This window comes from Frigidibacter sp. RF13 (assembly GCF_026626305.1).
Classification (GTDB): Bacteria; Pseudomonadota; Alphaproteobacteria; order Rhodobacterales; family Rhodobacteraceae; genus TMP-24.
The window spans coordinates 56334-113051 of sequence record NZ_JAPNUE010000008.1 but is presented as its reverse complement, the minus strand read 5'-3'; the positions used below and the strand labels follow the sequence as shown (position 1 = coordinate 113051).

General features: G+C 65.0%; 49 protein-coding genes (2 of these 49 running past the window's edge). 26 read left to right on the top strand and 23 right to left on the bottom strand.

The genetic code is table 11. The features are described from left to right. From OU426_RS14845 to OU426_RS14835, 3 genes are all read right to left on the bottom strand, one after another. On the bottom strand, positions 1 to 660 hold the 5' portion of the coding sequence (locus tag OU426_RS14845; protein ID WP_267634824.1) for an ABC transporter substrate-binding protein. It extends 441 nt beyond the left edge of the window; 660 of the gene's 1101 nt are visible here — the first part of the coding sequence; the start codon lies at positions 658 to 660; its stop codon lies off the left edge, out of view. Positions 661 to 811: 151 nt separating this feature from the next. Then, complete coding sequence (locus OU426_RS14840; RefSeq protein ID WP_267634823.1) at positions 812 to 2017, bottom strand: winged helix-turn-helix domain-containing protein; 1206 nt, start codon at positions 2015 to 2017, stop codon at positions 812 to 814. After that, positions 2017 to 3078 (bottom strand): dipeptidase, encoded by a 1062-nt coding sequence (locus tag OU426_RS14835; RefSeq protein WP_267634822.1) that lies wholly within the window; start codon positions 3076 to 3078, stop codon positions 2017 to 2019. Before OU426_RS14835 ends, OU426_RS14840 begins: the two co-directional genes overlap by 1 nt. A 175-nt stretch (positions 3079 to 3253) precedes the next feature. Between OU426_RS14835 and OU426_RS14830 the strand changes: the two genes are divergently transcribed. From OU426_RS14830 to OU426_RS14820, 3 genes are read left to right on the top strand one after another with little or no spacing between them, the layout of a single operon-like run. Further along, positions 3254 to 4003: an SDR family oxidoreductase gene (locus OU426_RS14830; RefSeq protein WP_267634821.1), complete on the top strand. Its 750-nt coding sequence runs from the start codon at positions 3254 to 3256 to the stop codon at positions 4001 to 4003. A 9-nt stretch (positions 4004 to 4012) separates the two neighbouring features. Next, positions 4013 to 4867: a fumarylacetoacetate hydrolase family protein gene (locus tag OU426_RS14825; protein ID WP_267634820.1), complete on the top strand. Its 855-nt coding sequence runs from the start codon at positions 4013 to 4015 to the stop codon at positions 4865 to 4867. Further along, the gene (locus tag OU426_RS14820) at positions 4864 to 6138 is read left to right on the top strand and encodes an L-fuconate dehydratase (protein ID WP_267634819.1); all 1275 of its coding nucleotides are present in this window, start codon (positions 4864 to 4866) and stop codon (positions 6136 to 6138) included. Before OU426_RS14825 ends, OU426_RS14820 begins: the two co-directional genes overlap by 4 nt. Before the next feature lie 10 nt (positions 6139 to 6148). Here the strand turns inward: OU426_RS14820 and OU426_RS14815 are convergent, their stop codons facing one another. Together OU426_RS14815 and OU426_RS14810 are read right to left on the bottom strand one after the other, a co-directional pair. Further along, positions 6149 to 6898 (bottom strand): NYN domain-containing protein, encoded by a 750-nt coding sequence (locus OU426_RS14815; protein WP_267634818.1) that lies wholly within the window; start codon positions 6896 to 6898, stop codon positions 6149 to 6151. 92 nt (positions 6899 to 6990) lie between these two features. After that, complete coding sequence (locus OU426_RS14810) at positions 6991 to 8121, bottom strand: S-(hydroxymethyl)glutathione dehydrogenase/class III alcohol dehydrogenase (RefSeq protein ID WP_267634817.1); 1131 nt, start codon at positions 8119 to 8121, stop codon at positions 6991 to 6993. Between the two features lie 75 nt (positions 8122 to 8196). Here OU426_RS14810 and OU426_RS14805 point away from each other — a divergent pair, with 75 nt between their 5' ends. Both OU426_RS14805 and OU426_RS14800 read left to right on the top strand, forming a co-directional pair. Beyond that, positions 8197 to 8487: an I78 family peptidase inhibitor gene (locus OU426_RS14805; protein ID WP_267634816.1), complete on the top strand. Its 291-nt coding sequence runs from the start codon at positions 8197 to 8199 to the stop codon at positions 8485 to 8487. Positions 8488 to 8758: 271 nt separating this feature from the next. After that, positions 8759 to 9103, top strand: coding sequence for a DUF2794 domain-containing protein (locus OU426_RS14800; protein ID WP_267634815.1), 345 nt, complete (start codon positions 8759 to 8761; stop codon positions 9101 to 9103). Positions 9104 to 9199: 96 nt separating this feature from the next. On the opposite strand, the gene OU426_RS14795 is transcribed toward OU426_RS14800, so the two are convergent. The 3 genes from OU426_RS14795 to OU426_RS14785 all read right to left on the bottom strand — a co-directional run bounded on the left by OU426_RS14795 (position 9200) and on the right by OU426_RS14785 (position 11949). After that, entirely contained in the window at positions 9200 to 10027 is an 828-nt protein-coding gene (locus OU426_RS14795; protein WP_267634814.1) for a C40 family peptidase, read from the bottom strand. After that, complete coding sequence (locus tag OU426_RS14790) at positions 10024 to 11406, bottom strand: leucyl aminopeptidase family protein (protein WP_267634813.1); 1383 nt, start codon at positions 11404 to 11406, stop codon at positions 10024 to 10026. The genes OU426_RS14795 and OU426_RS14790 overlap by 4 nt, the downstream gene beginning before the upstream one ends. Positions 11407 to 11568: 162 nt before the next feature. Continuing rightward, positions 11569 to 11949, bottom strand: coding sequence for a hypothetical protein (locus tag OU426_RS14785; RefSeq protein WP_267634812.1), 381 nt, complete (start codon positions 11947 to 11949; stop codon positions 11569 to 11571). A 159-nt stretch (positions 11950 to 12108) separates the two neighbouring features. On the opposite strand from OU426_RS14785, the gene OU426_RS14780 reads away from it, so the two are divergent. From OU426_RS14780 to OU426_RS14765, 4 genes are all read left to right on the top strand, one after another. Beyond that, positions 12109 to 12762, top strand: coding sequence for a carbonic anhydrase (locus tag OU426_RS14780; RefSeq protein ID WP_267634811.1), 654 nt, complete (start codon positions 12109 to 12111; stop codon positions 12760 to 12762). 51 nt (positions 12763 to 12813) lie between these two features. Next, positions 12814 to 13251 (top strand): hypothetical protein, encoded by a 438-nt coding sequence (locus OU426_RS14775; RefSeq protein WP_267634810.1) that lies wholly within the window; start codon positions 12814 to 12816, stop codon positions 13249 to 13251. A 138-nt stretch (positions 13252 to 13389) separates the two neighbouring features. Beyond that, on the top strand, positions 13390 to 15009 hold the full coding sequence (locus OU426_RS14770) for a GMC family oxidoreductase (protein WP_267634809.1): 1620 nt from the start codon (positions 13390 to 13392) through the stop codon (positions 15007 to 15009). Positions 15010 to 15036: 27 nt separating this feature from the next. Next, positions 15037 to 17049 (top strand): hydantoinase/oxoprolinase N-terminal domain-containing protein, encoded by a 2013-nt coding sequence (locus OU426_RS14765; protein ID WP_267634808.1) that lies wholly within the window; start codon positions 15037 to 15039, stop codon positions 17047 to 17049. Between the two features lie 60 nt (positions 17050 to 17109). Here OU426_RS14765 and tdh read toward each other — a convergent pair whose 3' ends face one another. From tdh to OU426_RS14745, 4 genes are all read right to left on the bottom strand, one after another. Beyond that, on the bottom strand, positions 17110 to 18135 hold the full coding sequence (tdh, locus tag OU426_RS14760; RefSeq protein ID WP_267634830.1) for an L-threonine 3-dehydrogenase: 1026 nt from the start codon (positions 18133 to 18135) through the stop codon (positions 17110 to 17112). Positions 18136 to 18146: 11 nt separating this feature from the next. Further along, positions 18147 to 19337, bottom strand: a complete 1191-nt coding sequence (locus tag OU426_RS14755; protein WP_267634807.1) for a glycine C-acetyltransferase — start codon at positions 19335 to 19337, stop codon at positions 18147 to 18149. Between the two features lie 155 nt (positions 19338 to 19492). Then, positions 19493 to 20053 (bottom strand): helix-turn-helix domain-containing protein, encoded by a 561-nt coding sequence (locus OU426_RS14750; protein ID WP_267634806.1) that lies wholly within the window; start codon positions 20051 to 20053, stop codon positions 19493 to 19495. 34 nt (positions 20054 to 20087) lie between these two features. After that, positions 20088 to 21005, bottom strand: a complete 918-nt coding sequence (locus tag OU426_RS14745) for a LysR family transcriptional regulator (protein WP_267634805.1) — start codon at positions 21003 to 21005, stop codon at positions 20088 to 20090. Positions 21006 to 21102: 97 nt separating this feature from the next. Between OU426_RS14745 and OU426_RS14740 the strand changes: the two genes are divergently transcribed. From OU426_RS14740 to OU426_RS14715, 6 genes are all read left to right on the top strand, one after another. Next, complete coding sequence (locus OU426_RS14740) at positions 21103 to 22308, top strand: pyridoxal phosphate-dependent aminotransferase (RefSeq protein ID WP_267634804.1); 1206 nt, start codon at positions 21103 to 21105, stop codon at positions 22306 to 22308. A gap of 7 nt (positions 22309 to 22315) precedes the next feature. Next, positions 22316 to 23524, top strand: coding sequence for an acyl-CoA dehydrogenase (locus OU426_RS14735; protein WP_267634803.1), 1209 nt, complete (start codon positions 22316 to 22318; stop codon positions 23522 to 23524). A gap of 108 nt (positions 23525 to 23632) precedes the next feature. Then, entirely contained in the window at positions 23633 to 25822 is a 2190-nt protein-coding gene (locus tag OU426_RS14730) for a dehydrogenase E1 component subunit alpha/beta (RefSeq protein ID WP_267634802.1), read from the top strand. Beyond that, positions 25819 to 26853 (top strand): ACP S-malonyltransferase, encoded by a 1035-nt coding sequence (locus OU426_RS14725; protein WP_267634801.1) that lies wholly within the window; start codon positions 25819 to 25821, stop codon positions 26851 to 26853. The genes OU426_RS14730 and OU426_RS14725 overlap by 4 nt, the downstream gene beginning before the upstream one ends. A gap of 11 nt (positions 26854 to 26864) precedes the next feature. Further along, on the top strand, positions 26865 to 28364 hold the full coding sequence (gene amaB / locus OU426_RS14720; protein ID WP_267634800.1) for an L-piperidine-6-carboxylate dehydrogenase: 1500 nt from the start codon (positions 26865 to 26867) through the stop codon (positions 28362 to 28364). 311 nt (positions 28365 to 28675) lie between these two features. Further along, complete coding sequence (locus OU426_RS14715; protein ID WP_267634799.1) at positions 28676 to 29755, top strand: saccharopine dehydrogenase C-terminal domain-containing protein; 1080 nt, start codon at positions 28676 to 28678, stop codon at positions 29753 to 29755. 68 nt (positions 29756 to 29823) lie between these two features. Here the strand turns inward: OU426_RS14715 and OU426_RS14710 are convergent, their stop codons facing one another. Continuing rightward, a complete protein-coding gene (locus OU426_RS14710) occupies positions 29824 to 30612 on the bottom strand; it encodes a crotonase/enoyl-CoA hydratase family protein (RefSeq protein WP_267634798.1) in 789 nt (262 codons plus the stop codon). Positions 30613 to 30696: 84 nt separating this feature from the next. Here OU426_RS14710 and OU426_RS14705 point away from each other — a divergent pair, with 84 nt between their 5' ends. Beyond that, complete coding sequence (locus OU426_RS14705; protein WP_267634796.1) at positions 30697 to 31278, top strand: TetR/AcrR family transcriptional regulator; 582 nt, start codon at positions 30697 to 30699, stop codon at positions 31276 to 31278. 5 nt (positions 31279 to 31283) lie between these two features. Here the strand turns inward: OU426_RS14705 and OU426_RS14700 are convergent, their stop codons facing one another. The 9 genes from OU426_RS14700 to OU426_RS14660 form a co-directional block, all read right to left on the bottom strand. Continuing rightward, positions 31284 to 33257, bottom strand: coding sequence for a beta-galactosidase (locus OU426_RS14700; RefSeq protein WP_267634795.1), 1974 nt, complete (start codon positions 33255 to 33257; stop codon positions 31284 to 31286). After that, positions 33254 to 36301, bottom strand: coding sequence for an aminotransferase class III-fold pyridoxal phosphate-dependent enzyme (locus OU426_RS14695; RefSeq protein WP_267634794.1), 3048 nt, complete (start codon positions 36299 to 36301; stop codon positions 33254 to 33256). The genes OU426_RS14700 and OU426_RS14695 overlap by 4 nt, the downstream gene beginning before the upstream one ends. Beyond that, on the bottom strand, positions 36302 to 37354 hold the full coding sequence (locus OU426_RS14690; RefSeq protein WP_267634792.1) for a LacI family DNA-binding transcriptional regulator: 1053 nt from the start codon (positions 37352 to 37354) through the stop codon (positions 36302 to 36304). Beyond that, a complete protein-coding gene (locus OU426_RS14685) occupies positions 37351 to 39036 on the bottom strand; it encodes an amylo-alpha-1,6-glucosidase (protein ID WP_267634791.1) in 1686 nt (561 codons plus the stop codon). Before OU426_RS14685 ends, OU426_RS14690 begins: the two co-directional genes overlap by 4 nt. Next, entirely contained in the window at positions 39037 to 39849 is an 813-nt protein-coding gene (locus OU426_RS14680) for a carbohydrate ABC transporter permease (protein ID WP_267634790.1), read from the bottom strand. After that, complete coding sequence (locus OU426_RS14675; RefSeq protein WP_267634789.1) at positions 39842 to 40780, bottom strand: carbohydrate ABC transporter permease; 939 nt, start codon at positions 40778 to 40780, stop codon at positions 39842 to 39844. The genes OU426_RS14680 and OU426_RS14675 overlap by 8 nt, the downstream gene beginning before the upstream one ends. A 28-nt stretch (positions 40781 to 40808) precedes the next feature. Next, entirely contained in the window at positions 40809 to 42041 is a 1233-nt protein-coding gene (locus OU426_RS14670) for an ABC transporter substrate-binding protein (RefSeq protein ID WP_267634788.1), read from the bottom strand. A 38-nt stretch (positions 42042 to 42079) separates the two neighbouring features. Continuing rightward, positions 42080 to 43201 (bottom strand): ABC transporter ATP-binding protein, encoded by a 1122-nt coding sequence (locus OU426_RS14665; RefSeq protein ID WP_267634787.1) that lies wholly within the window; start codon positions 43199 to 43201, stop codon positions 42080 to 42082. A gap of 108 nt (positions 43202 to 43309) precedes the next feature. After that, entirely contained in the window at positions 43310 to 43939 is a 630-nt protein-coding gene (locus tag OU426_RS14660; protein WP_267634786.1) for a helix-turn-helix domain-containing protein, read from the bottom strand. A 65-nt stretch (positions 43940 to 44004) separates the two neighbouring features. Between OU426_RS14660 and OU426_RS14655 the strand changes: the two genes are divergently transcribed. Then, entirely contained in the window at positions 44005 to 45327 is a 1323-nt protein-coding gene (locus OU426_RS14655) for an aspartate aminotransferase family protein (RefSeq protein ID WP_267634785.1), read from the top strand. Next, on the top strand, positions 45324 to 46088 hold the full coding sequence (locus OU426_RS14650; RefSeq protein ID WP_267634784.1) for a pyrroline-5-carboxylate reductase dimerization domain-containing protein: 765 nt from the start codon (positions 45324 to 45326) through the stop codon (positions 46086 to 46088). The genes OU426_RS14655 and OU426_RS14650 overlap by 4 nt, the downstream gene beginning before the upstream one ends. A 99-nt stretch (positions 46089 to 46187) precedes the next feature. On the opposite strand, the gene OU426_RS14645 is transcribed toward OU426_RS14650, so the two are convergent. Continuing rightward, positions 46188 to 46847, bottom strand: coding sequence for a TetR family transcriptional regulator (locus OU426_RS14645; protein ID WP_267634783.1), 660 nt, complete (start codon positions 46845 to 46847; stop codon positions 46188 to 46190). Positions 46848 to 47055: 208 nt separating this feature from the next. Between OU426_RS14645 and OU426_RS14640 the strand changes: the two genes are divergently transcribed. The 8 genes in view from OU426_RS14640 to OU426_RS14605 are tightly spaced (at most 53 nt apart) and all read left to right on the top strand, a layout consistent with a single transcriptional unit that may run on beyond the window. Then, a complete protein-coding gene (locus OU426_RS14640; RefSeq protein WP_267634782.1) occupies positions 47056 to 48408 on the top strand; it encodes an aspartate aminotransferase family protein in 1353 nt (450 codons plus the stop codon). Then, a complete protein-coding gene (locus tag OU426_RS14635) occupies positions 48405 to 50021 on the top strand; it encodes a phytoene desaturase family protein (RefSeq protein WP_267634781.1) in 1617 nt (538 codons plus the stop codon). The genes OU426_RS14640 and OU426_RS14635 overlap by 4 nt, the downstream gene beginning before the upstream one ends. After that, on the top strand, positions 50008 to 51567 hold the full coding sequence (locus OU426_RS14630) for a phytoene desaturase family protein (RefSeq protein ID WP_267634780.1): 1560 nt from the start codon (positions 50008 to 50010) through the stop codon (positions 51565 to 51567). The genes OU426_RS14635 and OU426_RS14630 overlap by 14 nt, the downstream gene beginning before the upstream one ends. After that, on the top strand, positions 51564 to 52772 hold the full coding sequence (locus OU426_RS14625; RefSeq protein WP_267634779.1) for an aminomethyl transferase family protein: 1209 nt from the start codon (positions 51564 to 51566) through the stop codon (positions 52770 to 52772). Before OU426_RS14630 ends, OU426_RS14625 begins: the two co-directional genes overlap by 4 nt. 8 nt (positions 52773 to 52780) lie before the next feature. After that, positions 52781 to 53920 (top strand): aromatic ring-hydroxylating oxygenase subunit alpha, encoded by a 1140-nt coding sequence (locus OU426_RS14620; RefSeq protein ID WP_267634778.1) that lies wholly within the window; start codon positions 52781 to 52783, stop codon positions 53918 to 53920. Next, positions 53917 to 55140: an aromatic ring-hydroxylating oxygenase subunit alpha gene (locus OU426_RS14615; protein WP_267634777.1), complete on the top strand. Its 1224-nt coding sequence runs from the start codon at positions 53917 to 53919 to the stop codon at positions 55138 to 55140. Before OU426_RS14620 ends, OU426_RS14615 begins: the two co-directional genes overlap by 4 nt. Before the next feature lie 53 nt (positions 55141 to 55193). Next, complete coding sequence (locus OU426_RS14610) at positions 55194 to 56297, top strand: polyamine ABC transporter substrate-binding protein (RefSeq protein WP_267634776.1); 1104 nt, start codon at positions 55194 to 55196, stop codon at positions 56295 to 56297. Positions 56298 to 56312: 15 nt separating this feature from the next. Beyond that, positions 56313 to 56718 carry the 5' portion of an ABC transporter ATP-binding protein gene (locus tag OU426_RS14605; RefSeq protein WP_267634775.1) on the top strand. 734 nt of this gene lie beyond the right edge of the window, so only the first 406 of its 1140 coding nucleotides appear in the window; the start codon lies at positions 56313 to 56315; its stop codon lies off the right edge, out of view.

Here is a 56718-nt window from a genome sequence, read left to right as displayed (position 1 = left end):
GAAGTTGCCCGCCTTGTTCAGTTCGGCGAAATATTCAAGGCCAGCATTGCCGGCGGCTTCACCGGCAGCGGCACCCTTCGACAGGCCGGCGGCAAGAACGCCGAGGATCGCCTGGTTCGAAGCGCGCGGATCGCCCGCAAGCGCGACCTGACCGGCATATTCGGGCTTCAGGAGGTCGGCCCAGTCGGCCGGGGTGTTGGCGACGAGGTCCTTGTTCACGATGAAGGACATCACGCCGTAATAGTCGCCATACCAGTAACCGTCGGCATCCTTGATGCTGTCGGGGATCTCGTCCCAGGTCGAGACCTTGTAGGGCTGCAGCAGGCCTTCGTCCTTCATCGACGGCCCGAATGCGAGGCCAACGTCGACGACGTCGGGCGCCTGCGGGCCGGTATTGCCCTTGTTGGCCTTGATCGCCTCAACCTCATCGGCCGAACCCGCGTCGGGGTTCAGTTCGTTGACGGCGATTTCCGGATATTTGGCCTTGAAGCCGGCAATCACATCGCCATAGCCGCACCAGCTGTGCGGCAGGGCGATGGTCGTCAGCATGCCTTCGGCCTTGGCGGCGGCCTCCAGATCGGCCATCGCATCGGCCTGCACCATCGCCGTCGAGGCGAGAAGCGCGGCGATGCTCGCCGAAAGGACCATCTTCTTGGACATCATATGTGCTCCCGTTGTGAGGTCTGGGTCCGTTGATCGGACTCCCGTTCGCCTTACCGGTCCCGCATGACAGATTTGCGAAGCGCCGGAGAAAAGCTGACCTACCTAACCCCGGTTTCGGGCGACTTGCAACGGGGCTGTTACATTTCTGTTACAAAACCTTTTCATCCCTGAGCCAGCCCTCCTGAAACCGCAGCGTCGGGCAGCCGGTGAAACGGCCGAGCCGTTCAAGCTCTGCCTCTAGCCGTGCAATGCGGCCTTTGCCGAAACGGAAGCCTTTCTCGGGCCAAAGCGCTGAAATAACAAGAGATTCTTCGGCGCGCGCGCATTTCATGTCGATCCGCCCGACCAGTCTGTCGCCTTCCAGAAGCGGAAAGACATAATAGCCGTAGCGCCGTTTCGCGGCGGGAACGAAGATCTCGATCCGATAGTCGAAACCGAAGAGACGGACCGCCCGCTTGCGGTCTCGCAGCGCCGGATCGAAGGGCGAGAGCACCCGCAGCCGGTCAGGCGGCACGGGTGCCGTAGCGGCAGATTCGGCAAGGCCCGGGAAAGCGAAGGATCGCCGCGCGGCGCTGTCGGCGCCGTCGATCAGCACCTCCTCGATCTCGCCCCGCTTCAGCGCCGACGCGCACCATGCCTTCGCCTCCTCCGGCGTCACCTTGGCCCAGAAGGCGGCAATCTCGCCGCTCGTGCCGAAGCCGAGGCGCAGAAGCGCCTCGCGGCAGGCCCAGTCCACGGTCTCCTCGCGCGATGGCGCATCGCATGCCGGATAGACGCGTTCGGCAAGGTCATAGTGTTTCGTGAACCCGTCGCGATGGCAGACGGCAAGCCGCCCCGAATGCCAGAGATATTCCAGCGCCGCCTTCGTGGGGTTCCAGTCCCACCAGCCGCCCGAGGCGCGCGCCTCGTCCTCGCCGACGTCGCTGGTCGAGACGGCGCCGCGTTCGCGTATCTGCGCGAGGAGAACATCGACCTTCTCGCGAAAGGCTGTTCCCTGCCAATCCTTCCAGCGCTCGGGGATTGTCGCATGGTTATGGCTGAACCGATGGTGCCAATAGCGCAGGAAATCGGTCGGGATGACCGACGCATCGTGCGTCCAATGTTCGAAAAGGACGCGGTCCCGCTCAAGAAGCGGTTTGAGATTTTTGGGCCGGTAACTCTGTCGCCGTGCCCAGAGGATCATATGATGGGCGCGCTCGACGGTATTGACGCTGTCGACCTGCACGAAGCCAAGCCGTTTGATCAGCGCCAGAAGGTCTTCACCCTTCGCAGGGCCGGTCGGTTGTTCAGCCAGCGCGTGACGATCCAGGAACAGACGCCGGGCCGCGCGGTTATCAAGCCGCTGGAGCGCCATCAGCCGCCCCAGGTGCGGGTCAAAAGCGCCAGCCAGTTTTCATGGGCGATCTTCCGCAAGAGCGCCTCGTCGTAGCCGTGGGCGCCGAGTGCCTCCAGAAGCCGGGGCTGACCCGCCACATCGCCCAGATCGGCAGGCATTTCCGCCCCGTCGAAATCGGAGCCGAGCCCCACGCGATCCTCGCCGAGCTTACCCAGCAGATGGTCGAGATGGCGCAGCACCGGGTCCCAACCCTTGAAGGGCGTGCGCTTGCCTTCGGGGTTCAGGAAAACGGTCGCATAGTTCAGCCCGACCATTCCGTCGCTATCGGCGATCATCGCCAATTGCCGGTCGGTCAGATTGCGGGTCGAAGGCGTGACCGCGTGGGCATTCGAATGGGTGGCGACCAGCGGCGCGTCCGACAGCGCCGCCACATCGTTGAAACCTGCCTCGTTCATATGGCTGAGGTCGATCATGATCCTCAGCCGGTTGCATTCGCGGACCAGCCGCTTGCCCGCCTCGGTCAGGCCGGGGCCGGTATCGGGCGAGCCCGGGAACTTGAAGGGCACGCCATGGCCGAAGGCGGTGGGGCGCGACCAGACCGGGCCGATCGAGCGAAGGCCCGCCGCATGCCAGAGGTCGAGCGTCAGCAGGTCTTCGTCGATCGCCTCCGCGCCCTCCATATGCAGGATCGCGGCGATCCGGCCCGCAGCCATCGCGGCGCGGATATCGGCGACGGTCCGGCAAATCTGCAGCGTCCCCGTCCGCTCCAGCGCCATCAGATGGCCCGCCATGTCGAGCGCGACAGGCTGCGCTGCGGCGCAGGGAATTGGCGCAGGTAGCGGCAGCGCGAAAGGCGGGTTCTCCATCAGCCGGTCCATCGCCGCGAAATCGAGCGCCTCGGCGTCGGCGGGTGAGGGGATATAGACGGCGAAGAACCCGCCAACAAAACCGCCCGCCTTCATCCGCGGCAGGTCGAGGTGACCCTTGCCCTCAGCACCCGACCAGATCGCGTCGCGCGCGCGCGGGTCGCGATGAAAGCGCAAGAGAATATCGTTGTGGCCGTCGAAAACCGGGATCATGGGGCACCTGACTGCTGGTTTCGCCAAGGGGTTGCACAAAGCCCGGGCGGCGGCAAGGCGGGTTCTTGCGGTTCCGGTGGCGATGCGTCTAACTAACATGTTAGTTTCGGCTTGTCTCCCCCGAGGCTTCCCGTCAGGGTGCAAGCTGACATGCCAGTTGCCGGAGTCCGATTCCATGCGCCTTCAGAACCGAACCATCCTGATCACCGCGGCGGGGCAGGGGATCGGCCGCGCCAGCGCCATCGCCTGCGCCCGAGAAGGCGCGCGGGTGATCGCGACCGATGTGAATGCCGGGACGATCGGCACTCTGGGTGCAGAGGTGCCGGGGATCGAGACCGCCGTGCTTGACGTGCGTGACGATGCGCAGGTGCGGACGCTTGCGGCGCGGTTGCCGCCCCTCGACGGGCTCTTCAACTGCGCGGGCTTCGTTCATCATGGCACGGTGATGGAGATATCGGATGCCGAATGGGACTTTTCGTTCGATCTGAACGTCACATCGATGTTCCGCATGACCCGCGCTTTCCTGCCCGGCATGCTGAACCGAGCGCGTGAAACCGGCGATGCGGCGATTCTCAACATGGCCTCGATGGCCTCCTCGATCAAAGGCTTCCCCAACCGCTGTGTCTACGGCGCGACCAAGGCCGCGGTGATCGGGCTGACGAAATCCATCGCCGCCGATTTCGTGAAACAGGGGCTGCGCTGCAATGCGCTCTGCCCCGGCACGGTCGATACGCCGTCCTTGCGCGGCCGGATTGCACAGGCCGCCGATCCGTTGCAGGCCGAGAAGGATTTCATCGCCCGTCAGCCCATGGGGCGGCTCGCGACGGTCGAGGATATCTCGCCCATGGTAGTCTTCCTTCTGTCGGCGGAATCGCGTTTTGTCACCGGGCAGGCATCCTTGGTGGATGGCGGCGTCACGATCTGAGGGGATGAGATGAAACTTCTGCGTTACGGCCCGAAGGGGCAGGAAAGACCGGGGCTTCTGGACGGCGGGGGCCGGGTGCGCGACCTGTCCGCCCATGTGGCAGATATCGCTGGCGCGGCACTTCTGCCCGAGACGCTTTCGAAACTTGCGGCGCTGGATCCTTCGACCCTGCCGGCCGTACCGGGTGTGCCGCAGAAGGACCTGCGCCTCGGTCCCTGCGTGGGCGCGGTGGGAAAGTTCATCTGCATCGGGCTGAACTATGCCGACCATGCCGCCGAAAGTAACCTGCCGGTGCCACCCGAGCCAGTCATCTTCAACAAATGGACCTCGGCCATCGTCGGGCCGGATGACGATGTCGAAATCCCGCGCGGATCGGAAAAGACCGACTGGGAGGTGGAGCTTGCCGTCGTGATCGGCAAGGGCGGGCGCTATATCGACGAGGCTGACGCGCTATCGCACATTGCGGGCTATGCGGTCGCCAACGACGTCAGCGAGCGCGACTATCAGATGAACCGCGCGGGCACATGGGACAAGGGCAAGGGCTGCGATACGTTCGGGCCTCTTGGCCCATGGCTGGTGTCGCCGGACGAGGCGGGCGACATTGACGCGCTGAAGATGTGGCTGGAGGTCGACGGCCGCCGCTTCCAGAACGGCACGACAGCGACGATGGTCTACAAGGTCCCGTTCCTCATCCACTACGTCAGCCAGTTCATGTCGCTGCAGCCCGGCGACGTGATCTCGACCGGTACGCCGCCGGGTGTGGGCATGGGCCAGAAGCCGCCGGTCTATCTGAAGGGCGGCGAGGTGATGCGGCTGGGGATCGAAGGCCTGGGCACCCAGACGCAGAAGGTGGTGCGGGCATGACCAAAATCACCGGGCTCAGGGTTCTCGACGTCCGTTTCCCGACCTCGCAGCATCTGGACGGTTCGGATGCGATGAACCCCGACCCGGACTATTCGGCGGCCTATGTGATCCTGTCCACCGATGGCCCGCACGAAGGCCACGGCCTGACCTTCACCATCGGGCGTGGCAACGAGGTTTGCTGCGCCGCGATCAAGGCGATGGAACATCTTGTCGTCGGCCTCGACATGGGTTGGGTCGCCGAAGACATGGGGCGCTTCTGGCGCCATGTCACCGGCGACAGCCAGCTCAGGTGGATCGGGCCGGACAAGGGGGCGATCCATCTGGCGACGGCGGCGGTCGTCAACGCCGTCTGGGACCTTTGGGCCAAGATCGAGGGCAAGCCGGTCTGGCGGCTTGTCGCCGACATGTCGCCCGCCGAGCTCGTGCGTTGCATCGACTTCCGCTATCTGACCGACTGCATCACGCCCGAATGGGCGCTGGATTTCCTGACCCGCGCGGCCGAAGGCAAGGCGGAGCGAATGGCGACGCTGATGCGCGAGGGTTACCCCTGCTACACGACCTCGGCTGGCTGGCTCGGTTATGGCGACGAGAAGCTCCGCCGCCTGTGCCGCGAGGCGGTCGATGCGGGGTTCCGCCATATCAAGATGAAAGTCGGCCGCGACCTTCAGGACGACATCCGCCGCCTGACCATCGCGCGCGAGGCGGTCGGTCCGGACGTGCAGCTGATGATCGACGCCAATCAGGTCTGGGAAGTGGACGAGGCTATCGACTGGGTCCGTAAGCTCGCCTTCGCAAAACCCTGGTTCATCGAGGAGCCGACGAGCCCCGACGATATCGAGGGCCACCGGCGCATCCGCGAGGGCGTGGCACCGGTTCAGGTGGCGACGGGCGAGATGTGCCAGAACCGGGTGGTCTTCAAACAGCTGATCATGCGGGGCGCGATCGACGTGGTGCAGATCGATTCCTGCCGCTTGGGCGGCGTGAACGAAGTGCTGGCGGTTCTCCTGATGGCCGCGAAATACGGGCTGAAGGTCTGCCCGCATGCAGGCGGCGTGGGCCTGTGCGAATATGTCCAGCATCTCGCCATGATCGATTATCTCTGCATCGCGGGCACGCGCGAAGGCCGGGTGGTCGAATATGTCGACCATCTGCACGAACATTTCCTCGACCCCTGCGTGATCCGCAACGCCGCCTACATGCCGCCCGAACGGCCCGGCTATTCGATCGAGATGAAGGAGGAAAGCCTGATCGCCTATCGCTACCGCGGCTGAGGCGCTCCTCTCAGGCCTTGTCGCGCACCCGCCAGACCTTCCGCTCGTCCTGAAACAGCTCAAACGCGCCGGTCTTTGCCAGCAGGTCCTTCAGCTTCGCCACCCCGTAGGTGCGGCTGTCGAAATCGGGATAGAGTTGGCTCAAAGCCTGGCCGATCTGGCCCAATCCGTAATCGTCTTGATCGGGGTCGATCTTCTTCATTGCATTGCGGATCAGCGGAATAGCCAGCGTCGGCGGTTCCTTGAGACTTGCCGGGGCCTCGGGCGACTTTTCCGGCCGCGTTTCACCCTTCGGCGCGACGGCGGGAGCGCTTGAGACGATATTCTCGATCAGCACGAAGCGGTTGCAGACTTTCCTGAGCGATTCCGGCGTCTTGCCCTCGCCGATGCCGATCACCTGCAATCCGTCTTCGCGGATGCGGCTGGCAAGGCGGGTGAAATCGCTGTCTGACGAGACGAGCACGAACCCGTCGACCTTGCCAGCGTGCAGGATGTCCATCGCATCAATCACCAGGCCGATGTCGCTGGCGTTCTTGCCCTTGGTGTTGGCTGACTGCTGATGCATGACCAGCCCCAGATCCCGCGCCTGTTCCTTCCAGTGCGAAAGCGCCGAGCTTGACCAGTCGCCATAGACCCGCCGAAGCGAGGGTTCGCCATAGGAGGCGATCTCGTCGAGGATCGCAGCCGCATGGCGCGCCGGGATATTGTCGGCGTCGATCAGGACGGCAAGGAAAGGTGTGTCGCGGGGGGCAGCAGGCATCGGGGCTTCCTGTAAGGGCGGCGTCGGCCTGCTGCGGATGAGGCAGGCCGACGGGATCGCGCTCTTGTCCGGGAAAAGCGCCCGAGTAGCAATCAGTAAACCACGACCGACCGGATCGACTTGCCCGCGTGCATGAGGTCGAAGCCTTCGTTGATATTGTCGAGCGTCAGCGAGTGGGTGATCATCGGGTCGATCTCGATCTTGCCCTCCATGTACCAATCGACGATCTTCGGCACATCCGTGCGGCCGCGCGCCCCGCCGAAGGCGGTGCCTTTCCAGACGCGTCCGGTCACAAGCTGGAAGGGCCGCGTTTCGATCGTGGCACCGGCGGGGGCGACGCCGATGATGATCGACTGGCCCCAGCCGCGATGGGTGCATTCAAGCGCGGCACGCATGACCTTCACGTTGCCGGTACAGTCGAAGGAATAATCCGCCCCGCCGATCTGGTCGAAGGGCGTCTTGGTCATGTTGACGAGATGAGCGACCAGATCTCCTTCGACCTCCGCCGGGTTGACGAAATGGGTCATGCCGAACCGTTCGGCCATCGGCTTCTTGGCCGGGTTCAGATCGACGCCGATGATCATGTCGGCGCCCGCGAGGCGCAGGCCCTGGATCACGTTGAGACCGATGCCGCCCAAGCCGAAGACCACGGCCTTGGCCCCTATCTCGACCTTCGCGGTATTGATCACGGCGCCGATTCCGGTGGTGACGCCGCAGCCGATATAGCAGATCTTGTCGAAGGGCGCGTCCTCGCGGACCTTGGCCACTGCGATCTCCGGCAGGACGGTATAGTTCGAGAAGGTCGAACAGCCCATGTAATGCAGGATTGGCGTGCCATCGAGCATGGAAAAGCGCGAGGTGCCATCCGGCATCAGACCCTGGCCTTGCGTGGCGCGGATCGAGGTGCAGAGGTTGGTCTTGCGGGATAGGCACGAGGGGCAGGTCCGGCATTCCGGCGTATAGAGCGGGATCACATGGTCGCCCGGCTTCACGCTGGTGACGCCTGGTCCGACCTCGACCACCACGCCCGCGCCCTCATGGCCGAGGATCGCGGGGAACATCCCTTCGGGGTCGGCCCCCGAAAGGGTGAATTCGTCAGTATGGCAGATGCCGGTGGCCTTGATCTCGACCATCACCTCGCCGGCCTTCGGCCCTTCGAGGTTCACCTCCATGACTTCCAGCGGTTTTCCGGCGGCAACGGCGACGGCGGCGCGGGTTCTCATTCTCAGCCTCCCTGATATTCTGGTTGCCGCGACTCTCCCGCAAACCGGGGGCTCGCGCAAGGAAAGGAACGACAGATGCGCGCCATTTTCGCCGCCGCACTCCTGATACCGATGGGGGCCTGCATGGCTGAGGAGCCGAAGAAACATACCGACCCGATGCCGGGCCGGGCCGAGACGGCAAGTTGCGGCGCCGACGGGCTGCAGCATCTGGTGGGCCTGCCCGAAAGCGCGCTCGCTGCGATGACCTTCCCGGCGGGAACGCGGTTCCTGAAGCCCGGCATGGCGGTGACGATGGATTTCAGCCCCACACGGCTCAACATCGCTATCGACGACAATGGCCTGATCCGCGCTGTTGAATGCGGCTGAGCCGGGGACAGGAAAAATCAAGACCCCGCCGAAGCGGGGTCTGGGCGAGGACGGTTCCGACGGGGCGAACTGGGTGGGGGCTGTTGGCCGCTCCGCCGGAACCTAGCGTTTCTCGCTGATCACAAATTCGAGCCCGAACGCGGCGATTCGCGGGAGGGAAAGCGGCCTCCGTCGGGTCATTTCATGGCTGAAATCGGGCGGCGGTGGATGCTGCAAGTCTCTGCTTTCTGGCGAGGCTTGATTTGCGCCGCAGGTCGGGTAGCATCGGGTCATGACGGTTCAGGAACCGACGCCCCTTCGCTTTTCCGCCGCCTTGCCGCAGCAGGTCGCTTTTGACCGGGCGGAGCTTTCCGTGATCCTCTCGCTCTATGGACGGATGGTCGCGGCCGGGGAATGGCGCGATTATGCGATGTCTTTCCTACGCGACTGCGCTGTCTTTTCCGTCTTCCGCCATACCGCCGAGACGCCGCTTTACCGGATCGAGAAACATCCGAGGCTGAGGAACCGGCAGGGCATGTATGCACTGATCGGCATGACCGGGCAGGTGTTGAAGCGCGGCCATGATCTTTCCGGCGTGCTGAGCCCGTTGGAGCGGAAGCTGATTCGGCCGGTCTGACCTGGACTGCGGGCCGCTCCTCACCCCTGACGGGGCTCCTCGCGGAAGGGCCGCTCTTCGCGCGAAGAGGGCGCGCAAGGGCCCGATGAGCGGCTCCTACAGGCGCTTCGCGCCGAGCCAGTTGTCGCCTTCCGCCGCCTGGATCCGTTCCTTCGCCGCCCGGATCGGCTCCAGCGTGACTGCCATCGCATGGGCATTGGCGTGGATCATCGTCTCGCCATCCATCGCCATGGCGACATGGCCACGCCAGAAGAGCAGATCACCGCGTCGAAGCGGGGCACCTTCGTCCGGGCGCCGGCCGACGCTCTCCCATTGCAGGTCGCTATCGCCCGGGCAGTCATGGCCGCAGGCGAGAAGCGCCGCCTGGACGAGCCCCGAACAATCGATCCCGTCGCGCGAGTTGCCGCCCCAGAGGTAGGGGGTTCCGAGGAATAGCAGGGCAACCGCCGCCGGATCGTCAAGCGGTGCGCCGGTCGGTTGCAGATGAGTGCGCGGCACATGATGTCCGTCGGCGGTGCGGGCAAAGCGCCCCTCTTCCCCAACGATTTCAAGCTGCGCGCCGAAAGAGAGGCTCGCGACCTCGCGCTGTTTAATGTCCGCTGCCGGGTAGAGATGGGTCGCGGGCGCGCTGACCCAATGCGTGACCGCATGATCGGGGCCAAGCGCCGCTTCGGCGACATAGCCGCAATAGCCATCCTTCCTGGCCTGAACGAACGCGTGGCCCTCCTTCCTTTCAAGCACCGTCAGGCCGTCGCCGCGCAGGACCTGCCTGTCGCGTTGCCCGCCGGGTCGGGCCAGAAGGTCGGTAAGCGGTGCCGTGACCCGTGCCGCTTCGCCATCGACGAAGGCCGCGGCCTCGACCCGGCCGCGCAGCGAGACATGGGCCACCCGGCCGTTGGCGGGAAGAAGCCGCCGGTCCGTCATAGCCCAAGAACCCCGGGCAGCGCGTCCAGAAGCGCGCGCGCGCCCTGGCCGACGCCGCCCTTGGGGCGGGCGGGCGCAGCGGTCGGTTGCCAGCCATAGATGTCGAAATGTGCGTAGCGCGGGCAAGCGGTCACGAAGCGGCGCAGGAACAGTGCCGCCGTAATCGACCCGGCGAAACCGAAACCCGGCGCATTGTCGAGATCGGCAATATCGGGCTCGATCACGCTGTCATAGGGCGCCCAGAACGGCAGGCGCCAGACCGGGTCCGCGACCCGCGCGCCAGCCGCCGATAGGGCGGCGGCAAGCGGCTCGTCATCGCTGTAGAAGGGCGCAAGGTCCGGTCCGACCGCCACCCGTGCCGCGCCAGTGAGCGTGGCCATCGAGACGATGAGATCGGGCTTTTCCTCATCCGCAAGCGCCAGCGCATCGGCGAGCACCAGCCGCCCCTCGGCATCTGTGTCGTTGACCTCGACCGTCAGGCCCTTGCGACTTTTCAGAATGTCTTTGGGTTTCAGCGCATTACCCGCGATCACGTTCTCGACCGCTGGGATCAGCACCCGCAGGCGCAGTTTGAGCCCAAGCGCCATGATCATCGAGGCAAGCCCCAGCACCGTCGCCGCCCCGCCCATGTCCTTCTTCATCAGGCTCATGAAGCCGCCGGTCTTGATATTAAGCCCGCCGGTGTCGAAACAGACGCCCTTGCCGACGAGCGTCAGCGTCGGGCCATCGCTGCCCCAGCGCAGGTCGATCAGGCGTGGCGCGCGGGGGCTGGCACGGCCCACGGCGTGGATCATCGGGAAATTTGCGGCCTGAAGATCGTCGCCGACCGTCACCTCGACCGAGGCGCCGTGCCGCGTTGCAAGGGTGCCCACAGCGGCTTCCAGATCCTCCGGTCCCATGTCGGACGCGGGCGTATTGATCAGATCGCGCGTGAGACTTTCGCCTGCCGCGATGGCATCTAGCCGCGCGCCATCGACAGACGGCGGCGTGAGCAGGCGCGCGCGCGGCGGTTTCGCCGCCTTGTAGCGGTCGAACCGGTAGCTGGCGAGGCGCCAGCCGAGCGCCTCTTCTTCGATCGCGCGCCGATCGGCGAGCCCCTCAAGCCGCCAGTCGGCCTCGGGCAGCGTTGTCGCCGCGGCGGCAAGGTGAAACCGCCCGCGCGCCCTCGACGCAACACTGCCGTAACCAACAGCGGCGGCTTCCGGACGGCCGGACGCGTCAGGCAGGACGAGAACCTGCCCAAGGGCGCCGGTAAAGCGGCTGGCCTCCGCCCAGGCGCGGTGCGCCGGGGCAAGCCCACCCATGAATGTTTCGAGTGCCGACTCTTCGACCACATGCAGAGGCAGGGAGGTCTGTTCCGGCGTTGCAGGGTCAGTCATTGGCGCTCCTTCTGGTCGCGGCCACCCTAAGCCTTGGCGTGGCGCCCGCAAGACCCTTGCGCGGGCGGGTGCGAATCCCGGGAAAGGTCGCTCATCGAGCGTGCCCGCTCACTTCGCGAGGACGGCGCGGTCCGCGCCGGAGGAGCGGCCCGGACGGCCGCCTCAGCCGCCCGCTTCGCTCAGGTCCCAGAGCGCAGCGAGCGAGCGTTCTCCGATACGGCCGAGCCGGGCCACGGTTGCCGCCTGTGCGGTCGTCTCAACCGCTTCGCTGGTCGAGACGACGTCGCGGGCCACACGTGCGAGCGTTGCCATGCCCACCTGTTCGGCGACTTTCGCCAGCATTCGCGCGCTACGGATCAATGTATCCGTTTGGCCCGCCGCGAAATGGTCGGCGACCTCGGACAGCTGTTCGGAAAGTTCGAGGAGCGCCCGGCGTACCACCCGCTCCGCCCCTCTCTCTCCAAGCTCCGCGAACAGCGCCACCAGAGGATCGGGGTCAAGCCGGACCCCTTCCTCGTGGCGCAAGATTGCCAGAACCGGCATCTTGACCCTCCTTCAACCGCACCCCAAATGCGGGCATGAGCTTCGCGCCTGCCGCTCAAGAAAAGGTTGATGGCCGTCGTAAAAAACGCTCGAATTCGAACGATCGGCACCGTAAGGAAAGCCGGATCGCCTTTCGGCGGAAAAGTTCAGGGAGAAGTGATGACGAGCCACGCCAAACCGCTGCCCTCCTACCTCGTCCAACGCTATCACGGCTGGAAGGCCACCACCTGGGAGGAGAACAAGGCCTGGTACAAGCGCCTCGCCATGGGTGGCCAGCACCCGCGCGCCATGGTGATTTCCTGCTGCGACAGCCGGGTTCATGTCACGTCGATCTTCGGGGCGGACCAGGGCGAGTTCTTCATCCACCGCAACATCGCCAATCTGGTGCCGCCGCATAACCCCGACGGCGAGCATCACGGCACCTCGGCGGCGCTGGAGTATGGCGTGACGGCGCTGAAGGTCGCGCATCTGGTGGTGATGGGCCATTCGGGCTGCGGCGGCGCGCGCGGCTGCCACGACATGTGCTGCGGACATGCACCGCAGCTCGAGGACAGGGCGAGCTATGTCGGCCGCTGGATGGACATCCTGCGCCCGGGCTACGAACGGATCAAGGATATCGCCGACGAGGCAGAGCGGGTGACCGCGCTCGAAAAGCAGGCGGTGGTGGTAAGCCTTGAAAATCTGATGACCTTCCCCTTCGTCCGCACGGCGGTCGAGGCGGGGGAACTGTCGCTGCACGGGCTCTGGAACGATATCGGCGACGGCGGGCTGCAGCAGTATGACGGGGCGAGTGGCACCTTCGTCCCACTTTGAGGTACTGCGGCCGCTAAGGTCGCGTTAACCAAGCGCGCGTAGGTTTGGCGCATGGCCGAGCATGCACGCATCTATATCGATCTGCCGAAGGAGCTTCTTCTGCTCTGCGGTCAGTCGGCGCGGCGCGCGGGTCTTGGGGCGGCGGACTATGTCGCCTCCGTCCTTGCGGAGGCGAACGGCCTTCAGGCGGCGGTTGAGCTTCCGGCAGGCGCGCGCATCCGCCTTGCGGCGCGCGAGGCAGCCGACTGGTTCGATCTGCAGCACCGCCTGCGGGCGGTTGGCTTCGTCTTGCGGCTTTCATCCGACGACCGGTTGATGCTTTGCCTCTGGCCCGAGGATTGGCCGCTGATGCCTGCCTCTGCGGTAGGGTTCGACTTCGCCGATCTCGCCCTCAGGTTCCGCGCCGACTTTCCCGGCCGCCTCGCGGGCCCGTTACCGCCGGCAGGTCCGACGATGCCCGGCCGCTCTAGATCGCCGCGCGCCGCCTAGACGCGGAAGCTTCACACCAATTCTGCACTTGGGTGCGAACTTGGCTGCAGGGCTGTGCCGAAAGCGACGGTTTCTGTCGTTTTGCGGGCGGACCGGAGCCCCTCTTGGCCCGATTAAGCCTTGAGGACGGAGGCGCTAATGCAGGCCAGACAATTCGATTTCATCATCGTCGGCGCGGGGTCCGCGGGCTGCGTACTGGCGGAGCGTCTGTCGGCAAACGGGCGGCATTCGGTGCTGGTGCTGGAGGCTGGCGGCTCCGACCGGCGCTTCTATGTTCAACTGCCGCTTGGCTATGGAAAGCTTTTCTACGATCCAGCGGTCAACTGGATGTACGCGACCGAGCCCGATCCGGGGCTTGCCGGTAACCGAGACCATTGGCCGAGGGGCAAGATTCTCGGCGGTTCTTCTTCGATCAATGCGATGGTGTGGATCCGCGGTCATGCATCGGACTATGACGACTGGGAGGCCGCCGGAAATCCGGGTTGGGGCTGGGAGGCGGTCCGCGCCGCCTACCGGGCGATCGAGAATAACGAGGCGGGAGCGGATGATTGGCGGGGTGCGGGCGGGCCGCTCTTCATCTCGGCCAACCGCCGCGACCTGCATCCTTTGGTCGAGACATTCACCGCCTCGGCCGAAGCGACGGGTCTGAGGCGCAATACCGACTTCAACGGCGCCGAACAGGAAGGCGTCGGCATCTACCAGATGACGATCAAGGGCGCCCGGCGCAATTCCGTTGCGCGCGCCTTCCTGCGGCCTGCGATGAAGCGGCCGAATGTGACTGTCGTGACCCGGGCTCACGTCACCCGGGTCTTGTTCGAAGGCCGCCGTGCCGTGGGCGTCGAATATCTGCGCAAGGGACAGCGCGAGACGGCACGGGCCGGGCGCGAGGTGATCCTTGCGGGCGGCGCGATCAACACGCCGCAGCTTCTGATGCTGTCGGGCATCGGACCGGGTGCGCATCTGCGGGAACACGGCATTCCGGTCGTTCAGGACAATGCCAATGTCGGCCAACATCTGAACGACCATCAGGGCATCAACTACACCTGGCGGATGAAGGTGCCCACCTACAACGACGTCCTGCGGCCCTGGTGGGGCAAGGTCCTCGTTGGCATGCAATATTTCCTGGGCGGCAAGGGGCCGCTGGCGAAATCGATCAACCATGCGGGCGGCTTCTTCCGCACCTCGCCGGATCTGCCGCGCCCCAACATGCAGCTCTACTTCCAGGCCTTCTCGACCCTGCTGCCGCGCCCGGGCGAACGGCCCTTGCTGACCCCCGACCCGTTCTCCGGCCTCTCGATCGGCTTGTCGAACTGCCGTCCGACCAGCCGGGGCGAGATCATGCTGAAGTCGGCCGATCCCTTCGCCCATCCCAAGATCACGGCAAACGCCTTCTCGACCGACCACGACGTTCAGGAGATGCTGCTGGCGGTCAAACACCTCCGCCAGATCGCCGCGCAGGAGCCCATCCGCGCGCTGATCGCCGAGGAGCTGCGCCCCGGTCCGCAAGTGACCAGCGACGAAGACCTGATCGCCGATTTCCGTGCCCGCTCAGGCACAGTCTATCACCCGTCCTGCACCGCGCGCATGGGGCCGGACCCGGCGACCTCGGTCGTCGATGCCGATCTGAAGGTTCACGGGGTGGAAGGACTGCGCGTCTGCGACGCTTCGGTCTTCCCAACGCTGATCGGGGGCAATACCAATGCCCCGTCCATCCTCGTGGGCTGGATGGGCGCGGACAGGATCCTCAAGGGGGCATAGGACCCCAAGGATCGGAAGGGGAATGGGATGGCCTATCTTCTGGGCGTCGATACCGGCGGCACCTATACCGACGCCGTCGTGCTGGACGAAGGCGCCGACCGCGTTGTCGCGTCGGCGAAATCGCTGACCACGCGCCCTGATCTGGCGCTGGGCGTCGGACGCGCGATTGACGCCGCCGTCGAGAAGGCGGGCGTGGCGCCCGGCGACATCGCGATGGTGTCGCTGTCGACCACACTCGCCACGAACGCGCTGGTCGAAGGGCAGGGCGGCCGCGTCGCGCTGATCTTCGTCGGCTTCGACGAGGCAGAGCTTGGCCGCGCCGGTCTGATCGAGGCGATGAAGGGCGATCCCGTCGTCATGGTCGCGGGCGGCCACAATCACGGCGGCGGCGAAGTGCGGCCCCTTGACCTCGCGCGGGTCGAAGCCGAGGTGGCGCGGCTCGCGCCCGAGGTCACCGGTTTTGCCGTGGCTTCGGCCTTTGCCACCCGCAATCCGGCCCACGAAAACGCCGCGCGCGAGGCGATCCGCCGCATCGCCCACCTGCCGGTCACTTGCTCGCATGAACTCTCCGCCGGGCTGAACGGTCCGCGCCGGGCGCTGACGGCGGTTCTGAACGCGCGTCTCATTGGCATGATCGACCGGCTGATCAGCGCCTGCGAACATCACATGACGGTCATCGGCATCAAGGCACCGCTGATGGTCGTCCGCGGCGACGGGGCGCTCGTCTCGGCGAACCTCGCCCGCGAACGCCCGATCGAGACGATCCTCTCCGGTCCGGCGGCCTCCATCGCCGGGGCAAGCTGGCTGACCGGCGAGCGGAACGCGCTCGTCTCCGACATCGGCGGCACCACGACCGATGTCTGCCTTCTGAAGGACGGCAAGCCCGCCATAGACCCCGAAGGCGCCCGCGTCGGCGCCTTCCGCACCATGGTCGAAGCGGTGGCGATGCGCACCACCGGCCTTGGCGGCGACAGCGAGGTGCATCTGCTCGAAGGGCTGGAAACCGGCCTCCGCCTCGGACCCCGTCGCCTGATGCCGGTCGCGCTCGCCGCGCGCGACTACCCGGATCTCGTGCATGCGGCACTCGACCAGTGGCTGACGATGGATGCGATCGGCGAACATGACGGCCGCTTCGCCGTGCCGCTCTGGCATGTCGCCCCGCCCCCCGGCCTCGGGCCGCGCGAAGAAGCGGTGGCGGCGCGTCTAATGGCGGGACCGCTCCGGGTTGCCGACGCGGTGCGCACGCGGCTGGAACTGCCCGCACTGATGAAACTCGTCGCGCGCGGCGCGGTGATGATCGCGGGCGTCACGCCCTCGGACGCGAGCCATGTACTCAGCCGGCTGGACAGCTGGGACAGCGAGGCGGCGCGCAAGGCGGTGACGCTTATGGCCCGCCGCCGGAACGGGCGCGGCGACCGGATTGCAGCGGGTCCGGAGGCGCTGGCGTCGCAGATCATCGCGCAACTGGAACGCCAGACCGAAGACTGCCTGCTGGAAGCCGCCTTCGGAGAGGACGACCGCGATTGGGGCCGCGACACGCCCGAGGCCCTCGCGCGCCACGGGCTGACGCTCGCGGGGTTGGACCGCCATCAGGGCGTGGTGAGGGTGAACCTGTCGCTCGGCGTGCCGGTGATCGGCCTTGGCGCCTCGGCGCCCAGCTACTACCCGCCGCTCGGTCCCCGGCTCGGCACGCGGATAATCCTGCCTGAACATGCGGGCGTGGCAAATGCGATCGGCGCTGTGGTGGGGCAGGTCGCGATGCATGCCGAGGGGATCGTGACCGCCCCCGGACCGGGTGTCTTCGCCGCCCATCTGCCCGAGGGGCCGAAACGGTTCAATGACCGCGACAAGGCGCTTCAGGCGCTGGAACGCGCCCTGTCGGCCGACGCCGATGCCCGGGCACGCGCCGCGGGCGTCGAGGAGGTGCGCCTGTCGGTCACGCGCGATCTGTCCGAGATCGAGGTCGAGGGCCAGCCGATGTTCATCGAGGCGCGCCTGCGCGTGACGGCGCAAGGCCGGCCCCGCATCGCCACCGGCTGATGTCTCGCGCGCGGGTGCCGCCAAATTCCTTCGCGAAGGAATTTGGCCCCGCCGTTCCGCTCAGCGCCAGTCGAGCACGACCTTGCCGGAGAGCCCCGATTTCATCGCCGCGAATCCGTCCTCGAATTCATCGACCTTGAAACGGTGGGTGATGACCTTGCGGATATCGAGCCCGTTCTGCAGCATCGCGATCATCTTGTACCAGGTCTCGAAAATCTCGCGGCCATAGACGCCCTTGATGGTGATCGCCTTGAAGACGATGCGCGACCAGTCGACCGGAGACTTGCCCGGCGGAATGCCCAGCATCGCGATCCGCCCGCCCATCACCATATTCTCGACCATCTGGTCGAGCGCCGCCTGATTGCCCGACATTTCCATGCCGACATCGAAGCCCTGCTGCATCTTCAGCTTGCCTTCGACCTCTTTCAGATCCTGAGTGGCGACATTCACCGGCAAGACATCCGTGACCTCGGCCGCCAGATCCAGCCGCGCCTGATTGACGTCGGTGATGACGACATGGCGCGCGCCCACATGCCGCGCCACCGCCGCCGCCATGATCCCGATCGGCCCCGCGCCGGTGATCAGCACATCCTCGCCGATGAGATCGAAGGACAAAGCGGTGTGAACGGCATTCCCCAGCGGATCGAGGATCGCCCCGATCTCGTCGTCGATCTCGTCCGGCAGCGGCACGACGTTGAAGGCCGGCAACCGCAGATATTCGGCGAAAGCGCCCTGCTCGTTCACCCCGATCCCCCGCGTCTCGGGGTCGAGGTGGAACTTGCCCGACCGCGACTGGCGGCTCTGATGGCCAATGAGATGCCCCTCGCCCGAACAGCGCTGCCCGATCTTCAGGTCCCGGACATCGCGGCCGAGTTCCACGATCTCGCCCGCGAATTCATGCCCCGTCACCAGCGGCACCGGCACCGTGCGCTTGGCCCATTCATCCCAGTTCCAGATGTGGATGTCGGTGCCGCAGATGCCGGTCTTGTTGATCCTGATCAGCACATCGTCCGGTCCGATCTCGGGCACGGGGCGGCGCTCCATCCACAGGCCTTCCTCGGGCTTGGCCTTCACCAGCGCTTTCATTTCGTTTGACATCAGATCGCCCCCACCGCCTTGCCCGCCGCCCGGAAGGCATCGAGCGCAAAGTCCAAATCCGTGCGCGTCAGCCGCGCGTTCATCTGGGTGCGGATGCGGGCCTGGCCCTTCGGCACCACCGGGAAGAAGAAGCCCGCGACATAGATGCCGCGTTCGTAAAGCTCCGCCGCCATGCGTTGCGACAGAGCCGCATCGCCCAGCATCACTGGAATGATCGGATGTTCGCCCGGCAAGAGCCGGAACCCCGCATCCGTGAGCCCCGCCCGCCAGTAGCGCGCATTGTCGAAAAGCTGGGACCGCAGGTCATCCGCCGCCTCGACGATATCCAGCGCCGCCAGCCCTGCCGCGACCACCGCAGGCGGCAGCGCGTTCGAGAACAGGTAAGGCCGCGCGCGCTGCCGCAGCAAATCGATCACCGGCTGCGCCCCGGCAATATAGCCGCCGAGCGCGCCGCCCAGAGCCTTGCCCAAGGTGCCGGTCATCACATCGGCCTTGATCCCGGCGTGCGCCGGCGTCCCCCGGCCCTCGGGCCCCATGAACCCCGTCGCATGACAATCGTCGACCATGACCAAGGCACCATACCGATCGGCAAGCGCCCGGATTTCCCCAAGCTTCGCCAGATAGCCGTCCATCGAGAAGACACCATCCGTCGCGATCATGATGAAGCGCGCACCCTTGGCCCGCGCCTCCTTCAGCCGCTCTTCCAGCTCGCCCATGTCGGAATTGGCATACCGGTAGCGCTGCGCCTTGCACAGGCGGATGCCGTCGATGATCGAGGCATGGTTCAAGGCGTCCGAGATGATCGCATCCTCGGGCCCGAGAAGGGGCTCGAACAACCCGCCGTTCGCATCGAAACAGGCGGCGAACAGGATCGAATCCTCATGCCCCAGGAAATCCGCGATCCGTTTCTCCAACGCGCGGTGCAGGTCCTGCGTGCCGCAGATGAACCGGACCGAGGCCATGCCATAGCCGTGATCATCCATCACTGCCTTCGCCGCCGCCACCAGCCGGAGGTCGTCGGCCAGCCCGAGGTAGTTGTTGGCGCACAGGTTCAGCATGTCGCGCCCAGCGACCTTCACATGCGCGCCCTGCGCCGAGGTGATCAGACGCTCGCGCTTCAGAAGGCCTTCGGCCTCGATGCTGGTGAGCGTGTCGCGAAGATGGGACAGGAAAACGGATGTATCCGACATGATAGATGATCCTCCAGTATGACGGAATAGTGCGCCTCCCGCACCTAGATGTCAAGATGGCGGATAACATTCCGTGATGATGGAATATCTTCCTCTTGCGCTTCGCTTCTCGTCTGGAATGCGAAGAGCGCACGCAGTGCGACGATGAGCAGCCATCAACTGTTCTGGACGATGAGAATGGCGCGCGCCGCGCCGTCTGCCGCCGAAATGCTGTGCGGGCGGTCGGCGAAATAGCGGGCTGTATCGCCTTCGCCGAGCGTCTGCTCCTCTTCGCCCGACATGACCTGGACCATGCCTTCCAGCACGGTCACATGTTCGCGGCAACCCGGGCTGTGCGGGTCGGAGACCAGCGTGCCGCCGGTCGCGAAATGCAGCTCGTAGACCTCATGCTCGCCCGCCGATTCTGCCGGTGACAGGATGCGGATCTTTACCCCGTCGCCCCGGCCGCTGATCGTGGGCGCGGCGCTGGCGCGGATCACTTCGATCCCCGGCGCGGTCTTGCCCTCCAGCAGCCCGGCGAAATCAACCTGCAGCGCCTGCGTCAGGTTCCAGAGCGTCGCGACGGTCGGGCTGCTCTCGCCCCGTTCGATCTGGCTGACCATAGACCGGCTGACGCCCGACAGGCGGGCGACGGCATCGAGGCTCAGACCCTTGGATTTGCGCGCGGCCTTCAGAGAGGCCGCAAGGCGGTCGTGGATATCGGGACGCGGGTTCATGATGGCGCGAGCTTGCGTGTTCTTGACGCGGCAGTCAACCAGGCAGGTTCGCGGTTCCGTCCGGGTCGGCGGCCTCCTCGCCCAGCCAGCTGCGGAAGGCCTGCAGGGGCGGATACCATTCACCCACCCGGGGCCAGACGAGGTAATAGCTTCCTTCCGCTGGCGTCGGCTCTCCCCAGGCGGCAACAAGTCGGCCTTCCGCCAATTCGGTCCGGGCAAGGAACTCCGGCAGCAGCGCCACGCCAAGTCCGTAGATCGCGGACTGGATCATCGTCGCAAACTGATCGAACAGCATGCCCGAGGGCGTTGCGGCCTCCACCCCATGCGCTTGAAACCATCCCGCCCAGGCGGCCGGCCGGGTTTCGAGTTGCAGAAGCGGCAGGCGCAGAAGGTCCTCGGGCGCCGTGACCGGATGGTCGCGCAGCAGGCCCGGAGAAGCGCAGGCCAGCAGCCGTTCATCGAACAGCTTCAGAAACCCCGCGTTCGGCCAGACCGGATCGCCGAAATGGATGGCGGCGTCAAAACCCTCTTCCTCAAAGTCGAAGGGGCGCAGGCGCGTGCCAAGGTTGATCGTGATGCCGGGATGGGCGGCCAGGAACCGTGGCAGGCGCGGTGCAAGCCAGCGGGTTCCGAAGGTCGGCAGGATCGACAGCGACAGTGTGCCGCCCCCGGTGTTCGACCTGACGCGCATCGCGCCCCGCGAAATGAGATCAAGCGCCTTGACCACATCGCGCGCATAGGCGAGCGCCGCATCGGTCGGCACCAGCCGCCGCCCCTCGCGCAGGAACAGCGCCTGGCCAAGCTGGGCCTCCAGATTCTGGATCAGGCGGCTGACCGCCCCCTGCGTCAGGTCAAGGTCACGCGCCGCGGCGAGCGTCGATCCGGTGCGGCAGACCGCTTCGAAGGCAGAGAGCAGGCTGATCGAGGGCAGGAAGCGGCGTGGAATGGCCATATATGCGCTCCATACATATATCATCGCCAGAATAGGGTTATTTTGGCGGAGAACAATGGCTCATAAGCATACGCGATCCGCTTGTGCCGAGGCCCAGATGTCTGACCCGTTCCGCCGCGCCGCCCGTATCGCTACTGTCGAGCTGTCGGAAATCCTGCAAATCTCCGAAGCCGCCGCCGCGCTTAAGAAGGCGGGTCGCGACGTGATTTCGCTGGGCACGGGCGAGCCCGACTTTCCGACGCCCGCCCTCGTGATCGACGCGTCCTACAAGGCTGCGCAGGCCGGGCAGACCACCTACACTGCCACCGTGGGTACGGCCGAACTCCGTGCCGCCATCGCCGCCGATTGCGAACGGGTGAACGGCTACCGGCCGGAGACTTCCGAAATCATCGTCTGCACCGGCGCCAAGCAGGTGATCTTCAACGCCTTCTTCGCCACCCTCGAACCGGGTGAGGAAGTGATCATTGGCGCGCCCTACTGGACGTCGTACCCCGACATGGTGGGCGTCTGCGGCGGCAAACCCGTCATCATTCCGACGACCGCCGAGAACGGCTTCGCCATCACCGCCGAACAACTCGCCGCCGCCATTACGCCGCACACACGCTGGCTACTCCTCAATTCGCCCGGCAACCCCTCGGGCGCGGTCTATTCCGCCGCGCAACTCGAAGCCCTGGCCGAAGTCCTGCGCGACAATCCCCATGTCGGCATCATCGCCGACGAGATCTACCAGCATATCTGCTACGTGCCCTACACGTCGTTCCGCGCCATCGCCCCCGACCTCGCCGACCGCACGCTGATCGTGAACGGCGTCTCGAAAAGCTACGCCATGACCGGCTGGCGCATCGGCTGGGGCATTGCACCCAAGCGTCTGATCGACGCGATGGTCGCGGTCCAGGGCCAGATCACCTCGGGCGCCTCGTCGGTTTCTCAGGCTGCCGCGCTGGCGGCGCTGACCGGCGACCAGCAGATGCTGGCCGAACGCAACGACGATTTCCGCGCCCGCCGCGATATGGTGCAGGCGGCGCTGAACGCCACCGGCCTCATTCGCTGCGCCTCGGCCGACGGCGCCTTCTACCTCTTCCCCGACTGTAGCGCGACCTTCGGCAAACGCGCCCCATCGGGCGTGACGATTGAAAAAGACGCTGACTTCTGCCGCGCACTTCTCGAAGAGGAAGGCGTCGCCCTCGTCCCCGGCCGCGCCTTTGGCGTGCCCGGCCATTTCCGCCTGTCCTACGCCTATTCCCGCGCCTCGCTCTCCGAGGCCTGCAAACGTATCACGCGCTTCTGCGCCAGCCTGACCTGAGGATCCCATGGCCCTGAAACCCAAAGACGCCCCCGACCTCTCCCGCTTCGACTGGGAAGATGCCTTCCGCATGGAAGACCAACTGACCGAGGAAGAGCGCATGCTGCGCGACGGCGCCCGCGCCTATGCGCAGGAAAAGCTCCTGCCGCGCGTGACCGAGGCCTATCGCGACGAAAAGACCGACCCCGCGATTTTCCGCGAAATGGGCGAGATGGGCCTTCTCGGCGTCACCGTCCCCGAGGAATATGGCGGGCTCGGCGCCTCCTACGTCGCCTATGGCCTCATCGCGCGCGAGGTCGAGCGCGTCGACAGCGGCTACCGCTCGATGATGTCGGTGCAATCCTCGCTCGTCATGTATCCGATCTACGCCTACGGCTCGGAAGAACAGCGCAATAAGTACCTGCCGAAACTCGCCAGCGGCGAATTCATCGGCTGCTTCGGCCTGACCGAACCCGACGCCGGTTCCGACCCCGCCGGCATGAAGACCCGCGCGGTGAAGACCGCGAACGGCTATGTCCTGAATGGCTCCAAGATGTGGATCTCGAACGCGCCCATCGCCGACGTCTTCGTCGTCTGGGCCAAGTCCGAAGCCCATGGCGGCAAGATCCGCGGCTTCGTCCTTGAAAAGGGCATGAAGGGCCTTTCGGCACCGAAAATCGGCGGCAAGCTTTCGCTCCGCGCCTCGATCACCGGCGAGATCGTGATGGACAATGTCGAGGTCGGCGAGGACGCGCTCCTGCCGAACGTCGAGGGCCTGAAAGGCCCGTTCGGCTGCCTCAACCGCGCCCGCTACGGCATTTCCTGGGGCGTGATGGGCGCGGCCGAAGCCTGCTTCCACGCCGCCCGCCAGTATGGCCTTGACCGCAAGCAGTTCCAGAAACCGCTGGCGCAGACACAGATCTTCCAGCTGAAACTCGCCAACATGCTGACCGAGATCAACCTTGGCCTGCAGGCCTCGCTCCGTGTCGGCCGCCTGATGGACGAAGCCAACGCCGCGCCCGAGATGATCTCGATCATCAAGCGCAACAACTGCGGCAAGGCGCTGGACATCGCCCGCCACGCCCGCGACATGCACGGCGGCAACGGCATCCAGGAGGATTTCCATGTGATGCGTCACATGGTGAACCTCGAAACCGTGAACACCTACGAAGGCACCCACGATGTGCACGCGCTGATCCTCGGCCGCGCCATCACCGGGCTGCAGGCGTTTTTCTGAGACTGGCATTTTCTGTCTGAAAATATCCCCCGCGGAGCGTCCCGCACCCTCCGTGGGAGCCTCCGGCGGGGATATTTGAAGACAGAAAATGAAGATGAGTGAGTTCCCATGGACCGCGCCGATATCGTTCACGACAACTTCCTGCGCCGCGTCGCCGCCCGCGACCTGCCGCCGGGCTCGCCGCCGTCTGGGCCGCTGAGCAGGCCGGAGGCGGTGGCGATCTACCGCGCCGGCTGTCTGACACGCGCGCTCGACCGGCAAAGCCGGGTCATGCAGCGGGCGGGGCAGGGGTTCTACACCATTGGCTCTTCGGGGCATGAGGGGCTCGCAGCCATCGCCGCCGCCCTTCGCCCGACCGACATGGCCTTCCTGCACTACCGCGACGCCGCCTTCCAGATCGCGCGCGCAGGTCAGGTCGATGGCCAATCCATCGCATGGGACATGCTTCTGTCCTTTGCCTCTTCCGCGGAAGACCCGATCTCCGGCGGCCGTCACAAGGTGCTGGGCTCGAAGGCTTTGAACATCCCGCCCCAGACCTCGACCATCGCCTCGCATCTGCCGAAAGCGGTCGGTGCCGCCTATTCCATCGGCGCCGCCCGTCGCCACCGGCCGGAACATCAGGAACTGCCGGACGACGCCATCGTCTATTGCTCCTTCGGTGACGCGTCCGCCAACCATTCCACCTCTCAGGGCGCCTTCAACACCGCGCAATGGACTTCCTACCAGTCGATCCCGCTGCCACTCCTCTTCGTCTGTGAGGATAATGGCATCGGCATCTCGACGAAAACCCCGACCGGCTGGATCGCTGCGACTTTCCAGAACCGTCCAGGCCTCAAATACTTCCACTGCAACGGCCTCGACATCTTCGACACGTTCCGCGTCGCCGAAGAAGCCGCCCACTATGTCCGCACCCGTCGCAAGCCCGCCTTCCTGCATGTGAAGACCATCCGCCTTTACGGTCATGCGGGCGCCGACGTGCCCACCACCTATCTGTCCCGCGACGAGGTCGAGGCCGAGGAAGCGAACGATCCGCTGCTCCATTCCGTCCGCCTCCTCGACCAGTCCGGCGCACTCACTCCCGACCAGGCGCTCGCCATCTACAACGAGACGAACGCCCGCGTCGCCCGCGTCGCCGGCGAGGCGATCACTCGACCCCGCCTCAAGACCGCGGCGCAGGTCATGGAATCGCTTATCCCGCCGAAACGCGCCTGCAAGCCCACGAACGGCCCCACCGCCGAGGCGCGCGCCGCAGCCCTCGGCGGCGACCTGAAGGCGATGGACGAACCCCAGATCATGTCGCGCCTTATCAACTGGGCGCTCACCGACCTGATGCTGACCCACCCCGAGATCGTGATGATGGGCGAGGATGTGGGCCGCAAGGGCGGTGTCTATGGCGTGACGCAAAAGCTGCACGCCCGCTTCGGTCCCGACCGGATGATCGATACACTTCTCGATGAGCAATCCATCCTCGGCCTCGCCATCGGCATGGCGCAGAATGGCTTCGTGCCGATGCCCGAAATCCAGTTCCTCGCCTACCTCCACAATGCCGAGGATCAGCTCCGGGGCGAGGCCGCGACGCTGCCCTTCTTCTCGAACGGCCAGTACACAAACCCGATGGTCCTGCGCATCGCGGGCCTTGGCTACCAGAAGGGCTTTGGCGGCCATTTCCACAATGACAATTCGGTGGCCGTCCTTCGCGACATTCCGGGTCTGATCCTCGCCGTCCCCTCGAACGGTGCGGACGCGGCGAAGATGGTCCGCGAATGCGTGCGGCTGGCGCGCGAGGAACAAAGGGTCGTCGTCTTCCTCGAACCAATCGCGCTTTACCCGATGCGCGATCTGCACGCCGACAAGGATGGCGGCTGGATGTGCCGCTACCCCGACCCGTCCGAGACGATCCGCCTCGGCGAAGTCGGCCAACATGGCGACGGCAAAGACATCGCCATCGTCACCTTCGGCAACGGCGTCTATCTCTCCCGCCAGGCCGAGGCGCGCCTCGCCGCCGAAGGCGTGAAGGCCCGGATCGTCGACACCCGCTGGCTCTCTCCCCTGCCCGCCGACGCGCTTGTCCAGGCCGTCCAGGGCTGCAAGCGCATCCTGATCGTCGACGAAACCCGCCGCTCCGGCGGCGTCGCCGAGGCGCTGATGGCGCTCTTCGCCGAGCGCACCGATGTGCCCCTCGCCCGCATCACGGCCGAGGACAGTTTCATCGCCACCGGCCCCGCCTATGCCGCGACCATGCCGTCCGCAGACAGTGTCTATTCCGCCGCAAAACGGCTGCTGGAGGGCCTGAAATGACCCGCAAGACCGCCGTCGTCATCTGCCCGGGCCGGGGCACCTACACGAAAACCGAACTTGGCTACCTTGGCCGCTTCTTCCCCGACCGGGCGCTCCTCGCCCGCTTCGACGCGGCCCGCGCGGCACTCGGCCAGGAAACCCTGACCGCCCTCGACAGCGCCCCCGCCTATTCGGTCGCCAAACACACGCGCGGCGACAATGCCTCCGGCCTCATCTTCGCCGCCACCTACGGCGACTTCCTCGCGATCAACCGCGACAAGATCGACGTCGTCGCCGTCACCGGCAATTCCATGGGCTGGTATTCCACCCTCGCCTGCGGCGGCGCACTTGCCCCGGAAGCTGGCTTCGAGGTCGTCAACACGATGGGCACCTTGATGCAGGAGGCGCTGATCGGCGGCCAGACGCTTTACCCGTTCGTGGGTGACGACTGGCAGAACGACCCCGCGCAGAAGGCCGACCTCATGGCCCTTGTCGCCGAAATCGACACGCGCCCCGGCCATGCCCTCACCCTCTCCATCGACCTCGGCGGTATGCTGGTTCTCGCCGGCAATGATGAAGGCCTGAAGGCATTCGAGGCCTCGGTTCCGCCGGTACAGGGTCGCTTTCCGATGCGTCTCCAAAACCACGCCGCCTTCCATAGCGCGCTGCAAGCCCCGGTCGCCGAAAAGGGCCGCGCGCGCCTCGCGCCTTCGCTCTTCGGCCAGCCCACTCTGCCGATGGTCGACGGACGCGGCACCATCTGGTGGCCGGGCGCGACCGACACGGAAAGGCTCTGGGACTATACCCTCGGCCATCAGGTCCTCGAGCCCTACGATTTCACCACGGCAATCCGCACCGCCGCCCGCGAATTCGCCCCCGACCTCTTCATCATCACCGGCCCCGGCACCACATTGGGCGGCGCCGTCGCCCAGTCGTTGATCCTTGCGAACTGGCGTAACATGGGGTCCAAGGCCGACTTCCAGTCGCTGCAACAATCCGCGCCGCTCCTTGCCTCGATGGGCATGGAAGACCAGCGCGCCACCGTCCTTTAAGGGAGACAGACATGACCCACGATCAAATCCTCAAGGCCGCGGGCCTGAGCGCCGCCGAACTCACCGGCGGCACACTTCCCGTCCGCTCGCCCATCGACGGCGCCGAGATCGCCCGCGTGCACGAGACGAACCCGGCCGACATGGATGCCGTGATCGCCAGATCGCAAGCGGCCTTCAAGAAATGGCGCGAGGTCCCTGCCCCCCGCCGTGGCGAGCTTGTCCGCCTTCTTGGCGAGGAACTCCGCGCGGCCAAGGACGCGCTCGGCGCCCTTGTGACGCTCGAAGTGGGCAAGATCACCTCCGAAGGCCTCGGCGAAGTGCAGGAGATGATCGACATCTGCGATTTCGCCGTCGGCCTTTCCCGCCAGATCTACGGCCTGACCATCGCCTCCGAACGCCCCGGCCACCGGATGATGGAAACCTGGCACCCGCTTGGCCCCTGCGCCATCATCACCGCCTTCAACTTCCCCGTCGCCGTCTGGTCCTGGAACGCGGCCCTCGCGCTCGTCTGCGGCGACCCGGTCATCTGGAAACCGTCGGAAAAGACCCCGCTGACCGCGATCGCCACGCAAAAGATCATGGAACGCGCGCTGAAGCGTTTCGGCGATGACGCGCCCGAAGGCCTCTGCCAGCTCGTCATCGGCGGCCCCGCCATCGGCGAGGCGCTGGTGAATTCGAAGCAGGTCCCCATCGTCTCGGCCACTGGCTCGACCCGCATGGGCGGCATCGTCGGCCCGCGGGTCTCGGCCCGCTGGGGCCGCCCGATCCTCGAACTTGGCGGCAACAATGCGATGATCGTTGCCCCCTCGGCCGACATGGACATGGCCGTCCGCGCCATCGTCTTCTCCGCCGTCGGCACCGCCGGCCAGCGCTGCACCTCGCTCCGCCGCCTCATCGCCCACAATTCGATCAAGGACGACCTCGTCGCGAAACTCGCAAAAGCCTATGCGTCGCTCCCGGTGGGCGACCCGCGTGAAGCGGGCAAGCTCGTCGGCCCGCTCATTGACACCGGCGCCCGCGACAAGATGCTGAAGATGCTCGATCAGGCGAAATCCGAGGGCGGCAAGGTCCACGGTGGCCAGGCTGTGACATCAGGCGTCCCCGGCGGCGCCTATATCTCCCCGGCCATCGTCGAAATGCCCGCCCAGACCGAGACGGTGCGCGAGGAAACCTTCGCCCCCATCCTCTATGTCATGGGCTATGACACGCTCGACGAAGCCATCGCGCTGCAAAACGACGTGCCGCAAGGCCTCTCCTCCTGCATCTTCACGCTCAACATGCGCGAGGCCGAAACCTTCCTCTCCGCCTCGGGCTCCGACTGCGGCATCGCCAACGTCAACATCGGCCCGTCGGGCGCCGAAATCGGCGGCGCCTTCGGCGGCGAGAAGGAAACCGGCGGCGGCCGCGAAAGCGGCTCGGACGCCTGGAAAGGCTACATGCGCCGCCAGACCAACACGCTCAACTACTCATCCAAACTCCCTCTCGCTCAAGGGGTCAAATTCGACATCTGATCCACCCCTCACGTTCTGTCCGGAAATACTCCGGGAGGGTCCGGGCGGGCAGAGCCCTCCCGGCAGATCGGCCGGGCGAAGCCCGGACGAAACCTGTAAGCCGGGACCCACGGGGCCCCGGTTTTTTCGTTGCCGAAAGGTCCCCTGCGTCACCCGCCAATCCGCCGGATGACCTGCCATAATTCATGTTTTCCCCGGCATTTCTGACGATATGCCGGAAGAATCCGCCAGTCGATTGCGGCAGATTGTCGGCAAGCCGGACCCTGCGCCAGCACGCGCCCTGGGGTCCGCATGACGGAAAAGGAAAGAACATGTCATTCAGGAAAGTGGCCGTCCTCGGCCTCGGCAAGGTCGGTCATCTGGCGGCGGAACTGCTCGCGGAAGCCGGCTTCGACGTCACCGGCATCGACGCGCGCCAGGTCGATGCGCCCTTCGCGACCCGCACCGCCGATCTCAACGACACGGCCGGGCTCAAGGACGTGCTGGCCGGGCAAGAGGCGATCCTCTCCTGCCTGCCCTATCACCTCAATATCGGCGTCTCGACCGTCGCCCACACGCTTGGGCTCCACTATTTCGACCTGACCGAGGACGTCCCCACCACCAAACATATCCGCGAGCTTGCCAAGACCTCGAAAGGCATCATGGCCCCGCAGTGCGGCCTCGCCCCCGGGTTCGTCGGCATCGTCGGCGCGCATCTGGCCGAGCAATTCGACAAGGTCCGTTCGATCCGCCTGCGTGTCGGCGCCCTGCCGCAGAACCCCACCGGCCTTCTCGGCTATGCCTTCAACTGGTCGCCCGAAGGCGTCGTGAACGAATATCTGAACGACTGCGAAGTGATCGAGGAAGGCGTGCTCAAGAGCGTCTCGGCGATGGAATGGCTGGAAACCCTCTATATCGACGGCATGCAGCTTGAGGCCTTCACCACCTCTGGCGGCCTCGGCACCATGTGCGAGACCTACGCCGACCGGATCGAGAACCTCGACTACAAGACCATGCGCTACCCTGGTCACGTCAAGCTCATGAACTTCTTCTTCCACGAGCTTCTGATGCGCGAAAACCGCGCCGAGGCGGGCCGTATCCTGACGAACGCCAAACCCCCGGTCGACGAGGATGTGGTCTATGTCCATGTTGCCGCCGAAGGCTGGCAGGCGGGCCAGCTCCGCCGCAAGGAGTTCGTCCGCGCCTATTACCCGATCGAGATCGGCGACAAACACCGCACGGCGATCGCCTGGACCACCTCCGCCTCGGTCGTCGCGGTCATCGAGATGGTGAACGAGGGAAAACTCCCGAAACAGGGCTTCCTCAAGCAAGAGGAAATCCCGCTCGAACCCTACCTCAAGACCCGCACCGGCAACTACTACAACATCGGCCACCGCAGCCGTCACGCATAAGCTGGCTGGAGGGCCGTCCGCCTGATCGGGCCGGGGCCGTTCACGCGCTCCCGGCCCTTTCTATCGCCCTACCGCCCGCGCCAGTCGGCGGGGCGGCGGTCTTGCCAGGCCATCAGGCCTTCGGGCAGGTCCTCGCTTGGCACCATGCGGGCGAATTGCATGGCCTCGACCAAAAGCCCTTCGGCGATCGGCTGGTTCAGGCCGCGGGTGACCGCGGTCATCACGGTTGCGATTGCCAGCGGGGAATGACGCAGGATGCGCCGCGCGAGGCCCTCAGCTGCAGCCATCAGGGTCTCGTCCGGCACGACGTCATTCACCAGTCCAAGCTCCAGCGCCCGGTCGGCGGTGAAGGGTTCGCCCGTCAGAAGCAGTTCCATCGCCCGCTTGCGGCCTGCAAGGCGCGGCAGGCGCTGGGTGCCGCCGAAGGTGGGCGGCATGCCGAGCTTGATCTCGGGTTTTGCAAACAGTGCCGAGGCGGCCGCGATGGATAGGGGGGCGGCTTCAGTGATCTCGCAGCCGCCGCCATAGGCCAGCCCGTTTACCGCGACGATGATCGGTTTGGCGAAAGCCTCGATCCGCGCGGTCAGCCGTTGACCGCGGGCGACGAACTCCTGCAGGGCGGCATCTGTCCCGCGCCGGACGCTTTGCGCGAATTCGGGAATGTCGCCGCCCGCTGAGAAGGCACGGCCTGCCCCGGTCAGGATCACGGCGCCGACCGAAGGGTCGGTCTCGATCCGGTCGAGCGCGGCGAGAAGCTCGTCGATCATGGCGTAGCTCAGCGCGTTCAGTTTTTCAGGCCGGTTGAGCGTGATCGTCGCGATCCGGTCTCTCTGGGTTAACGAGATATGGGTCCACATGGCGCGTCCTTTCAGGGCTTTACGCGCCAAGTCTGTTGCAGGAGGGGATTTGTTTATACTCACTAGTCGGTATACATTGCCGCCATGAACGATCCGCCCGACACCAGAAGCCGCATCGTATCTGCCGCAGCCGATCTCTTTTACGGCGAGGGTATCCGCGCGGTCAGCGTCGATGCGATCGCCGAGCGCGCCGGGGTGACGAAGCGGACGCTCTACTATCATTTCGACAGCAAGGATCAGCTGGTTGCCGCGTACCTGAGCGAACGCGATCAGCCGAACCTAAAGCTGTTCCAGAACTGGTATCGCCGGGCCGAGGGCGACGCCGAGAAGGGCGTCCGCATCATTTTCGCCCAGCTCGCAAAGGCAGCGAATAACCGCAAATGGAACGGTTGCGGCTTCCTGCGCACGGCGGCGGAGCTTGCCAACATGCCTGGCCACCCCGCAATTCTGGTGGCGCGCACCCACAAGAAACGGGTGGAGGGCTGGCTGTCAGGCGCCTTGTCCGCCGCCGGATATCAGGCGGCAGATGATCTCGCGCGGCAGGTGATGCTGCTTCTCGACGGGGCCTTCGCGCTCGTGCTTATGCACCGCGACCCGGCCTATATGCTGGCGGCGGGCGAGGCAGCGGCGACGCTCTTGCGCGCGGCGGCGTCGCGGCAAACCTGACCCGGTCAATCTATCCAGACCGCCACCCCCGCCGGGGGCAGCAGACGGTCGCCGATCAACAGTTGTGCCACGGGCGGCAGGGGCAAGTCAGCCGCATCCGGGCCGTAGTTGAAGGCGAAGGTCAGCCCGCCGCGGCGCGTCAGGCGCAGGTCGCCGAGGTCGGGCAGGTGAGCAACTCCGGCCCAGTCGAGTACATCGGCGATGATCTCGCGCAGCGCGTCGGGGGCGGGCAGGGTGGCCAGATAGCGCGCGCGGTCATTGCCGATCAACGCGGGCGCGCCGTCGCGATAGTCGCCCGCGAAGGTCGCCAGCACCTGCTCACGCGTCTCGACCGTCTCGCGCCAGCGCCGCGCGGCATGGCGTCGGTTGCCGATCTGCAGCTCTTCGCGATGATAGTCCGGCAGGCTTTCGACCCGCGTCACCCGCATGTCGATCAGCCGCGCCAGACATCCCGGCGCAAGGGTCGCAGGCGTCTGCATCGCTTCGGTCTTCGAGCCCGAACGGGGCCCGAACAGCACCTTTGCACCCGAGGCCGCGATCCGCTCGACGAAGGCCGGATCGGCGATCATCAGGTCGGGCGCGACGATCAGGCGGTAGCCGGCCAGGTCTGAATGCTGGCCGATCACGTCGACATCCAGGCCAAGCCGCCGCAAAGCCCCGTACCAGTCAAGCGCCACATGCGCGACGCGGTAATTCTGGCCCTGCGGCAGGGTCTCTGCCCCCCAGCGCGAGGGGTAATCGAAGAGAAAAGCGACCGGCGCCTGCGCGCGGGGGCCGCAGGGCGGCAGGGCGGCGGCCTCTGCCACCACCTGCGCGATTTCGTGAAAGGCCTGATCAGGTGTGCTGTCGGGATGAAGCAGCGCCGCGTGGAACTGTTCCTGCGCGAAAGGGGCCTGCCGCCAGCGGAAATAGCTGACCATCTCGCAGCCATGGGCATAGGCGAGCCAGGTCCAGAGACGCACCATCCCGTCGGCGGGGGCCTGATTGTTCGTGGCCCAGTTCACCGGCCCCGGCTGCTGTTCCATCACCCACATCCGGCCACGCCCGACGGCCCGATAAAGATCGTGGTTGAAGCTTGTCTGGTCGGGATCGCCCACCCGCAGATAGCGCGCCTTGTCCGCCTCGCTCAGCCGGCCATGAACAAGGCCGCCCAGCGGATAGACGTCCCACGAGGCGATATCGAGGTCTTCGCCCACGGCGAAATGGTCGAAAGCCGTGTGCTGGTTCATGTAATTATGCGTGACCGGGCGGCCGGGCGACAGGGCGCGGATGATCTCGACCTGCGCCTTGTTGAAGCTTTTCACCTGATCCGAGGAAAAGCGCATGAAATCGACGCGGTGGGTCGGGCTTGGTTCCTCGACCAGATTGTTCGGCAGCTCGATCTGGTCGAAGCCCTGATAGGTCATCGACCAGAAGCTGGTGCCCCAGGCCGCGTTCAACGCCTCGATCGTGCCGTAGCGGTCCTCGAGCCACAGCCGGAAGGCGCGCTCGGCTGACGGCGAATAGGAATGGATCGTATCGTGATCGCCATATTCATTGTCGGTCTGCCAGGCATGTACATGGGGGTTCCGGCCATAGCGCCCGGCCACCTCGCCGGTGATCCTTGCCGCCTCTTCCCGGTAGCGGATCGAGGAAAAGCAATAGTGCCGCCGCGCGCCGAACTTGCGGACGGTACCATCTTCGGCCACCGGCAGGATCTCGGGGTAGAGGTCCACGAGCCACTTGGGCGGCGCGGCGGTGGGGGTGCAGAGGATTACCTTCAATCCGGCGGACCCCAGCGTCTCGACCGCACGGTCCAGCCAGTCCCAGTCGAAATGCCCGGGGCGGGGCTCGATCTTCGCCCAGGCGAATTCGGCGATCCGCACCCATGTGAGGCCAAGCGCCACCATGCGCGCGGCATCCTCGGCCCATTTCGCCTCGGGCCATTGTTCGGGGTAATAGCAGACACCGAGGTCGGGGCCCCGCGTCAGGTCGGTCATGTCAGTCTTCCTTGCCCAAGCGCGGTCAGCACGGCTTCGGTCGCAGCCAGAAGCCGGTCGGCCTCAGCCCGGCCGAAGACCATGGGCGGCTTGAATTTCAGGACATTGTCTAAGGGACCATCCGTCGAGGCGAGAACCCCCAACCGACGCATATGGTTGACGACCAGCCCGGCCTCGTCGGTCGCTGGCTCCAGCGTCGCGCGGTCGCGTACCAGTTCGACGCCCAGGAACAGGCCCGCGCCGCGCACGTCACCGATGATGGGGAAGCGCGTCTGCATGTCGGCGAACCGGTCAAGCAGATAGGCCCCCGTCTCCAGCGCTTTTGCCTGCAGCCCCTCGGCCTCGATCACGTCCATGACAGCATGGCCCACCGCCATCGACACCGGATTGCCGCCGAAGGAATTGAAATATTCCATCCCGTTCGCGAAGCGCCGGGCAAGGTCGGGGGTAGTGACCACGCAGGCGAGCGGGTGGCCGTTGCCGATGGGCTTGCCCATCACCACGATGTCAGGCGTGACGCCCTGCAGTTCGAACCCCCAGAAATGAGAGCCCACGCGCCCGAAGCCGCATTGCACCTCGTCGGCAATAACGACGCCCCCGCCCGCCCGCACCTGATCATAGACCGAGGCGAGGTAGCCCGGCGGATAGATCACCTGCCCCCCCACGCCCGAGATGCTTTCGGCGATGAAGGTCGCAGCGCGGGTGCCGGTTTTGGCTTGAATAGAGTCTAATTGCCGTCCGACATCCGCCGCGTAAGCACGCCCCGCCGCCTCGGTCATGCCCTTGTGCGGGCCGCGGTAGGGGTCGGGAAATTCCGCGATCTCGACGAAGTCGGGCTGCGGGAAGCCGCCCTTGCGCTTGAACTTGTAGGGGCTGATTTCGACCATGCCGCCAGAATTGCCGTGATAGGCCCAGTCAAGCACCACGGTCGATTTCTTGCCAAGCGCAGTGCGGGCGATGCGCAGCGCCAGCTCGTTCGCCTCGGTGCCGGAATTGACGAAATAGGCAACCTTCAGATCGCCGGGCAGCTTCGCGGTGATCCGGTCGCCCAGATCCAGGATCAGGTTCGAGAGGTAACGCGCATTGGTGTTCAGCGTTACCGCCTGCCGCGCGATGGCCTCGGTCACCGCCGGATGGCAATGGCCGATATGGGTGATGTTGTTGACCGCATCCAGATAGGCCCGCCCGGTGTGGTCATAAAGGTAAGCACCCCGCCCGCGCACGATCTTCAGCTTGTCGCGGTACGAGACAGAAAGCGACGGTCCCAGCCGCTCTGCCCGCCGCGCCATGAGCTTTTCAGGCGGATCAGGGTCTATGTCGAACGATTCCGGCGCCAGCCGCAGGATCAGGTTCGGGTCGATGCAAATGCCCGACCAGACATCCCACAGGCTGTCGTGCCCGACGCCGAAGAAATTGCCCGCCGTCTGCGCCAGCATGTCGGTCATGGTCTGGAAATGCACATGCGGCGCCCAGCCGCCGTTCTCGTGCCAGTCGCCCAGATGCGCGATCAGCTGCCCCGCCTCGACCCGGTCACCCACCTTGCAAAGGCCCGGCAGCGAACCACCCAGATGGCCATAAAGCGTCCAGAACGGCACGCCGCCCGCGTCATGTTCCAGGATCAGCGTATGGCCATAATCCAGCGGATCGGCATTGTAGGTGACGAAGGCCACCTTGCCCGGCAGCGGGGCAAAGACCGGGGTTCCGGCTGGCGCGAAGACATCAATGCCCAGATGCCGGGTGCGGCGTTCGGGGCTCGCCGCATCGGCGAACTGGTCGGTCGCATAGACCCGGCGCTTTTCGCCGTAGGAGCCGAACCCATAGAAGGCCTCGCCCTGGGGCAGGGCTGCGGGGCGCTGCGCTTCAAACCAGCCATCGAACGCCCGGTCGGAAAAGGCGGGCATGCCGGCATGTTCGCCATTCGTCAAAAGCGCCATCCGCGCCGAGGTGCGAAGATCGGGCTCAAAGGGCGAAAAAGGCTCTGTTCCGGCCAAAAACGCCGCGATCCGCGCCTGATTGCGCGTGGCGGCGAAACCGGCGGCGCGGCGGAACAAGGCCACCATGAATTCCGGGTCGATCCGGTCCAGCCGTTCCAGAAGCGCAAAGGCCGGGGCCTGCGAGATCAGAAGATAGTCATTTTCCGGATGCAACCGCGACTGGTGCGAGGAAATGCAGACCGACGCCGCCAGCCGCATGCGCATGAGGTCGTAAAGAACCTCTGCCTCCGCCTCCAGCAGCGGAAATTCTGCGACATAGGCCGAGATGATCGCGCGGGCGGCGGCATAGATGTCGGGCGTGTCCAAAAGCGCATAGGCCAGCGTGATCGCCAGCTCATTCACCGTCCGGCCGAAGCACATGTCGCCGAAATCGATCAGCCCCGCGATCTCGTCCGGCGCATCGGCTCGGACGATGACATTGTTGTCGTTTGCATCCTGATGCAGGACCGAGGCGCGCAAGGCGGGCAGGCGCGGGGCAATGCGGGTCGCGTAGCGGGCGAACAGCCCCTCGACCAGCGCCCGTCGCGCCGGGTCGGCGATATCTGCCGCCCAGGGTGCCAGCCCCGCAACATGGTCGAGCGACCAGTAGAAATCCGGGCGGAAGGCGGCCGCATGACCAAAGCCCTGCAGCCCGCGCGACACCCGGCCCATGAAGGCGCCGAGGTTTGCAAGCTGCGTCAGTGTCCGCGGCGCCTCCGACATCGGCTGGCCATCGATCCAGGTGACAAGCCGGACAAGATGCGCTGCCCCGTCCTGCTCCAGCGCCGCGCAATCGGCGCCGTCGCGCGTCCGCACAATCCGCGGCAGCCCGGCAACGCCCGCCTTCTCCAGATGCGCCATCGTCGCGTTCTGCAGCGCGATCTGCGCCGGGTCCTCGCCCGCATTGGCGATCTTCAGCACATAGGTCCCGTCCGGCCCCTTGATCCGCGCATTTTGGTCGCGTTCCGAGGCGAGCGGCCGGGCCTGGCCTGCGATGCCAAAGCGATCGCGGACAAGGCGCTCAAGCGCCTCGGTCGACAGGGCGGGCGGGGCATGCAGGAAGGCGGACATTCAGGGTCTTTCAATGGTGCGCAGCCGGTCGTCGCTGCGTTCGATCAGGTCGGGCATCAGAAGGGTTTGCAGCCGCTCGGGCGGCTCGCCGGCCATCACCTTCAGGATATGGCGGCCAAGCAGTTCGGCCGGCCGGGTGATGGGCAGGTAGAAGGTGGTGAGCGGCGGAGTGAAATAGGCCGAGACGTTCAGATCGTCGGTCGCGTTGATCACCGCGTCGCGGCCATGCACCAGCCCGCAGGCGGCAAAGCCTGACAGCGCGCCAAGCGCCGAGGCTTCGTTCGCGCAGATATAGGCGGTGGGCGGATCCTTCAGCGCATGCATGATCATCACCTGTTCCCGCCCGAAACCGGGGGTCAGGATGCCATGGGCGACCAGTGCCGGGTCATAGTCTATTCCGGCCGATTTGAGCATGTCTTGGTAGGTCGCAAGCCGGGTGCGGCCATAGCTCAGATGTTCGCCGGGGTTGATCAGCGCGATGCGCCGGTGACCCCGGTCGAAAAGCCGCTGCATCGCGGTACGGACGATCCCCTCGTTGTCGCTGTCGACGAAGGCGTGCGGCGCATGGGCTTCGGTCGTGCCATAGGTGACGAAAGGAAAATCCGCCTCCTGCAGCAGCCGCACCCGCCCGTCGTCGGGCCTTGTGCCGGAAAAGATCACGCCGTCGGCCAGCCGGTTCCTGATGATCCGGCGCACAGTGTCCTGCGCCTCGTTGTAATCGCGGATCGGGTAAAGCGCGACGCGGTAGCGCGTGCCCTCCATCGCATGCGAGATGCCAGACAGAAGCTGGGCATATTCGACGCCTTCCCATTCGACCAGATCACTGGTGGGCGTCGTCATCAGGATCGCCACCTGATAGGTCTTGCCGGTTCGAAGCTGCACGCCGTGCAGGTTCGTCGAATAGCCGACCTTGCGCGCCGCCTCTTCGACGATGGCGCGGGTTTCGGGCCGGACCTCGGGCGACTGGCGCAGCGCCTTCGACACGGTCGCCGTCGACAGGCCGGTCATCGCGCAGATCGTCTTGATCGTCGGTCTTGCCTGCCCGCCGTTCATGGCCGCCCCCCGCTCGTTTCCCCACCCTCTTCTAGCGAGGCGGCAAGCCATAGGTAAACCGCGGATGTCCAGGCAAAGGCGCGATCGCGCAGCCCCGTGCCCGAAAGAGCATCGAAATTCTCGGCCATGCCGGATTTTTCACACATCCGGCAGAAGCGGCGGGCGATGTCGCGGGCGAGTGTCACCTCACCCTGGCGCATCAGCCCGTCCCACAGAAGCATCGTCGTGGGCGCCCAGATCGGGCCCCGCCAATAGCCGTCGGCCTCGTAAAGCGGGCTTGCCGTGCTTTCCGTTGCGGGGCCCCAATCGCTGATCCAGCCGCCCGCCTTCAAGCGGCCGATCAGCTTGGCCGCCATCTCGCGCGGCAGGCGCGGACCAAGGAGGAGGGGCATGAATCCGATCAGGCTTTGATCCGTCCGCAGCCGCGCAGGGTCGGCGGCGAGTCGTGTGCCGAAGGTCTCGCCGGTCCAAAGATTGGCGATCAGCTGGCTGTAAAGCTGCCCGGCTTCGGCCTGCCAGGCGGCGGAGCGTTCTCGGTCGAGGCTTGCAAGGCAGTCGCAGGCGAGGATCAGGAAGGTCGGCAGGTCTGGGGTGATGACCGGCCCGCCCTCGGCGAAGAAGGTCGCATTGTCCCAGCCGGAATCATTGCCGTGGAAATAGACGGGCAGGCTGGAGGCACCCTTGCGCGCATGGGTCAGCCAGTAGCCGACCTGGGCCGAAAACCATCCGACCAGCGCCTGTCGCCGGTCTTCGGTCAGCCAATCGGGGTGGCGCTCGATCAGCCGCAGCACCGCCCAGCCATGGACCGGGGGCTTGGTGAAGGCGAAGCTGACATCGCGGTCGTTCACGAAGTCGGGCAGAAGGCCCGAGGGGTGCTGATGATCGAAGATCGCGCCGAACTGGTCGAAGGCGAGGCCCTCGTCCATCGCCGCAACGCCAAGGGCCGAGAAGGCATTGTCCCAGGACCAGATGTTGATCATGTCGTTCTTCGACATGTAGATCGCGGGCCGCGTCAGCGCGCCTTCGGCGGGCACGGTATTGGCCCAGAGAAGATAAGCCGCCAGCCTGCGCGCTTCCTGTGTACCGCCCGCTGGCGTGCGGGCCAGCCAAGAGGCAAAATCAGATCCTGTTTCAGCCAAAACCGCGTCAAATCCGACCGATGCCGGGGGCGGCGGCAGGGCCGGGAAAAGGTCGATCGCCCCTTCGAACCCGGCGTCGCCGGAAAAGATCATCGCCACATTGTCCGCCCTGTCGCGGCGCCAGTCGCCGGTGACCGTCACCGCGCCTTTCGTCACGCGCGGCAGCAGGCGTGTGCTCTCAGCGGCTGCGACCAGACAATGGTCTCCCTGCGGTGTCCGGTAGGCATAATCGTATCGCGAGCCCGTCAAATCGAAGGCGACGCCCAGACCTTTGCCACGCAAGTGCAGCCGCTCGCCGTCGCCGATGCAAAACTCGACCCGGCCCTCCGCCGCCTCGGCCACCAGCCGCTCCGGCGCAAGCGTCCACGCGACCTCGCGACCCTTGCCATCCGGTCCGATGAAAGACACCCGGCAGAGCCGCCCCAGCGACGGCTTCAGATCGCCGCCCTTGACCGACCGCAGCCAGACCGCGCCCTCCATCGTGGACAAGGTCAGGAATCGGCCCCTGCGGCTGAAAGGGACATGGGCGAAATCGAACAGCATCTAGCCCTTCACCGACGAGCCAAGCGCGTTGTCCATGATGTAGCGCTGGGCATAGAAGAAGAGGGCGAGGGGCGGCAGGCAGAGGATGACCGTGATCGCCGCGATCGAGATGTAATCGACCTCGTGCAGACCCTTGAAGAGCGCCAACCCCAAAGGCAGCGTATAGGTCGACTGGTCGTTCAGGTAGATCAGCGGCCCAAGGTAATCGTTCCAGGCATTCATGAAATGGAACGTCCCCACCAGCACCAGCGCCGGCGCCATCAAGGGCAGATGGATGCGCCAATAGATCTGCCAGGCATTGGCCCCATCCATCCGCGCGGCCTCGTCGATCTCCATCGGGATCGTCATGATGTATTGCCTGAGAAGGAAGATGAAGAAGGCCTCGCCAAACCAGGCCGGAACGATCAAGGGCTTCAGCGTGTTGATCCAGCCGAGAAGATTGAACTCCATGTACAAGGGGATCATCTTCACGTCCCACGGGATCATCATCGTCGCGAGCAGAAGCACGAACAAAGGATCGCGGCCGCGGAAATGGAAGCGGGCGAACCCGTAGGCCACCAGCGAGGACGAGGCGAGTTGGCCGACGGTCGACAGCACGACCACGATCACCGAATTTTTCAGGAAGGTCGTGAAAGGCAGCGCCGTCCAGGCGTTCGAGAAGTTTTCCCATTTCAACTCGGCCGGCCAGAAGACCGGCGGATAGGCATAAAGCTCGGCCTCGGTCTTCAGCGCGGTGATCAGCGTCCAGACGAAGGGCGCAGCGAAGAGCGCGGTCAGGAAGATCAGCGCGGAATATCCAAGCGTCTTACGCATCGGCGTCGTCCTTTCTGGCCTGACCCTCGTAATAGACCCAGGCCGCCGACCAGCGCATGACCAGCATCGACAGGATCAGGATGATCAGGAACATCACCCAGCTCATCGCCGCCGCATAGCCCATGTCGTGAAAGCGGAAGGCGGTCTTGTAGATGTACATCGCGAAGAAATAGGTCGAATTGACCGGCCCGCCGTCAGTGAGAAGAAGCGCGATGGTCAATTGCTGGAAGGCTGAGATGATCGAGGTGATGAGCGTGAACAGGATCATCGGCGACAGCATCGGCAGGGTGATGTAGATGATCTGCGCCCAAGGTGGCACGCCCGACACCCGCGCGGCCTCGTAAAGCTCTTTCGGGATCGACTGCAAACCGGCCAGGAAGATCAGCATCGACCCGCCAAGACCCCAGAGGCTCGCGACCGTGATCGCGACGATGCCCCAGGTCCGGTCGCCCAGCCAGTTCGGCCCGTCGATGCCCACGAAGGACAGAAGATAGTTCAGCAGACCGTATTCGTTCGAATAGATCCAGGACCAGATCGTCACCAGCGCCACGCCCGAGATGACCGAGGGCAGGTAGAAGGCCGTCCGGTAGATCGCCGTGCCCCGAAGGTTCAGGTTCAAAAGCACGGCCAGCAGGAACGAGAGCACGATGTTGAGGGGCACGAAAAGGCCCGCGAACTTCACCGTGATCCAGAGGCTTTTCCAGAACTGCGGGTCGTCCTGCAACATCGTCCGATAATTCTCGAGCCCGATGAACTCCCGCGTCCCCACAATCGGCCAGTCGTGCAGGCTCATTACGAAGGAAAAGACCAGGGGCCCGAGGGTGAAGAACAGAAAACCCAGTATCCACGGAGAGATGAAGAGCCATGGCGTAATACCTGCGCCACGCGCCTTGCGCCGGGAGGGACGCGGGGTTGCGGGGGCGGTGGCCATGGTTCCCATCTCTCCGTGAATTCCGGGGTTACTTGAGGAAGCGGGCCGAGGCCGCGACGGCTTCGTCCAGATGCGCCTGGGCATTGCCCTGATCGATCATCGTTCCCTCGATCGCCACGGCAAGGTTTTCCTGGATGCGGCCCCATTCGGCATTCTTCAGGAAGGCAGGCGTGGTGCCGTCGCCACTGGCAAGCATCGCAAAGAACGGCGCGAACTTGGGATCGGTTGTCTTGCCCGAGCTTTCGGCGACGCTGTTGCGGATCGGCAGGTCATTCGTGCGCATGGCGACGGCTTCGGGCGAGGAGAAGAACTTGACGAATTCCCAAGCCAACTCCGGGTCATCGGCATCCTTGGCGATCGAGATGCCCGAGGCATTGATCGTGGATTTCACCGGTTTGTCGCCGAAGGCCGGAAGGACCGCGACGCCATAGTTCACACCGGATTCGTCAATGCCGCCCTTGTTCCACATCGCGCCTTCCAGCATCGCAAGCTTGCCCGTCTTGAACAGGCTCGATCCCGACGTCTCATCGCCGATGTTCAGCGCGATGGCTTCGCCGCTTTTCACCATGTCGGCGAACATGGTCAGCACTTCGGCTGCCTCGGGGCTGTTCATCACGCCATCAAGGGTCTTGCCATCATCCGAGATGTACTGGGCGCCGTTCGACCAGAAGAACTGTTCAAAGTCGAACGGATCGGGCTTGGCATCGACGGCAAAGCCGTAGGTCTTTTCGCCAGGATTGCTGAGTTTCGCGGCGGCCGCGCGCAGGTCCGCCCAGGTCCAGCCCGCGGCCGGTTCTGCAACGCCGGCAGCAGCCAGAAGGTCCTTGTTGTAGAAGATGACATGGGTGGTGAAGCCCACGGGCATGGCATAGGTCTTGCCCTCGATCACCGCGCCGTTCATCAGGCCCGGCGGGATGTCGGCAAGGTTCATCGCCTCGCCGTCGCGGGCGATCATGTCGTCCATCGGCATAAGCGCCTGATAATACGATGGATAATTCCACATATACATGACGTCGGGCGGGTCGCCCGCGCCCATCGCCGCCGTCAGCTTGTCGTCGTAGCCGTCGCCGTAAGCTTCGACCTGGACTTTCACGCCGGGGTTCGCCTCTTCGAACTTCCGCGCGATCGCTTCCTGGATCGCCAGGCTTTCGTCGCTGTCCCAGGTGGCAAAGCGCAGCACCTTGTCCTGTGCAAATCCCGCGCCGCCCCAGAAAACGGCCGTCAGGATGGCCGGGGCGATGATCAGGTGACGTCTCTTCATCGTTTCTCCTCCCAGAGAATGGGCCGTTCCGGGCCCGGTTAGATCTGAAGCAGTCGTTCGGTATCGGGGTCGAGCTTGCGCGGCAGCGCCTGGCCGGTCGGCGCAAACAGATGCGCGGCCTCGGCCGGGATGGTCAGGCCCACGCGGTCATGGGTGCGGCCGGGGTGCGTGCCGTCGGTGATGATCACCAGCGCCGTGCCGTCATCCAGCGCGACATGGACATGGCTTTCCGTGCCCAGCCGCTCCACCAGCCGGACGGTGCCGGTCAGATGGCCCGCGTCCGGCGCGCCGATCTTCAGCTGATCGGGGCGGATGCCCAGCGTCAGGTCGCCCGGTACATCCACCGGCGCCGCCAGTTCGACCGCGACCGGCCGGTTGAAGGACGGGCAGCTGACCGTGACGCCCAAACCGTCTTGTCCGGCCGGCCGGGCGGTCAGGAAATTCATCTTCGGGCTGCCGATGAAACCCGCCACGAACAGGTTCGCCGGGCGGTGGAACAGCTCCAGGGGGCTGCCGAACTGGCTGACCTTGCCCTTGTCCAGCACGACGACCCGGTTCGACAGGGTCATCGCCTCGACCTGGTCATGGGTCACATAGACCATCGTCACGCCCAGCCGTTCGTGCAACGCCGCGAGTTCCGCCCGCATTGTCACCCTGAGGCCCGCATCGAGGTTCGACAGCGGCTCGTCCAGCAGGAACAGCTTCGGCTTCCGGACGATCGCCCGCCCGATCGCCACCCGCTGGCGCTGCCCGCCCGACAGTTGCTTGGGCTTGCGGTCCAGAAGCTCGGTGATGCGCAGCACCTCGGCCGCCTCCGTCACCCGCCGCTCGATCTCGTCCGCCTTCATCCCGTTCAAGGACAGGCCGAACGACATGTTCTTGCGCACGTTCATATGCGGATAAAGCGCGTAATTCTGGAAAACCATCGCGATGTCGCGCTTGGCCGAGGGCAGGTCGGTGATCTCGCGATCTCCCAGATGGATCGCCCCGTCGGTCAGCTCCTCCAGCCCCGCGATCGAGCGCAGCAGCGTCGATTTCCCGCAGCCCGAGGGGCCAAGGAAAGACACGAACTCGCCGTCGCGGATATCAAGGTCGATGCCCTTCAGCACGTCGACCGCGCCAAACGACTTGCGCAGGTTTTCTATCCTCAGGCCAGCCAAAGGTCGCAATCTCCCCCCAAGGGCGCCACGCGATGATTCGTGCGCTTTTGGCAAATGTAAACGTTTATATTTTTGATAACTAGCTTTTTCTTCAGGGTCCGAAGATTTTTAACCTGTCGTCTGGCGATCCAGGTCCGGAAGGGCGCCGTCCCGCTCGGCAAACACATAAAGGCACCGGCACACCTCCGGCCCCGCGCTCAAACAGGCATGCGGCATCGCCCCGTCGAAATGCACCGTATCGCCGGGTCCAAGGACCGCCGTCTCATAGCCTTCGGTATGCAGCGCCAGCCGCCCCGACAGCACATGCAGCATGTCGTCGGTCTCATGCCGGTTCCAGGGTCCGAAGGCGTCGATGTCGGTTTCGGTGAATTCGACGATCATCGCCTGAAACCCCCGCCCCTTGATCTGCGCCCCAAGCGGCCAAAGCCGGTTCTTCGCATCCTCGACCGGCTCGCCCGGCAATCCGCGTTCGATCACCAGCCGTCCGGCCAGCCGCGGTGCCTCGGGCCGTACGAGATCCGACAGGTCGCAGCCGAACCCCCGCGCGATCTTCAGCAATATCTCGAAGGTCGGCGACAGAAGCCCGTTCTCGATCTTCGACAGCGTCGAGCGCGCAAACCCTGCCCGGTCGGCCAGCGCCTGCTGGTTCCAGCCGCGCACCTCGCGCCAGCGGCGAATACGGGCGGCAAGCGCCTCGTGCGCTTCAGTCTGCCTTGGTCGGTCGGTCAGTGGCGGCATGTTTGACTCCCTGATGTTCCTATAATAACATCTGGTTCGGAAAATTTACAAGACAGGGGGCAAGAATGGCCGGACCAAGATCGGAAGCGCTCTTCGAACGCGGGCGCAAGGTGCTGGTCGAAGGCGTCTCCTCGGCCTCGCGCGGGCCGGCCGCCTTCGGCACAACACCGCGCTACATGTCCCACGGCCAGGGCGCCCGGCTCTATGATGTCGATGGCCGCGCATATATCGACTGGATGATGGCCTTCGGCGCGCTGCCCCTCGGCCATGCCCATCCGAAGATCGCCGAAGTCCTCGCCCGCGAAGGTGCGCGCGGCAGCCATTTCGCCACCGCGCTCGAGGTCGAGGTCGAGGTGGCCGAAATGCTGGTGAACCTCCTCCCCCATGTCGACAAGGTCCGCTTCGCCAACACCGGGACCGAGGCGGCGATGGGCGCCTTCCGCCTCGCGCGCGGCCATACCGGACGGCGCAAGATCATCAAGTTCGAAGGCCATTATCACGGCTGGTGGGATGCGGTCCTGCTGAACACCAACCCCTATCCGCCCACGCTCCTCGGCCATCCGAACGACCCGATCCGCATCCCCGACTCGTCCGGCATCCCCGAGGAAGCCTGGAAGGACACGATCGTCGTCCGCTGGAACGATGTCGAGGCGTTGGAATGCGCGATGGCCTTGCACGGGCGCGACGCCGCCTGCGTCGTGACCGAAGGGGTCATGGCGAACATGGGGGTTATCCCGCCGAAACCCGGCTATCTCAACCGCATGCAGGAGCTCAGCCGCCAGTATGGCGCGCTCTTCTACCTCGACGAAACCGTCACCGGCTTCCGCCTCGCCGCCGGTGGCTGCGCCGAACTTTACGGGCTTTCCCCCGACATCGTCACCTATGGCAAGGCGCTGGGCGGCGGGCTGCCCATGGCAATGATCGGCGGGCGGGACGAGATCATGGCGGGCCTCGAATGGGGCAAGGTCCTGCATTTCGGCACGCACAATGCCGGCCGCCTCGCGCTGCATGTGACGAAGGTGATGCTCGAGGAGATGCTCGCCGACGATCAGGCCGGTTTCCGCCGCATCAAGAACCTCGGCAAGGCGATGGCGGACGAGATTCGCAAGGTCGCAAAGCATTCCAACCGCCATGCAGTGATCTGCCAGGGCGTCAACTCGATGTTTCAGATCTTCTTCACCGAGGTGGAGGAAATCGCCGACTACCGCGATTTCTGCCGCCATGTGGATCGCGTGAAGTTCCGCGACTTCGCCGTCCGGCTGATGGACAAGGGCATCTACATGAACCCCTCCGCAACGCTTCACTCGCTCTCTTCCATCGTCCATACCGAGGATGACATCGCTCTGACCGCGCAGGCCATCGCCGAAGTGCTGGAGGAAATGCCATGACCACGGTCGGTTTTCTGGGTGTCGGCGGCCTTGTCGGCCTCCTCATGCGCGGCCTCCAGGGTTCGCCCTATGACTTCCTCCTCTCGCCGCGCGGCGCCGAAACGGCTGGCCGGCTTGCCGCCGATCATGGCTGCGCCATCGCCGCCAGCAATCAGGAGGTCGTGGACCGCTCGGACGCCCTCTTCGTCGCGCTGCCCGCCGCCTCCGGCGCGGACGAGCTTGCCCGCCTGACCTTCCGCCCCGGCCAGCCGGTCCTCTCAGCGATGGCCGGTACCGGCCTCGCCCGGCTGCAAGAGGTCATCGGCCCGGCGAAGCCCACGATCGGCATGATGCCCGGCTATGCCAATGCCTATCGCCTCGGCCCCTCGATCCTCTGCCCCGACGATACATTCTGGCGCGGCTTCCTATCTCACATCGGTCCGGTCCACGTTTTCGCAGACGAACAGACCTTCACCGCCGCCGCCACCTTCGGCGCCTTCTCCGGCGCGACGGTGGGCTGGATGACCCATATCATCCGCTGGTTCGAAGCCCAGGGCCTTCCGCCCGACACCGCCCGCGCCCTCGTCGCGGGAACGCTTCGCGGCAATGCCGAGGTCCTTCTCAACGAAAACCGCCCGCTCGCCGACATCGCCAAGGGCGTCACCACCCCTGGCGGCATCACCCTGCAACTTCTCGACATCCTGACCAGCCACGGCGCCCTTGATGCCTGGGACGAAGGCCTCGACGCCGTCCTCAGGCGCATTTCCGGCCCGGCGGCCTGACACCCTCATGCTCTTTCGTTCCTAAATATCCCGGAGGGGGTTCGGGGGAGGCAGAGCCTCCCCCGGCGGATCGGCCGGGCGCAGCCCGGACGACATCCTTCAGACGATCAGCCCGTCCGGCCCGAAATGCTTGGGAAACAGCGCCGCCGCGCAGGCATGCACCGTTCCCAGCGCCTCTTCCTGATCATAAGGCGTGCTGACCGTCATCATGTCCAGCCATACGCCTTCGGTCGTCACACGCAGCACCCGCGCCGCCCGGATCGGATCGTAGGGGTAACCGCCCTCGGCCTTCAGCTCGACGCACAGCTCTTCCATCGCCGCCTGATAGGCCGCGTCATTCGCGCCGCAATGGTCCTGGTAAAGCGGCCGGCACTGCGCCTCGCCCCAGAAGGCGCACCAGGCCGACAGCTTCGCTTGCGTATAGATCGACGGATTGAAATCGGCCCGCAGCATCGCGTCCAGCCGGTGGGCCGGGGCAGGGCCCGCATCGGCCAGCGCCTGGGTCCAGTTGTCACGATATTCCTCGGCCAGGAACAGCAGCGTCTCGGACAGAAGCTTTTCCTTGCTCTGGAAATGAAAGTTCACCAGCCCGTGCGACAGCCCCGCTTGGCTCGCCACATCCGTCAGGGTCGTGCGCGCATACCCCCGAACCGCGATCGTCTCGATCGTGGCGTCGATCAGCTGCTGGCGCCGGGTCTCGCGGCTCAGTTTCCGCGGCGGCTTCTGGGCGGCCTCCGTGCTGGCGGCGCTTTGATCCATTCCGGGTCCTTCGGGTTCCTGAATTGACCGCATAGATAGAGCGTCATCCGAACTCTGCAAGCTGTTTTCATTCATTTTGGATGACCAGTCAATATTCTGATTGACAGCTCAGTCAGAATCTTCCTAGATTTGATCACGAAACCAGGATGGGCTGGCGCGCCGGTCGGACTGCGCCGCCCTCCGGTCGACAGCATCAGAGGACTTTTCCATGCGAGCGCTTCCGAGCCGCACCCTTACCAAATCCAACGCCCAGTTTCAGCGCGCGGTCAAGAAACTGCCCCTGGGTGTCTCCTCCACCTTCCGCTACTGGGGCGACGACCGCACCATCTATGTCAGCCACGGCAAGGGCGGCCGCACCTGGGACATCGACGGCAACGCCTATGTCGATTACCGCCTCGGCTACGGTCCGGCGATCCTCGGTTACGCCGACGACCGCGTCGATGCCGCCGCCCGCAAGGGGATGGAGGTCGGCGGGGTCTTTGCGCTTTCCACCGAAAAGGAACTGGTGGTCGCCGAACGCATCTCGAAGATGGTGCCCGCGGCCGAGCTTGTGCGTTTTTCGAACTCCGGCACCGAGGCGGTGATGGCCGCCCTGCGGCTGGCCCGCGCCCACACCGGCCGCGAAAGCTATCTTCTGGTCGAGGGCGGCTACCACGGCCTCTTCGACGCCGCCATGTGGATGTCGAACATGGACGAATGGGATCTCGGCTCGAACGAGGATCCCGAACTGGTGCCCTACGGCAAGGGTATCCCGCCCACGGTGAAGAAGCTCGCCCACATCACGCCGATGAACGATTTCCAGCGGCTCGAGGACATGTTCAAGCGGCACGGCGACAAGCTGGCCGCGATGCTGATCGAACCCATTCAGGGCAACTGCTGCTCGATCATGGCGTCCCCCGACTATGTCAAACTTGCCCGCGCGCTTTGCACCAAGTACGGCGTGATGCTGATCATCGACGAGGTGAAATCCGGCTTCCGCGTCGGCAAGGGCGGCATCCAGGGCCTCATGGGCGTGACCCCCGACATCACCACCTTCGCCAAGGCCGTCGCGAACGGCTACCCGATCTCGATCGTTGCGGGCCGCGAAGAGGTGATGCGCACCTTCAAATACGGCGGCGCGTCGCACGGCGGCACCTATACCGCCCATTCGGTCTCGCTTGCCGCCGCCGAGGAAACGCTCCGCATCCTCGACGAAACGCCCGCGCTTGAAACCCTTGCGAACTACGGCGAACGGCTGAAATCGGGCATTTCCGAAATCCTCGACGCCCGCAAGATCACCCACAGCTACACGGGCCACCCCTCGATGTTCGGCCTCTTCTTTGCCGAGGTTCCGCCCGACAACTACCGCGCCTGGAAGACGTCGGATTATTCCTTCTACGACCAGATGGCCTACTACCTGCACGACCTCGGCGTGATCTGCGAACCCGACAGCCGCGAACCCTGGTTCATGTGCGAAGCGCACGGGCTTGACGAAACTTGCCTGACCGACACGCTGAAGGCGGTCGAGACCGCCGTCGACCTCACGCTGGAATATTTCGAAGAGGAAGCGAAACGCGCATGATCTACGATGCGGTGATCGTGGGGGCGGGGCACAACGGGCTGACTGCAGCCTGCTACCTCGCCCGCGCCGGCCTCAAGGTGATGGTCGTCGAAAAGAACGACTGGGTCGGCGGTGCGGCGGTCAGCCGCGAGCTTTACCCGGGCTTCACCTATTCGAATTGCTCCTATGTCTCGTCGCTCTTCCGACCCGAGATCATGCGCGACCTCGAATTGCCGAAGCATGGGTTGCAGGTCCTGCCCTACGAAGGCGGCGCGGTCTTCATGGAAGGCGGTGACTACCTCGGCATGCACCGCGACCATGACGCCAACCGGCGCGAGATCGCGCGGCATTCCAAGCGCGACGCCGAGGCCTATGACCGTTACGCTCGCGACGTGCTGCGCCACTGCCGCTTCATCCGCCCGATGCTTTTGCGCACCGCGCCCGACCCGTCCAGCTTCCGCCCGCGCGACCTTTCGGAACTCGCTTGGCTCGGCAAGCAGATTTTTGGCCTGTCGGAAATGGCGATGTATGACATGATCCGCTTCTGGACCATGTCGATCGCCGACTACCTCGACGAATATTTCGAACATCCGACGGTGAAAGCCTATCAGGCCGTCGCCTCGATCATCGGCACCGCCCTTGGTCCGATGTCGCCGGGCACGGCCTATGTCCTTCTTCATCACGCGATGGGCGATGTCGACGGCAATGTCGGCGCCTGGGGTTTTGCCCGCGGCGGCATGGGCTCGATCACCAAGGCGCTGACCGCGTCCCTGAAAGCAGCAGGCGGCGAGGTGCGCACCGGGTCAGGTGTCGAGAAGATACTGGTGAAGAACGGCCGCGCTTACGGCGTTGTGCTTGAAAACGGCGATGAGGTCCTTGGGAAACGTGTTGTCTCGAACATGGACGTCAAGCGCACCTTCCTGAAACATGTCGACGAGGCCGACCTGCCGGGCGCGTTCGTGAAGCGGGTGAAGGCGTTCAAAATCCGCGGCTCATCGGGCAAGCTGAACATCGCGCTCGACCGCGCACCGAAGTTCACCGCGCTGCCCGAAGGATCGCCCTATGTAAAGGGCGACATGCATTTCACTGATTCCATCGAAAAGATGGAACGCGCGTACGACGACTGGAAGGCCGGCCATTACAGCCAGGACCCGTTCCAGGACATGATGATCCCGACGATGATCGACCCGACGATGACCCCGCCGGGCAAGCATTTCATGTCCTGCTTCGTCCAGTATGCGTCCCCGAAGATCGAGGGCCGCGACTGGACCGACGAAGACCGCGACGGGTTTGCCAAGACCTGTCTGGACCAGATCGAGAAATACGCGCCGGGCTTCAAGGATTCGATCCTGCATTACGAGGTCCGCACCCCGCGCGAGCTGGAAAAAGAGGTCGGCCTGACCGAGGGCAACATCTTCCAGGGCGAACTGACCTTCGACCAGTTGCTCTTCAACCGTCCGGTTCCCGGCTGCGCGCAATACCGCAGCCCGATCCAGGACCTGTGGATCTGCGGATCCTCGACCCATCCCGGCGGCGGCGTCATGGGCGCCCCGGGCCGCAACGCTGCCTCGGAAATCCTGCGTGACATCAAACAGCCCAAGAAAGACATGAGCGAAGCCTATGCCGTCCTATGATGTGATCGTGATCGGCGGCGGCACCAACGGGCTTGCCGCCGCCCACCGGCTGCAAAAGTCGGGCCGCAAGGTGCTGGTGCTGGAATCCGCCGCCACGCCCGGCGGCGCCGCTGTCGGCCATGAATTCGCGCCCGGCTTCCGGGCGCCGGGCCTTGCCCATATCGCCAACATGATCGACCCGCGCGTCGCCTCGGGCATGGCGCTTGACCGGCAGGGGCTGAGCTATGTCGCCGCGAACCTGACCTCGACCGCCGTCAGCGCGACCGGCGACCATCTGGTCTTGGAAGGCGCGGCGGGCGCGGTCCTGAAGGGCAATATCTCGGACGCAGACCGCAAGGCCTGGGCCGATCTTCGCCGCCAGCTTCTGACCTTTGCGGGCGCGCTCGCGCCTTTCAAGGCGATGACGGCACCGCGCGTCGCGAAGGGTGTCGGCAACGAATATATGCGGCTTGCGAAGCTCGGCCTCGGCGTCCGGATGATGGGCAAGGACGACTTCCGCGAATTCCTGCGGATGATCCTCATCAACGTCTATGACGTGCTGAACGACGAACTGACCGACAGCCGTCTGAAAGGGCTTCTGGCCTTTGATGCGACGCTTGGCACCTGGCTCGGCCCGCGCTCGCCCAATTCGCTGATCCAGCTATTGAACCGTTTCGCGGGCGAGGCCGCGGGGAACCGCGCCGCCATCGCCTTGCCGAAGGGCGGCATGGGCTCGGTCGCCGCGGCGATGGCCCGCGCCGCGACCGAGGCGGGCGTCACGATCCGCACCGGCGCGCGCGTCGAGGCACTGATCGTCGAAGAGGACCGGACAACGGGCGTCCGGCTGGACGGCGGCGAGGAACTGCGCGCGCCGACCGTCATCTCGGCCATCAGTCCCAAGACCACCTTCCTGAACCTTGTGGGCGCCCGGCATCTTGATACCGGCATGATGAACCGCATCCGCCACATGAAGTCGCGCGGCGGGGCGGCGAAGCTGCATCTGGCACTGAAGGCCGCGCCCGATTTCCGGGGCGCAGACCTGAAGTCGCGCCTTGTGATCGCGCCGTCGGAAGAGGCGGTGGAACTCGCCTTCAACGCGGTCAAGTATGGCGAGGTGCCGGACCGGCCGGTGATGGAAATCGTCCTGCCCTCGGCGCACGAGCCGGGCTTTGCGCCGGACGGCAAGCACGTCGTCTCGGCCATCGTCCAGTTTGCGCCGCACGCGCCGAAGGGCGACCCGGATGGAATACGTTTGGAATACGTTCGGAATACGCTTGGAATGCTCGAAGAACACGCCCCCGGCATCGGCGATCTGATCGAACATGCCGAGATGATGATGCCCTACGACATCGAGGCGCGCTACGGCATGGTGGGCGGCAACTGGCACCATGGGGAACTGAGCGTGGAACAGATGCTGTTCCTGCGCCCGATCGCCGGAATAGCGCAGTATCAAACGCCGCTCGCGGGTCTCTGGCTCGCCAGCGCGGGCACCCATCCCGGCGGCGGCATCTCAGGCGCTTCGGGCTGGAACGCCGCCGAGCGGATCATCAAGGAGGCGCGGGCATGAGGATGGAGAAGCTGACCGACCCCCGGCTGCACTACCTGACGCCGCTCCGCCAGACGCCATTCCATCCGCGGACGGCGGCGGCAAACCGCATGAATTCCTGGGGGCCGTGGGGCGGCTATACGACCGCGCTCGTCTTCGACGACGAGGCGATGGAATATACCGCGATCCGCAATGCGGCCTCGGTCTATGACCTCTGTCCGATGGTCAAGTACCGGGTCCGGGGCCGCGAGGCACTGGCCTATCTGAACCGGCTGACGGTGCGCGATGTCGGCAAGCTTTCCGTGGGCGGGGTCCAGTACACGATCTGGTGCGACGACGCCGGCAAGATCATCGACGACGGCACCCTGTTCCGGTTGGGCGAGGACGAATATCGCATCTGCTGCCAGGAACGGCACCTGCCCTGGCTTCTCGATTCAGCCTTCGGTTTCGATGTCGAGATTGAAGAGGTCACCGAAGAGATTGCCGCCCTGTCGTTGCAAGGCCCTTGCACCGCGATGGTGTTGCGGGCGGCGGGCTTCGACGTCGCGGGCCTGAAGCCCTTCCGGATGGCGACCTTCCCCTTCGACGGGGGGGAGCTGATGATCTCGCGCACCGGCTTCACCGGCGATCTGGGCTATGAGCTTTGGACGACGCCCGACCATGCGTTGCCGCTTTGGGACCTGCTATTTGACGCCGGCGCCCCCTGGGGCATCCGGCCAATCGGGTCGAATGCGCTCAACATGGCGCGGGTCGAGGCGGGGTTCATCATCACCAACCTCGACTTCGTGCCCGTCCATCAGGCGGTCCGCGAGGACCGTGTGCGTTCGCCCTTCGAGATGGGTCTCGACTGGCTGATTTCCTGGGACAAGGGCCATTTCACCGGCCGCAGGGCGCTCAAGGCCGAAGGTGAGAAGGGCTCGGAATGGGCCTTTGTCGGGCTGGATATCGAAGGCAATGTCTCGGCCGAACATTCGCTGATCTATCACGACAAAAAGCACGAGGTCGGCCATATCACCGGCGCCGTCTGGTCGCCGACCTGCAAGCGCAACATCGCGCTCGCCCATCTGAAACGGCCCTACCATGCCGACAAGAACGGCAATCTGTGGGTCGAAGTCTATGCGATGCGCGAGCTGCAATATGTCAAACTGATGCTGAAGGCGACCGTCTGCCAACGGCCCTTCTTCAAACCCGCCCGCCGCACGGCAACCCCGCCGGGGGCCTTCTGAGAACCGCCATGAGCCTGCACCATCATCCCCAGTCCCCGATCCTGGATCACTGCCCCGAGACGCTGCCGGCAGAGGCCTATCATGATCCGGGCTGGTATGCGCTGGAACAGCGCACGATCTGGGCGCGGACCTGGGTGGCGGCCGGACGGCTGAGCGACCTCAAGCCGGGAACGATGAAGCGGCTGACGGTCGGCGCGGCGAGCGTGATCCTGTGCCGCACGCCGGATGGGGGACTGTCGGCCTTCCACAACGTCTGCCGCCACCGGGGGGCGGAACTGTGCAGCCACGACACCCAACCGATGGGCAAACTTGTCACCTGCAAATACCACGCATTCGCCTACGCCGCGAAGGACGGGCGGCTGGTGGCCACCGGTCACGCCCACCCGACAGACGACTTCCGCAAGGAAGATCACGGGCTGATGAAGGTTGCGGTGAAGGTCTGGGCAGGCTTCGTCTTCGTGAACCTGAGCGAAGCGCCGGGCGAGATCGAACCCGACATGGGCCTAGCCTATCTGGACAACTGGCCGATGGACAGCCTGGTGACCGGGCACCGGATGGTGAAGGACCTGGCCTGCAACTGGAAGGTCTTCTGGGAAAATTACAACGAATGCCTGCATTGCCCGGGCGTTCACCCCGAACTGTGCGATATGGTGCCGATCTATGGCACGGGCATTATGGGCCGGAACGAGGCGCCGGATTGGACGCCGGACGAGGCGCCGCAGCCGATGCTGAAGGAAGGCGCCGCGACCTGGACGGCCTCAGGCGCGCCCTGTGGCCCGGAATTTCCGAACCTCTCGCCGGTCGAACGCCAGAACGGCTATAATTTCGTCACCGTCTATCCGGCGATGTTTGTCGTGGCCCATGTCGACTATGTCCGCGCTGTTTATCTGGAACCCACGGGCCCCGAGACCACACGCCTGACCGCCGAATGGTATTTTCCGCAGGAAACGCTGGACCAGCCGGGCTTTGACGCGGCCGAGGTCGCGGCCTTTGCCAAGATCGTCATGGCACAGGATTGCGAGGTGGCCGAACTCAATCAGCGTGGCCTCCGCTCGCCCGCCTACCAGCACGGGACACTGATGCCCGAGGAATATGCGATCCACGATTTCCACAAATGGATTCTACGCAACATGGAGGAAGCGGTTTGAGCGAACTCGCCCCCGGCACGATGGCTATTCCGAACGGATGGGACCGGCGCGGTCTTCCAGGCTGGACCTATCATTCCCAGGCGCTTTTCGATCTGGAGCGAACTGAGCTGTTCCTGACCCATTGGCAGGTCGCGGGCCATGTGAACGACGTGCCGTCGCCCGGCGACTGGATATCTTTTGACCTGCTGGGCGAACGCGCGGTGATCATGCGCGGCCGCGACGGCGTGGTGCGGGCCTTCCACAACCTCTGCCGCCATCGCGGCGCGCGCGTGGTGGATGGCGCATCCGGGCATTGCAAGGGCGCAATGGTCTGCCTCTTCCACGGCTGGGTCTATAACCTCGATGGCACGCTGCGCGGTGCGGCGCGGCCTGAAAGCTTCGGCGACATGGACCGCACGCAATTCGGGCTGAAGCCGGTCGAGATGGAAATCTGGCACGGCTTCATCTTCCTGCGTTTTCACCCCGGATCACAGCCGTCGGTCGCCGACTGGCTCGCGCCTTATGAGGTCGATTTCGCGGCCTACCGCGCCGAGGAGCTCTTGCCCGCGGACGCGGCCATTTGGGACAGTGAACTGCCGGTCAACTGGAAGTCGGTGCGCGACGTCGACAACGAGGGCTATCATGTGCCGATGGCCCATCCGGCGCTGCAAGACCTCTACGGCCGCAGCTATGTCGACCGCGTGCATCCCGGAAACCTCGTCAGTTCCTACGCAGAATTCGGCGATCAGCCCGGGCGGCTCTGGTCGGTCAAGGCCTATGTCGGTCTTGCACCGGAGCAGGACTGGCTACCGGAAAGGCTGCGAAAGGCCTGGACCTACTACGGGCTATTTCCGAATGCGGTTATCGCCTTCACGCCCGAGGGCGCGCAATTCTATCAGGACATCCCCCTCAGCCCCGGCAAGACACGGTTGACCGGGCGGATGTACCGCCGTGCCGACGAGACGCGCGAGATGCGGATCGCGCGCTACCTCGCCTATCGGATCGACCGCGAAACTTCGAAGGAAGATCAACAGCTTGCGATCTGGTCGAACGAATCGATGAAATCGACGGCATTCGAGAATTTCCACCTCTCGGACCTCGAATATGGTGTCCGGGTCTATCACGACGGATTCCGCCGAATCCTTCCGGTGACCCGCCTGCCGGACCCGCCCGCCGAAGACCAGCTCGCCAATATCAACGAGAATTTGCTTCTAACCACGCACGAATCGCAGTCAAACTAGACCAACCAAAGCCGCGTTCGTCATGGCGCGGCGCAAAACCAACGGGGATGACCATGATCAGACTGAACCGCCGTCAGACTTTCGCCGCCCTTGGTGCAACGCTCGCCATGCCCTACGTCCGGCCCTCCTGGGCCCAGGCCGGAACGGTCAATGTCTATAACTGGTCCGACTATATCGGCGAGACGACACTTGAGGATTTCGAAGCCGCGACCGGCATCGGGGTCGTCTATGACACCTATTCCTCGGCCGAAGAGGCACAGGCCAAGATGATGGCCGGCTCGACCGGCTACGATGTTGTGGACCATGCCGGCCTCGACATGCCGCGCGCGATCGCGGCCGGAATCTACCAGCAGCTCGACAAGTCGAAACTGCCGAACTGGAAGAACCTCGACCCGGCGATCCTGAAGATCCTCGCGGGCTGGGACGAGGGCAACCTGCATGCCATGCCCTATATGTGGGGCTCGGTCGGCATCACCTACAATCTCGACATGGTGAAGGAACGGCTGCCGGACGCCGATCTGGAAAGCATGGACACGATCTTCAAGCCCGAGAATGCCGAGAAGCTTGCCGATTGCGGCATCTCGATCCTCGACAGCCCGACCGACATCATGCTGATGGTGCTGACCTATCTCGGGCTCGACGGCAACACGACCGATCTGGCCGACTATGACAAGGTGGTCGAGGCGTTCAAGCCGATCCGGCCCTACATCCGCACTTTCGACAATGCGAACTATCTGAACGCCATCCCGAACGGTGAACTCTGCGCAATCAACAACTGGTCGGGCGACTATAGCGTCGCGACCTCGCGCGCGGCGGAAGCCGGGATCGAGATGAACCTCGCCTATTTCGTGCCGAAGTCGGGCGCGCCGATCTGGGTCGATTGCATGGCCATCCCCTCGGATGCGCCAAATACCGAGAATGCCTACAAGTTCCTCGATTTCCTGATGCAGCCCGAGGTGATCGCGGCCTGCACCAACTATACCGGTTATGCCAACGCCAACCTGCCCGCGCTCGAATTCGTGGAGGATTGGGTGAAGGACGACCCGGCGGTCTATCCCGACGAGACGGTGAAATCGCGGCTCTGGGCGCCGAAACCCTTCAGCGAGGAGCAGGACCGCGCCATCACGCGGGCCTGGGCGGCGATCAAGACGGGTTGAGGGGCGGCTGCGATCATGCAGGCAGCTGCGCAAGCGGAAACCGTCCGCGCAAGTGCCGTCGATCCGGCGCCCTTCATCCGGATCGACGGGGTTTCAAAGTATTTTGGCACGTTCCGCGCTGTCGAGAATGTGTCGCTTGAAATCCGGAAGGGCGAGATATTCGCCCTTCTTGGCGGATCAGGCTGCGGCAAGACTACGCTCCTGCGGATGCTCGCGGGGTTCGAGGAGCCGACCAAGGGCCGCATCTTCATCGACGGGCAGGACATGACCGGCGTGCCGGCCTATGACCGGCCGGTGAACATGATGTTCCAGAGCTACGCGCTGTTCCCGCATATGAGCGTGGAAAAGAACGTGGGCTACGGGCTGAAGCACGAACGCATGACCGATGCCCGGCGCAAGGAGCGTGTGCGCGAGATGCTGG

Excerpts from the sequence above, each read along its gene's own strand:
- OU426_RS14840 (WP_267634823.1), bottom strand. The coding sequence starts at position 2,017 with ATGGCGCTCCAGCGGCTTGATAACCGCGCGGCCCGGCGTCTGTTCCTG.
- OU426_RS14835 (WP_267634822.1), bottom strand. The coding sequence starts at position 3,078 with ATGATCCCGGTTTTCGACGGCCACAACGATATTCTCTTGCGCTTTCAT.
- OU426_RS14830 (WP_267634821.1), top strand. The coding sequence starts at position 3,254 with ATGCGCCTTCAGAACCGAACCATCCTGATCACCGCGGCGGGGCAGGGG.
- OU426_RS14825 (WP_267634820.1), top strand. The coding sequence starts at position 4,013 with ATGAAACTTCTGCGTTACGGCCCGAAGGGGCAGGAAAGACCGGGGCTT.
- OU426_RS14820 (WP_267634819.1), top strand. The coding sequence starts at position 4,864 with ATGACCAAAATCACCGGGCTCAGGGTTCTCGACGTCCGTTTCCCGACC.
- OU426_RS14815 (WP_267634818.1), bottom strand. The coding sequence starts at position 6,898 with ATGCCTGCTGCCCCCCGCGACACACCTTTCCTTGCCGTCCTGATCGAC.
- OU426_RS14810 (WP_267634817.1), bottom strand. The coding sequence starts at position 8,121 with ATGAGAACCCGCGCCGCCGTCGCCGTTGCCGCCGGAAAACCGCTGGAA.
- OU426_RS14805 (WP_267634816.1), top strand. The coding sequence starts at position 8,197 with ATGCGCGCCATTTTCGCCGCCGCACTCCTGATACCGATGGGGGCCTGC.
- OU426_RS14800 (WP_267634815.1), top strand. The coding sequence starts at position 8,759 with ATGACGGTTCAGGAACCGACGCCCCTTCGCTTTTCCGCCGCCTTGCCG.
- OU426_RS14795 (WP_267634814.1), bottom strand. The coding sequence starts at position 10,027 with ATGACGGACCGGCGGCTTCTTCCCGCCAACGGCCGGGTGGCCCATGTC.
- OU426_RS14790 (WP_267634813.1), bottom strand. The coding sequence starts at position 11,406 with ATGACTGACCCTGCAACGCCGGAACAGACCTCCCTGCCTCTGCATGTG.
- OU426_RS14785 (WP_267634812.1), bottom strand. The coding sequence starts at position 11,949 with ATGCCGGTTCTGGCAATCTTGCGCCACGAGGAAGGGGTCCGGCTTGAC.
- OU426_RS14780 (WP_267634811.1), top strand. The coding sequence starts at position 12,109 with ATGACGAGCCACGCCAAACCGCTGCCCTCCTACCTCGTCCAACGCTAT.
- OU426_RS14775 (WP_267634810.1), top strand. The coding sequence starts at position 12,814 with ATGGCCGAGCATGCACGCATCTATATCGATCTGCCGAAGGAGCTTCTT.
- OU426_RS14770 (WP_267634809.1), top strand. The coding sequence starts at position 13,390 with ATGCAGGCCAGACAATTCGATTTCATCATCGTCGGCGCGGGGTCCGCG.
- OU426_RS14765 (WP_267634808.1), top strand. The coding sequence starts at position 15,037 with ATGGCCTATCTTCTGGGCGTCGATACCGGCGGCACCTATACCGACGCC.
- tdh (WP_267634830.1), bottom strand. The coding sequence starts at position 18,135 with ATGAAAGCGCTGGTGAAGGCCAAGCCCGAGGAAGGCCTGTGGATGGAG.
- OU426_RS14755 (WP_267634807.1), bottom strand. The coding sequence starts at position 19,337 with ATGTCGGATACATCCGTTTTCCTGTCCCATCTTCGCGACACGCTCACC.
- OU426_RS14750 (WP_267634806.1), bottom strand. The coding sequence starts at position 20,053 with ATGAACCCGCGTCCCGATATCCACGACCGCCTTGCGGCCTCTCTGAAG.
- OU426_RS14745 (WP_267634805.1), bottom strand. The coding sequence starts at position 21,005 with ATGGCCATTCCACGCCGCTTCCTGCCCTCGATCAGCCTGCTCTCTGCC.
- OU426_RS14740 (WP_267634804.1), top strand. The coding sequence starts at position 21,103 with ATGTCTGACCCGTTCCGCCGCGCCGCCCGTATCGCTACTGTCGAGCTG.
- OU426_RS14735 (WP_267634803.1), top strand. The coding sequence starts at position 22,316 with ATGGCCCTGAAACCCAAAGACGCCCCCGACCTCTCCCGCTTCGACTGG.
- OU426_RS14730 (WP_267634802.1), top strand. The coding sequence starts at position 23,633 with ATGGACCGCGCCGATATCGTTCACGACAACTTCCTGCGCCGCGTCGCC.
- OU426_RS14725 (WP_267634801.1), top strand. The coding sequence starts at position 25,819 with ATGACCCGCAAGACCGCCGTCGTCATCTGCCCGGGCCGGGGCACCTAC.
- amaB (WP_267634800.1), top strand. The coding sequence starts at position 26,865 with ATGACCCACGATCAAATCCTCAAGGCCGCGGGCCTGAGCGCCGCCGAA.
- OU426_RS14715 (WP_267634799.1), top strand. The coding sequence starts at position 28,676 with ATGTCATTCAGGAAAGTGGCCGTCCTCGGCCTCGGCAAGGTCGGTCAT.
- OU426_RS14710 (WP_267634798.1), bottom strand. The coding sequence starts at position 30,612 with ATGTGGACCCATATCTCGTTAACCCAGAGAGACCGGATCGCGACGATC.
- OU426_RS14705 (WP_267634796.1), top strand. The coding sequence starts at position 30,697 with ATGAACGATCCGCCCGACACCAGAAGCCGCATCGTATCTGCCGCAGCC.
- OU426_RS14700 (WP_267634795.1), bottom strand. The coding sequence starts at position 33,257 with ATGACCGACCTGACGCGGGGCCCCGACCTCGGTGTCTGCTATTACCCC.
- OU426_RS14695 (WP_267634794.1), bottom strand. The coding sequence starts at position 36,301 with ATGTCCGCCTTCCTGCATGCCCCGCCCGCCCTGTCGACCGAGGCGCTT.
- OU426_RS14690 (WP_267634792.1), bottom strand. The coding sequence starts at position 37,354 with ATGAACGGCGGGCAGGCAAGACCGACGATCAAGACGATCTGCGCGATG.
- OU426_RS14685 (WP_267634791.1), bottom strand. The coding sequence starts at position 39,036 with ATGCTGTTCGATTTCGCCCATGTCCCTTTCAGCCGCAGGGGCCGATTC.
- OU426_RS14680 (WP_267634790.1), bottom strand. The coding sequence starts at position 39,849 with ATGCGTAAGACGCTTGGATATTCCGCGCTGATCTTCCTGACCGCGCTC.
- OU426_RS14675 (WP_267634789.1), bottom strand. The coding sequence starts at position 40,780 with ATGGCCACCGCCCCCGCAACCCCGCGTCCCTCCCGGCGCAAGGCGCGT.
- OU426_RS14670 (WP_267634788.1), bottom strand. The coding sequence starts at position 42,041 with ATGAAGAGACGTCACCTGATCATCGCCCCGGCCATCCTGACGGCCGTT.
- OU426_RS14660 (WP_267634786.1), bottom strand. The coding sequence starts at position 43,939 with ATGCCGCCACTGACCGACCGACCAAGGCAGACTGAAGCGCACGAGGCG.
- OU426_RS14655 (WP_267634785.1), top strand. The coding sequence starts at position 44,005 with ATGGCCGGACCAAGATCGGAAGCGCTCTTCGAACGCGGGCGCAAGGTG.
- OU426_RS14650 (WP_267634784.1), top strand. The coding sequence starts at position 45,324 with ATGACCACGGTCGGTTTTCTGGGTGTCGGCGGCCTTGTCGGCCTCCTC.
- OU426_RS14645 (WP_267634783.1), bottom strand. The coding sequence starts at position 46,847 with ATGGATCAAAGCGCCGCCAGCACGGAGGCCGCCCAGAAGCCGCCGCGG.
- OU426_RS14640 (WP_267634782.1), top strand. The coding sequence starts at position 47,056 with ATGCGAGCGCTTCCGAGCCGCACCCTTACCAAATCCAACGCCCAGTTT.
- OU426_RS14635 (WP_267634781.1), top strand. The coding sequence starts at position 48,405 with ATGATCTACGATGCGGTGATCGTGGGGGCGGGGCACAACGGGCTGACT.
- OU426_RS14630 (WP_267634780.1), top strand. The coding sequence starts at position 50,008 with ATGCCGTCCTATGATGTGATCGTGATCGGCGGCGGCACCAACGGGCTT.
- OU426_RS14625 (WP_267634779.1), top strand. The coding sequence starts at position 51,564 with ATGAGGATGGAGAAGCTGACCGACCCCCGGCTGCACTACCTGACGCCG.
- OU426_RS14620 (WP_267634778.1), top strand. The coding sequence starts at position 52,781 with ATGAGCCTGCACCATCATCCCCAGTCCCCGATCCTGGATCACTGCCCC.
- OU426_RS14610 (WP_267634776.1), top strand. The coding sequence starts at position 55,194 with ATGATCAGACTGAACCGCCGTCAGACTTTCGCCGCCCTTGGTGCAACG.